52 protein-coding genes are annotated in these 56,983 nt (G+C 62.2%); 21 read left to right on the forward strand and 31 right to left on the reverse strand.

Translation table 11 applies throughout. The features are described 5' to 3' along the window. Positions 1-71 precede the first annotated feature (71 nt). The 6 genes from AC1Q6I_RS08295 to AC1Q6I_RS08320 all read right to left on the reverse strand — a co-directional run bounded on the left by AC1Q6I_RS08295 (position 72) and on the right by AC1Q6I_RS08320 (position 5,957). Entirely contained in the window at positions 72-374 is a 303-nt protein-coding gene (locus AC1Q6I_RS08295; RefSeq protein WP_024073638.1) for a hypothetical protein, read from the reverse strand. Positions 375-387: 13 nt separating this feature from the next. Beyond that, positions 388-1,137 (reverse strand): SDR family NAD(P)-dependent oxidoreductase, encoded by a 750-nt coding sequence (locus AC1Q6I_RS08300; protein WP_024073637.1) that lies wholly within the window; start codon positions 1,135-1,137, stop codon positions 388-390. Between the two features lie 345 nt (positions 1,138-1,482). Further along, the gene (locus AC1Q6I_RS08305) at positions 1,483-2,244 is read right to left on the reverse strand and encodes an SDR family NAD(P)-dependent oxidoreductase (RefSeq protein WP_102625192.1); all 762 of its coding nucleotides are present in this window, start codon (positions 2,242-2,244) and stop codon (positions 1,483-1,485) included. A 10-nt stretch (positions 2,245-2,254) separates the two neighbouring features. Next, entirely contained in the window at positions 2,255-3,595 is a 1,341-nt protein-coding gene (locus tag AC1Q6I_RS08310; RefSeq protein ID WP_024073635.1) for an MFS transporter, read from the reverse strand. 140 nt (positions 3,596-3,735) lie between these two features. After that, positions 3,736-4,614 (reverse strand): polysaccharide deacetylase family protein, encoded by an 879-nt coding sequence (locus tag AC1Q6I_RS08315; RefSeq protein WP_102625193.1) that lies wholly within the window; start codon positions 4,612-4,614, stop codon positions 3,736-3,738. Positions 4,615-4,625: 11 nt separating this feature from the next. Then, complete coding sequence (locus tag AC1Q6I_RS08320; protein ID WP_102625198.1) at positions 4,626-5,957, reverse strand: amidase; 1,332 nt, start codon at positions 5,955-5,957, stop codon at positions 4,626-4,628. Positions 5,958-6,290: 333 nt separating this feature from the next. Here AC1Q6I_RS08320 and AC1Q6I_RS08325 point away from each other — a divergent pair, with 333 nt between their 5' ends. From AC1Q6I_RS08325 to cmoB, 6 genes are all read left to right on the forward strand, one after another. Beyond that, positions 6,291-7,280, forward strand: coding sequence for a GntR family transcriptional regulator (locus tag AC1Q6I_RS08325; RefSeq protein ID WP_024073633.1), 990 nt, complete (start codon positions 6,291-6,293; stop codon positions 7,278-7,280). A 155-nt stretch (positions 7,281-7,435) separates the two neighbouring features. After that, complete coding sequence (gene lon / locus AC1Q6I_RS08330) at positions 7,436-9,856, forward strand: endopeptidase La (RefSeq protein WP_024073632.1); 2,421 nt, start codon at positions 7,436-7,438, stop codon at positions 9,854-9,856. A 279-nt stretch (positions 9,857-10,135) separates the two neighbouring features. Next, positions 10,136-10,525: a protease inhibitor I42 family protein gene (locus tag AC1Q6I_RS08335; RefSeq protein ID WP_024073631.1), complete on the forward strand. Its 390-nt coding sequence runs from the start codon at positions 10,136-10,138 to the stop codon at positions 10,523-10,525. Position 10,526: 1 nt separating this feature from the next. Then, the gene (locus AC1Q6I_RS08340) at positions 10,527-11,168 is read left to right on the forward strand and encodes a lysoplasmalogenase (protein WP_024073630.1); all 642 of its coding nucleotides are present in this window, start codon (positions 10,527-10,529) and stop codon (positions 11,166-11,168) included. Positions 11,169-11,310: 142 nt separating this feature from the next. Then, positions 11,311-12,054 (forward strand): carboxy-S-adenosyl-L-methionine synthase CmoA, encoded by a 744-nt coding sequence (gene cmoA / locus AC1Q6I_RS08345; RefSeq protein ID WP_069075318.1) that lies wholly within the window; start codon positions 11,311-11,313, stop codon positions 12,052-12,054. Next, on the forward strand, positions 12,051-13,007 hold the full coding sequence (gene cmoB, locus AC1Q6I_RS08350; protein ID WP_024073628.1) for a tRNA 5-methoxyuridine(34)/uridine 5-oxyacetic acid(34) synthase CmoB: 957 nt from the start codon (positions 12,051-12,053) through the stop codon (positions 13,005-13,007). The genes cmoA and cmoB overlap by 4 nt, the downstream gene beginning before the upstream one ends. 140 nt (positions 13,008-13,147) lie before the next feature. Here the strand turns inward: cmoB and tadA are convergent, their stop codons facing one another. From tadA to lptF, 10 genes are all read right to left on the reverse strand, one after another. After that, complete coding sequence (tadA, locus tag AC1Q6I_RS08355; RefSeq protein ID WP_024073627.1) at positions 13,148-13,645, reverse strand: tRNA adenosine(34) deaminase TadA; 498 nt, start codon at positions 13,643-13,645, stop codon at positions 13,148-13,150. Then, positions 13,645-15,027, reverse strand: a complete 1,383-nt coding sequence (locus AC1Q6I_RS08360) for a multicopper oxidase family protein (RefSeq protein WP_102625199.1) — start codon at positions 15,025-15,027, stop codon at positions 13,645-13,647. The genes tadA and AC1Q6I_RS08360 overlap by 1 nt, the downstream gene beginning before the upstream one ends. A gap of 192 nt (positions 15,028-15,219) precedes the next feature. Beyond that, positions 15,220-15,963 (reverse strand): pyridoxine 5'-phosphate synthase, encoded by a 744-nt coding sequence (gene pdxJ / locus AC1Q6I_RS08365; RefSeq protein ID WP_024073625.1) that lies wholly within the window; start codon positions 15,961-15,963, stop codon positions 15,220-15,222. A gap of 51 nt (positions 15,964-16,014) precedes the next feature. Continuing rightward, positions 16,015-16,704: a DNA repair protein RecO gene (gene recO, locus AC1Q6I_RS08370; protein ID WP_024073624.1), complete on the reverse strand. Its 690-nt coding sequence runs from the start codon at positions 16,702-16,704 to the stop codon at positions 16,015-16,017. Between the two features lie 163 nt (positions 16,705-16,867). Continuing rightward, positions 16,868-17,770, reverse strand: a complete 903-nt coding sequence (era, locus tag AC1Q6I_RS08375) for a GTPase Era (RefSeq protein WP_024073623.1) — start codon at positions 17,768-17,770, stop codon at positions 16,868-16,870. After that, a complete protein-coding gene (gene rnc / locus AC1Q6I_RS08380; RefSeq protein ID WP_024073622.1) occupies positions 17,763-18,452 on the reverse strand; it encodes a ribonuclease III in 690 nt (229 codons plus the stop codon). The genes era and rnc overlap by 8 nt, the downstream gene beginning before the upstream one ends. Positions 18,453-18,598: 146 nt before the next feature. Further along, positions 18,599-19,453 carry a signal peptidase I gene (gene lepB, locus AC1Q6I_RS08385; protein ID WP_024073621.1) on the reverse strand — a complete coding sequence of 285 codons (855 nt, stop codon included), beginning with the start codon at positions 19,451-19,453 and terminating at the stop codon, positions 18,599-18,601. A 5-nt stretch (positions 19,454-19,458) separates the two neighbouring features. Beyond that, on the reverse strand, positions 19,459-21,258 hold the full coding sequence (lepA, locus tag AC1Q6I_RS08390) for a translation elongation factor 4 (protein WP_017526267.1): 1,800 nt from the start codon (positions 21,256-21,258) through the stop codon (positions 19,459-19,461). A gap of 151 nt (positions 21,259-21,409) precedes the next feature. Then, a complete protein-coding gene (gene lptG, locus AC1Q6I_RS08395) occupies positions 21,410-22,489 on the reverse strand; it encodes an LPS export ABC transporter permease LptG (RefSeq protein ID WP_102625194.1) in 1,080 nt (359 codons plus the stop codon). After that, positions 22,482-23,600, reverse strand: coding sequence for an LPS export ABC transporter permease LptF (gene lptF / locus AC1Q6I_RS08400; RefSeq protein WP_024073619.1), 1,119 nt, complete (start codon positions 23,598-23,600; stop codon positions 22,482-22,484). The genes lptG and lptF overlap by 8 nt, the downstream gene beginning before the upstream one ends. Positions 23,601-23,884: 284 nt before the next feature. Between lptF and AC1Q6I_RS08405 the strand changes: the two genes are divergently transcribed. The 5 genes from AC1Q6I_RS08405 to rlmF all read left to right on the forward strand — a co-directional run bounded on the left by AC1Q6I_RS08405 (position 23,885) and on the right by rlmF (position 30,733). Then, on the forward strand, positions 23,885-25,375 hold the full coding sequence (locus AC1Q6I_RS08405; RefSeq protein ID WP_102625195.1) for a leucyl aminopeptidase: 1,491 nt from the start codon (positions 23,885-23,887) through the stop codon (positions 25,373-25,375). Between the two features lie 52 nt (positions 25,376-25,427). Beyond that, on the forward strand, positions 25,428-25,856 hold the full coding sequence (locus AC1Q6I_RS08410) for a DNA polymerase III subunit chi (protein ID WP_024073617.1): 429 nt from the start codon (positions 25,428-25,430) through the stop codon (positions 25,854-25,856). Between the two features lie 7 nt (positions 25,857-25,863). Then, on the forward strand, positions 25,864-26,259 hold the full coding sequence (locus tag AC1Q6I_RS08415; protein WP_102625196.1) for a DNA polymerase III subunit chi: 396 nt from the start codon (positions 25,864-25,866) through the stop codon (positions 26,257-26,259). A gap of 213 nt (positions 26,260-26,472) precedes the next feature. Next, positions 26,473-29,319 carry a valine--tRNA ligase gene (locus AC1Q6I_RS08420; RefSeq protein WP_102625197.1) on the forward strand — a complete coding sequence of 949 codons (2,847 nt, stop codon included), beginning with the start codon at positions 26,473-26,475 and terminating at the stop codon, positions 29,317-29,319. A 397-nt stretch (positions 29,320-29,716) separates the two neighbouring features. After that, positions 29,717-30,733: a 23S rRNA (adenine(1618)-N(6))-methyltransferase RlmF gene (gene rlmF / locus AC1Q6I_RS08425; RefSeq protein WP_024073614.1), complete on the forward strand. Its 1,017-nt coding sequence runs from the start codon at positions 29,717-29,719 to the stop codon at positions 30,731-30,733. Between the two features lie 178 nt (positions 30,734-30,911). Here the strand turns inward: rlmF and AC1Q6I_RS08430 are convergent, their stop codons facing one another. Further along, positions 30,912-31,193 carry an HU family DNA-binding protein gene (locus tag AC1Q6I_RS08430; RefSeq protein ID WP_024073613.1) on the reverse strand — a complete coding sequence of 94 codons (282 nt, stop codon included), beginning with the start codon at positions 31,191-31,193 and terminating at the stop codon, positions 30,912-30,914. A 398-nt stretch (positions 31,194-31,591) separates the two neighbouring features. Here AC1Q6I_RS08430 and yejK point away from each other — a divergent pair, with 398 nt between their 5' ends. Together yejK and AC1Q6I_RS08440 are read left to right on the forward strand one after the other, a co-directional pair. Beyond that, positions 31,592-32,596, forward strand: a complete 1,005-nt coding sequence (gene yejK / locus AC1Q6I_RS08435) for a nucleoid-associated protein YejK (RefSeq protein ID WP_024073612.1) — start codon at positions 31,592-31,594, stop codon at positions 32,594-32,596. Continuing rightward, entirely contained in the window at positions 32,596-32,946 is a 351-nt protein-coding gene (locus AC1Q6I_RS08440) for a glutaredoxin family protein (protein ID WP_024073611.1), read from the forward strand. The genes yejK and AC1Q6I_RS08440 overlap by 1 nt, the downstream gene beginning before the upstream one ends. Here the strand turns inward: AC1Q6I_RS08440 and AC1Q6I_RS08445 are convergent, their stop codons facing one another. The 5 genes from AC1Q6I_RS08445 to AC1Q6I_RS08465 are packed head-to-tail and all read right to left on the reverse strand — an operon-like array spanning position 32,947 to position 36,707. Next, a complete protein-coding gene (locus tag AC1Q6I_RS08445; RefSeq protein WP_102625283.1) occupies positions 32,947-33,924 on the reverse strand; it encodes a FecR family protein in 978 nt (325 codons plus the stop codon). It lies immediately after the preceding gene. Further along, positions 33,921-34,499 carry an RNA polymerase sigma factor gene (locus AC1Q6I_RS08450; RefSeq protein ID WP_102625282.1) on the reverse strand — a complete coding sequence of 193 codons (579 nt, stop codon included), beginning with the start codon at positions 34,497-34,499 and terminating at the stop codon, positions 33,921-33,923. The genes AC1Q6I_RS08445 and AC1Q6I_RS08450 overlap by 4 nt, the downstream gene beginning before the upstream one ends. A 7-nt stretch (positions 34,500-34,506) precedes the next feature. Then, positions 34,507-34,833 (reverse strand): DUF3325 domain-containing protein, encoded by a 327-nt coding sequence (locus AC1Q6I_RS08455; RefSeq protein WP_024073608.1) that lies wholly within the window; start codon positions 34,831-34,833, stop codon positions 34,507-34,509. Next, positions 34,834-36,408: a PepSY-associated TM helix domain-containing protein gene (locus AC1Q6I_RS08460; RefSeq protein ID WP_102625281.1), complete on the reverse strand. Its 1,575-nt coding sequence runs from the start codon at positions 36,406-36,408 to the stop codon at positions 34,834-34,836. Beyond that, the gene (locus tag AC1Q6I_RS08465) at positions 36,405-36,707 is read right to left on the reverse strand and encodes a DUF3649 domain-containing protein (RefSeq protein ID WP_102625280.1); all 303 of its coding nucleotides are present in this window, start codon (positions 36,705-36,707) and stop codon (positions 36,405-36,407) included. Before AC1Q6I_RS08465 ends, AC1Q6I_RS08460 begins: the two co-directional genes overlap by 4 nt. A gap of 170 nt (positions 36,708-36,877) precedes the next feature. Between AC1Q6I_RS08465 and AC1Q6I_RS08470 the strand changes: the two genes are divergently transcribed. From AC1Q6I_RS08470 to fecA, 3 genes are all read left to right on the forward strand, one after another. Continuing rightward, positions 36,878-37,366, forward strand: a complete 489-nt coding sequence (locus AC1Q6I_RS08470) for a sigma-70 family RNA polymerase sigma factor (protein WP_024073605.1) — start codon at positions 36,878-36,880, stop codon at positions 37,364-37,366. Continuing rightward, entirely contained in the window at positions 37,363-38,304 is a 942-nt protein-coding gene (locus AC1Q6I_RS08475) for a FecR domain-containing protein (protein ID WP_024073604.1), read from the forward strand. The genes AC1Q6I_RS08470 and AC1Q6I_RS08475 overlap by 4 nt, the downstream gene beginning before the upstream one ends. Positions 38,305-38,394: 90 nt before the next feature. Next, the gene (gene fecA / locus AC1Q6I_RS08480) at positions 38,395-40,734 is read left to right on the forward strand and encodes a TonB-dependent Fe(3+) dicitrate receptor FecA (protein ID WP_102625279.1); all 2,340 of its coding nucleotides are present in this window, start codon (positions 38,395-38,397) and stop codon (positions 40,732-40,734) included. Positions 40,735-40,973: 239 nt separating this feature from the next. Here the strand turns inward: fecA and AC1Q6I_RS08485 are convergent, their stop codons facing one another. Then, positions 40,974-41,885 (reverse strand): LysR family transcriptional regulator, encoded by a 912-nt coding sequence (locus AC1Q6I_RS08485; protein ID WP_024073602.1) that lies wholly within the window; start codon positions 41,883-41,885, stop codon positions 40,974-40,976. A gap of 105 nt (positions 41,886-41,990) precedes the next feature. Between AC1Q6I_RS08485 and AC1Q6I_RS08490 the strand changes: the two genes are divergently transcribed. Continuing rightward, complete coding sequence (locus AC1Q6I_RS08490) at positions 41,991-43,502, forward strand: MFS transporter (protein WP_069075326.1); 1,512 nt, start codon at positions 41,991-41,993, stop codon at positions 43,500-43,502. A gap of 52 nt (positions 43,503-43,554) precedes the next feature. On the opposite strand, the gene AC1Q6I_RS08495 is transcribed toward AC1Q6I_RS08490, so the two are convergent. After that, entirely contained in the window at positions 43,555-43,965 is a 411-nt protein-coding gene (locus tag AC1Q6I_RS08495; RefSeq protein WP_102625278.1) for an HPF/RaiA family ribosome-associated protein, read from the reverse strand. Positions 43,966-44,599: 634 nt separating this feature from the next. Between AC1Q6I_RS08495 and AC1Q6I_RS08500 the strand changes: the two genes are divergently transcribed. Then, entirely contained in the window at positions 44,600-44,917 is a 318-nt protein-coding gene (locus tag AC1Q6I_RS08500; protein ID WP_024073599.1) for a DUF3509 domain-containing protein, read from the forward strand. Here AC1Q6I_RS08500 and AC1Q6I_RS08505 read toward each other — a convergent pair. After that, positions 44,914-45,402, reverse strand: coding sequence for a phosphate-starvation-inducible protein PsiE (locus AC1Q6I_RS08505; protein WP_024073598.1), 489 nt, complete (start codon positions 45,400-45,402; stop codon positions 44,914-44,916). The genes AC1Q6I_RS08500 and AC1Q6I_RS08505 overlap by 4 nt on opposite strands. A 343-nt stretch (positions 45,403-45,745) precedes the next feature. Here AC1Q6I_RS08505 and AC1Q6I_RS08510 point away from each other — a divergent pair, with 343 nt between their 5' ends. Next, a complete protein-coding gene (locus AC1Q6I_RS08510; RefSeq protein ID WP_003171979.1) occupies positions 45,746-46,006 on the forward strand; it encodes a YebG family protein in 261 nt (86 codons plus the stop codon). A gap of 54 nt (positions 46,007-46,060) precedes the next feature. On the opposite strand, the gene AC1Q6I_RS08515 is transcribed toward AC1Q6I_RS08510, so the two are convergent. Continuing rightward, positions 46,061-47,080, reverse strand: coding sequence for a Leu/Phe/Val dehydrogenase (locus AC1Q6I_RS08515; RefSeq protein ID WP_024073597.1), 1,020 nt, complete (start codon positions 47,078-47,080; stop codon positions 46,061-46,063). Between the two features lie 185 nt (positions 47,081-47,265). Here AC1Q6I_RS08515 and AC1Q6I_RS08520 point away from each other — a divergent pair, with 185 nt between their 5' ends. After that, positions 47,266-48,069: a SirB1 family protein gene (locus tag AC1Q6I_RS08520; RefSeq protein WP_069075328.1), complete on the forward strand. Its 804-nt coding sequence runs from the start codon at positions 47,266-47,268 to the stop codon at positions 48,067-48,069. A 429-nt stretch (positions 48,070-48,498) separates the two neighbouring features. Here the strand turns inward: AC1Q6I_RS08520 and maiA are convergent, their stop codons facing one another. The 3 genes from maiA to hmgA are packed head-to-tail and all read right to left on the reverse strand — an operon-like array spanning position 48,499 to position 51,720. Beyond that, entirely contained in the window at positions 48,499-49,134 is a 636-nt protein-coding gene (maiA, locus tag AC1Q6I_RS08525) for a maleylacetoacetate isomerase (protein ID WP_102625277.1), read from the reverse strand. Between the two features lie 12 nt (positions 49,135-49,146). Continuing rightward, on the reverse strand, positions 49,147-50,433 hold the full coding sequence (gene fahA / locus AC1Q6I_RS08530) for a fumarylacetoacetase (RefSeq protein WP_102625276.1): 1,287 nt from the start codon (positions 50,431-50,433) through the stop codon (positions 49,147-49,149). A 3-nt stretch (positions 50,434-50,436) separates the two neighbouring features. Further along, on the reverse strand, positions 50,437-51,720 hold the full coding sequence (gene hmgA / locus AC1Q6I_RS08535) for a homogentisate 1,2-dioxygenase (protein WP_024073593.1): 1,284 nt from the start codon (positions 51,718-51,720) through the stop codon (positions 50,437-50,439). Positions 51,721-51,839: 119 nt separating this feature from the next. Here hmgA and AC1Q6I_RS08540 point away from each other — a divergent pair, with 119 nt between their 5' ends. Next, positions 51,840-52,619, forward strand: coding sequence for an IclR family transcriptional regulator (locus tag AC1Q6I_RS08540; RefSeq protein WP_102625275.1), 780 nt, complete (start codon positions 51,840-51,842; stop codon positions 52,617-52,619). Position 52,620: 1 nt separating this feature from the next. Here AC1Q6I_RS08540 and dacB read toward each other — a convergent pair whose 3' ends face one another. Further along, positions 52,621-54,066 carry a D-alanyl-D-alanine carboxypeptidase/D-alanyl-D-alanine endopeptidase gene (gene dacB / locus AC1Q6I_RS08545; protein WP_102625284.1) on the reverse strand — a complete coding sequence of 482 codons (1,446 nt, stop codon included), beginning with the start codon at positions 54,064-54,066 and terminating at the stop codon, positions 52,621-52,623. Positions 54,067-54,542: 476 nt separating this feature from the next. Further along, positions 54,543-56,960, reverse strand: coding sequence for a TonB-dependent siderophore receptor (locus AC1Q6I_RS08550; RefSeq protein ID WP_102625763.1), 2,418 nt, complete (start codon positions 56,958-56,960; stop codon positions 54,543-54,545). Between the last annotated feature and the right edge of the window lie 23 nt (positions 56,961-56,983).

The raw sequence follows: 56,983 nt of genomic DNA on the forward strand, positions 1-56,983 counted from the left end.
AAACTCACAGGCGCCGCGTTCATTCAGAAAACACGCGTTATCGTTGACGTTTTTCGCGAGCAAGCTCGCTCCTACAGGGGGCTGTTTTCCAAGTGATCGAGCAGTTGGGGGTCGAGGGGATCCAGCGGGCGACCGAGCATGGTTTCGGCCGCCTGCCAGAGTTGATCCAGCCCGCTGGCCAGTGCCTGTTTACCGGTAGCGCCCAGCAGCAGGTAGGACGCCCCCTGAAAGTCTTCGACCTTGAGCCGGAACGCCGCCAGTACCTGGTTGATCGCGGCGATCCGGCGCAGGCGTTCTCGGCGCCGGGGCAGTTCGTCGCCCAGGGGGTCGCTCCAGTGCAGGTCTTCGCCGAGCAGTCCGCAGAGTCCGCACATGGTTATCGCCCGCTCATGGCATCACGTCGCCGGAGTTTGGGCCCAGGGTCTGGCCGACGAACAGGTTGCCACCCGGTTCACTGGCCAGCAGCACGGCGGTGGGCGCCACTTCGTCCGCCAGGCCGAAGCGCCCCAAGGGCAGTTCCTTGGCCTTGGCGCGCTTCCAATCGTCGCTGATACCGCCCACTAACGGCGTCTCGATCGGGCCGGGAGCGATGGCGTTGACCAGCACATTGTCCTTGGCCACTTCCAGGGCCAGGGATTTGGTAAAGCCGATCACCCCGGCCTTGGCGGCGGCGTAGTGAGTCAGTTCGGCGCCGCCCTTGATGCCCAGTTGCGAGGCGACGTTGATGATCCGCCCCCAACGCTGCGCCAGCATATGCGGCAAGGCACGCTGGCTGGCGACGAACACGCTGGTGAGGTCAACGCGCAACATGTCGTTCCACATCTCGATCGAGAGATCGACGCAACGCGCCTGGGTGAGCATACCGGCGTTGTTGACCAGGATATCGATGCCGCCGAAGTGTTCGACACAACGGTCGACACTGGCCTGGGCGCCTTCGACAGTGCCGACATCGGCCAGGCATTCGAAGACCTCGGCACCGAGGTTGCGACAGGCGATGGCGGTTTCGGCAAGGCTGGCGGCATTACGGTCGGCCAGCAGCAGGCGTGCGCCTTCAGCCGCGTAGGCGCGGGCGATGGCGGCACCGATGCCGCTGCCGGCGCCGGTGATCACGGCGCGGCGATGGGTGAGTTGGGGCATAGGTAATTCTCCTGAATCAAACACAGTTTCAATGTGGGAGCTCCCACTACCTCTGTGGCGAGCGGGCTTGTCCCGCGTTGGGCCGCGAAGCGGCCCCAAAACCAGGCTCTGAGGCGTACCTGACACAGCGCAGGTGTCTTTGTCAGGGGCCGCTTCGCGGCCCAACGCGGGACAAGCCCGCTCGCCACAACAGCCCGATTGCCACAACAGCCCGCTCACCAGAACAGCCCGATTGCACAACAGCCTGCTCGCCACAAAAATTCGGTCGATTAATGAAAAGATTTAATCCTTATTTATGCTCGATCAGAGGGAGGCTTGCCCCCTCCCACCTTTGGATCGAGTACATCAGTCAGGCCAGCGCACAGTCAGGCCACCGTCGATGACGATGCTCTGTCCGGTCAGATAGCTCGACGCATCACTGGTCAAAAACTGCACCAGCGAGGCCACTTCATCCGCCCTCCCCACCCGACCCAACGGAATCGCGCGCGCCGCCTTGGCCAGGCCCTCCGGCCCCAGGGAGTTCTTCGCATCCAGCGACTGCGGCGTCTCGATCAACCCCGGAATCACCGCATTGCAACGAATGCCCAACGGCGCCAGCTCCACCGCCAGCGACCGGCACAACCCCGGCACACCGGCCTTGGCCGCCGCGTAATGGCTGTGCTCCTGCCAGCCATAGACGCCGCCGGCTATCGACGAAATCGCCACCAGCGCGCCGCCTTCCTTCATATGCCGCGTCGCCGCGCGAAAGGTGCGCATCACCCCCGTCAGGTCGACATTGAGCATCTCGTCCCACAGCGCATCCGTCATCTCCAACAGCGGTGCGCGACGCAGCAAGCCGGCGTTGGCGACCGCGTAGTCGAGGCGACCAAAATGCTGCACCGCCTGGGCGGCCAACGCGTCTACCGAGGCGCTATCGCCCACGTCCAGCGGCAGCATCAAGCATTCACCAGCGGCGTTTTCCACGAGGGACACCGTGGTGTGCGGGTCATGGGGGTCGGCCGGGTAATACCCACCCACCACCGCCACGCCGCAGCGCGCATAGGCCACCGCGAGGGCTTGGCCGATGCCGCTGGCGGCACCGGTAATCAAGGCAACTTTACGGCTCATCAATCACTCCTTACTGAACGGTTTCCGGGCGCACATGGCGCGCGGCAAACATCAGGACGCCAGACAAAAAGCACGGCACCGCACCGAACCACAGCGCGGCGGTCTGCCAATCGCTGCCGGCGGACAACACCTGGGTAGCGCCAAACCCGGCGACCACGGCACCAATCGGGCCCATCGCATGGATGATCGCGCCACCGGTGGCACGGATGCTGGTGGGGAAACTTTCACTGATAAAGAACAACGCCGCCGAGTACGGCCCGATCAGGAAGAACAGGCCCAGGCTGTACAGCCCGACCACCATCGCCATGTTGCTCGGGCCAAACAGCATCCCGGCAAACGACAGGCCGCCGAGCATCCAGCCCAGGCCGATCACGTTACGGCGGCCGATCTTGTCGCCCATCCAGCCGTGGCTGAGGTAGCCGCAGTAACCCACCAGGTTCGACAGCACCAGGATGATCAGCGAGTTCTCGAACGAGATGTGGTGCACGCTGACAATCACCGACGTGCCGAGCACGCTGAACACCTGGATCGCCGCCCAGTTGAGCAACAGCGCGGCGCCGATCACCAAGGTGGCGCGACGGGCCGGGCCACGGAATGCGGCCTTGAGGCCGGCCTTGCTGTGTTCGTCGTAATCCACGCCGTAGGTCACGGCGACATTCTGTGCCTCGCTCACCGCGCCACTTCTGCGCAACTCGCTGATGCGCTGGTGGATCTGGAACTGCGGGCTCTCCTTGAGCTTGCGCGCCATGATCGCAATCACCACCGCCGGGATCGCGGCGAAGATAAAGCAGCCCTGCCAACCGATAACCGGCAGCAACAGCGCGGTCAAACCTGCGGCGATCAGTGCACCGACCGGCCAGCCGCCCTGCACCAGGCTGTAGATGAAGCCGCGGCGCTTGGTCAGTCGCGGGTCTTCTGACGCGCCATACAGCTCGGTCAAATAGGTGGCGTTGACGGTTTCCTCGGCATACCCCAGGCCGCCCAGCGAACGGATCAGGATCAGCGGCGACTTGCCCCATGCCCCACCGATGGCGGTCAGCGCCGAGCAGAGCGCGGAGCCGGCCACGGTGAAGATGATGCCTTTGCGGCGCCCCAGCTTGTCGACGATTGGCCCGATGGCCAGGGCGACCACGGCGGTCCCCACCGCCACCCAGGTCGCGATTTCAGCTTGTTCCACCTCACCCCAGCCAAAATGCCGGCCGATTTCCGGCAGCAAGGTGCCGAACAGGATGAAGTCGTACACCGCAAACACCCAGGCGAAAAACGCGATCCAGGTGGCGAAGCGCACTTCCTGAGACGTCAGTTGCCGGGGTTTCCAGCCAGTCAGGTCAAGCTTGTTGTAGATGGACATAATCGCGCCTCGGGAGATGGAGTGGGCTTTCTGTAGGAGCGTGCTTGCTCGCGAAAATCGTCAACGATGACGCGGGCATCCTGAATGCACGCAGTGCTCTCAGGCTTTTCGCGAGCAAGCTCGCTCCTACAGGGTTGGGGTCAGGTACGCGGTTGGCGGCGGATAAAGTCGTCGGCGATTTCGTCGAAGGTGACGAAGCGCACGCCGGCATGGCTCTGGATGTGTTCGATCAAGCGCTCCAGCATCAACAGCACTTGCGGGCGGCCAGACACATCGGGGTGGATGGTCATGGTGAACACCGCGTATTCGTGTTCGCGGTAGACCCAGTCGAACTGGTCGCGCCACATTTCTTCGAGGTGACGCGGGTTGACGAAGCCGTGGCTGTTGGGGGCTTTCTTGATGAACATCATCGGCGGCAGGTCATCGAGGTACCAGTTGGCCGGGATCTCCACCAGGTCGGTTTCTTCGCCACGCACCAAGGGTTTCATCCAGGTGTCGGGGTGCTGGCTGTAGTCGATCTTGGTCCAGGTATCCCCCTTGCGCACGTAGTAGGGATGGAAGTCGTTGTGCATCAGGCTGTGGTCGTACTTGATGCCTTTTTTCAGCAGCAGCTCGTTGGTGACCTTGCTGAATTCCCACCACGGAGCGACGTAGCCGGTAGGGCGTTTGCCGGTGACCTGGGTGATCAGTTCGATGGACTTGTCCAGCACGATTTCTTCCTGCTCGGCGGTCATCGCGATCGGGTTTTCATGGCTGTAGCCGTGCACGCCGATTTCATGCCCGGCGTCGGCCACGGCTTTCATCTGCTCAGGGAAGGTTTCCATCGAATGGCCCGGGATAAACCAGGTGGTGCGCAGGCCGTAGCGTTCAAACAGTTTGAGCAGGCGTGGCGCGCCGATTTCGCCAGCGAACAGGCCACGGGAGATGTCGTCGGGCGAATCTTCGCCGCCGTAGGAACCGAGCCAGCCGGCGACGGCGTCAACGTCGACGCCAAATGCACAGAGGATGTCTTTAGCCATGGGGTGTCTCCTTAGATAGTCAGTTGGGATTCGACGGACAACGCCGCGCGCAACAGGCGTGCGTCTTCCCCCGCCGGGGCGCTGAGCAGCAACCCGGTGGGCAGGCCCTGGGCATCATGGCCGCTGGGCAAGGTCACGCCGGGCATGTCCAGCAAACTGCCGGGCATGGTCAGGCGCAGGGTGGCGAGGTTGGTGCTGACGAACAGGTCGTCATCGGCTTCCAGCGCTGCCAATGCCGGGGCGACATGGGCAACGGTGGGGGTGATCAGCAGGGCGCCGTCGAGGTCATCGATCAGTTGTTGTTGCAGGCGCTGACGGGCCTCGATCAGGTGGATCAACCGGCTGGCCGGCAGCGAACGCGCGGCTTCGAGGCGGCGGCGTACGCGCGGGTCGAGCTGTTCGGCGTCGGCGCTGTCGAGCAGGGTTTCATGCAGGGCGAAGGCTTCGAAGGCGCCAAGCCAGCCTTGCTGTTGGATCAGTGCCAAGGTGGCCTGGAAGGTGGCGCAGGGGCGCATCTCGACCAACGCGCCCTCGGCCTTCAAGCGTTCCACCCCGCGCAGCAGGTTATTGCGCACGGCAGGTTCAACGTCGGCCAGCAGGCCCTGTTCCAGTACAAAGCGCTGGCCCTTGAGGCTGCGGACGCGGTGGGTGGAAATGCGACCATGGAGCAGGTCGTCGATGACCAACGCATCGCGCACGCTGCGGGTCAACGGGCCCAGGCTGTCGAGGGTGTGCGCCAGGGGGAACACCCCGTCGCGGCTGTAGCGTCGGCTGCTGCTGCGGTACCCCACCAGGCCGTTGAGGGCCGCGGGGATGCGGATGGAACCCGCCGTGTCGGTGCCCATGGCGATCGGCACGATGCCGGCGGCGACAGCCACCGCCGACCCCGAAGACGAGCCACCGGGAATACGCGGCTGATCCCGCCCATGGGGGTTATGCGGGGTGCCGAAATGCGGGTTCAGGCCGAGCCCGGAATAGGCCAGCTCACTGAGGTTGGTCTTGCCCACGCTGACCATGCCGGCGCGGCACAGCAGGCCCACGCTCGGCGCATCGAGCAAAGCGGCCGGCGCATGACGCCGGTACGCAGCACCGGCGGTGGTGATGCTGCCGGCCACGTCGAACAGGTCTTTCCAGGCCAGGGGCACGCCGTCGAATACACTCAAGGGCTGGCCGGCACGCCAGCGCGCGGCGGCGGCTTCGGCTTCGCGACGGGCACGTTCGGCGGTCAGGCAGATAAACACAGCCGCCGACTGGCTCGCTTGATCGAGTGCCTGTTCGAGCGCTTGCACCGGGTCGCTGCGACCGCTGGCGAAATCCTCGGCCAGTGAAGTGGCGTCTGACATCAGCATGAACCTCATAAACGTACATATTAATAAAATGTACATTTTACAAAGGCAGCTTTCGTGCCAGTCTGTGCGTGCGTGAGCGAGAGCGATTCGGTTTTTTCGTCCAGAGCTGCGGTATAGATGCTTTCGACACGGCAAAAAAAAGGGTTCACCTTTTAGGCGCGAACCCTTAACCCAATAACGTATATTTTATTAATAAGTACATTTTGGTGCAAAAAGTAACATTCCTACAGGCAAGGCCCCAAAAAAGTGCCCTTGATGTGGCGCAGAGTGACAGACCCATCTATGAGAGAATCCCCGGCCATCGTCCTACACGCCCTTGAGAAATCGATGAAAGCAGTGTCCGCCTCGGCCTCCCGGTACGCCATGATTCACCAGGTGTTGCGTGATGCAATCGTCAATGGCACCGCCCGTCATGGCCTGGTGCTGCTGGAAGCGCCGCTGGCCGAATTGTTCGGCACCAGCCGCGTGCCCGTGCGCAAGGCGCTGGACCTGCTGCATGCCGAGGGGCTGATCTGCCGCTTCAATGGCCGAGGCTACCTGATCAACCCCGAGGGGCTGGACCTGGAGCCGCTGCGCCTGCCCCTGAGCCATGCGCACCTGGGCCTGAACGGCGACGATGAGTTGGTGGACACACGGCCGCTGGGCGAGCGCATCGTCGAGGAAATCGGCGCGGCACTCTCCACCTGCATCGCCTTCGGCCATTACCGCCTGGACGAACAGGCCGCCGCCGACCACTACGGCGTCAGCCGCGCAGTGGTGCGTGAAGCGCTGATGCGCCTGCGCGACCGTGGCCTGGTGGAAAAAGAGCCCTACTCGCAATGGCTGGCCGGGCCACTGACCGCCCGCGAAGTCACCGAAGACTACGAACTGCGCGCCTGCCTGGAACCCGAAGCCCTGCGCCAGAGCGCGCCCAACCTCGACCGCGAGGTGCTCGAAGCCATGTTGCAACGCGTGCTGGACGCTCAGGACAGCCCGCAATGCAGCCTGGAAGCTATCGAGCAGATCGAAGAGGACCTGCACCAGCGCTGCCTCGCCGGCCTGCAAAACCGCAAGATCGCCGCGCTGATTCGCCAGGGCCAGAGCCCGATGATCATCAGCCGGATTTTCTATCGGTTGCTGGGGATCGGCGCGGATCCGGCAATGCTCGCCGAACATCGCTTGATTTTGGAGCTGCTGCTGCATGGCGCATTCGATGCGGCGGCGTTGAACCTGCGTGAGCATTTGCAACGGGCGCGGCAGCGGATGTTGCAGCGCTTGAAGGTGCTGTCGGTACTTCCCGAACAGCCACTCCCCGTCTACCTGCACAAAATCAGCTGACTCAACACGAACCCAATGTGGGAGGGGGCTTTCCCCCTCCCATTGACCAAGCCGCCGCAGTAATTTCATGCAATATGTTGCTATCTCGCCCCCGCCATTGAAACCACCACTGACCCGCCCCATCTAACCTGCATACTTACTTATGCAGGTGCCCCATGAGCGACCAGCAAGAATTGCCGGATATCGACCTCCAAGATTACGCCGACCCCGAAAACGCTGAATCCCATTCGACCAACACCGGCCTGGCGCTGCCTGGGCAAAACCTGCCGGACAAGGTCTACATCATCCCGATCCACAACCGCCCGTTCTTCCCCGCGCAAGTGCTGCCGGTGATCGTCAATGAAGAGCCGTGGGCCGAAACCCTGGAACTGGTGAGCAAATCCGATCACCACTCCCTGGCCCTGTTCTTCATGGACACCCCGCCGGAAGACCCACGGCACTTCGACACCTCCGCCCTGCCGCTGTACGGCACCCTGGTGAAGGTGCACCACGCCAGCCGTGAGAACGGCAAGTTGCAATTCGTCGCCCAGGGCCTGACCCGCGTGAGGATTCGCACCTGGCTCAAGCACCACCGCCCGCCGTATCTGGTGGAAGTCGAATACCCGCACCAGCCCACCGAGCCGACCGATGAGGTCAAGGCCTATGGCATGGCGCTGATCAATGCGATCAAGGAACTGTTGCCACTCAACCCGCTGTACAGCGAAGAGTTGAAGAACTACCTCAACCGCTTCAGCCCCAACGACCCGTCGCCGCTGACCGACTTCGCCGCCGCGCTGACCTCGGCCACCGGTAACGAGTTGCAGGAAGTGCTGGACTGCGTGCCCATGCTCAAGCGCATGGAAAAAGTGCTGCCGATGCTGCGCAAGGAAGTCGAAGTCGCGCGCCTGCAAAAGGAAATCTCCGCCGAGGTGAACCGCAAGATCGGCGAGCACCAGCGCGAGTTCTTCCTCAAGGAACAACTCAAGGTCATCCAGCAGGAACTGGGGCTGACCAAGGACGACCGCAGCGCGGACGTCGAACAATTCGAGCAACGGCTGGAAGGCAAGGTGCTGCCGGCCCAGGCGCAAAAGCGCATTGATGAAGAACTGAACAAACTGTCGATCCTCGAAACCGGTTCACCGGAGTACGCGGTCACACGCAACTACCTGGATTGGGCCACCTCGGTGCCGTGGGGCGTGTACGGCGAGGACAAGCTGGACCTGAAACACGCGCGCAAGGTGCTCGACAAGCACCACGCGGGGCTGGATGACATCAAGAGCCGTATCCTCGAGTTCCTCGCCGTGGGCGCCTACAAAGGCGAGGTCTCCGGCTCCATCGTGCTGCTGGTGGGCCCGCCGGGCGTGGGCAAGACCAGCGTGGGTAAATCCATCGCCGAGTCCCTGGGCCGGCCGTTCTATCGCTTCAGTGTCGGCGGCATGCGCGACGAGGCCGAGATCAAGGGCCATCGCCGCACCTACATCGGCGCCCTGCCGGGCAAGCTGGTGCAGGCGTTGAAAGACGTGGAAGTGATGAACCCGGTGATCATGCTCGACGAGATCGACAAGATGGGCCAAAGCTTCCAGGGCGACCCGGCCTCGGCGCTGCTGGAAACCCTCGACCCGGAGCAGAACGTCGAATTCCTCGACCATTACCTCGACCTGCGCCTGGACCTGTCCAAAGTGCTGTTCGTGTGTACCGCCAACACCCTGGACTCGATCCCCGGGCCGTTGCTGGACCGCATGGAAGTGATTCGCCTGTCGGGCTATATCACCGAAGAAAAAGTCGCCATCGCCAAGCGCCACCTGTGGCCCAAACAGCTGGAAAAAGCCGGCGTAGCGAAAACCAGCCTGTCCATCAGCGACGGCGCCCTGCGCGCCTTGATCGACGGTTATGCCCGCGAGGCCGGCGTGCGCCAGTTGGAGAAACAGCTGGGCAAACTGGTACGCAAGGCCGTGGTCAAGCTGCTGGATGAGCCAAACTCGGTGATCAAGATCGGCAACAAGGACCTGGAGGCCTCCTTGGGCATGCCGGTGTTCCGCAACGAGCAAGTGCTGTCCGGCACCGGCGTGATCACCGGCCTGGCCTGGACCAGCATGGGCGGCGCGACCCTGCCCATCGAGGCGACGCGCATCCACACGCTGAACCGCGGCTTCAAGCTCACCGGGCAGTTGGGTGATGTGATGAAGGAGTCCGCCGAAATCGCCTACAGCTACATCAGCTCCAACCTGAAGTCGTTTGGTGGCGACCCGAAATTCTTCGACGAAGCCTTCGTGCACCTGCACGTGCCGGAAGGTGCCACACCGAAGGACGGCCCAAGCGCTGGGGTAACCATGGCCAGTGCGCTGCTGTCGCTGGCGCGCAACCAGCCGCCGAAAAAAGGCGTGGCGATGACCGGTGAACTGACGCTGACCGGGCATGTGCTGCCGATTGGCGGGGTGCGCGAGAAGGTGATCGCGGCGCGGCGCCAGAAGATCCACGAGCTGATCCTGCCGGAGCCGAACCGTGGCAGTTTCGAGGAATTGCCGGAGTATCTGAAGGAAGGGATGACCGTGCACTTTGCCAAGCGTTTTGCGGATGTGGCGAAGGTGCTCTTCTGATAAACCTCTAGCCCCTGAGCTGGCCTCTGTGGCGAGCAGGCTTGCCCTGCGTTGGGCTGCGAAGCAGCCCCAAAACCAACGACCCCATTCTTTCAGGAAGAATGGGGTCTTTTTAAGAGGGGCTGCTTCGCAGCCCAACGCAGGGCAAGCCTGCTCGCCACAACAAGCGTGCCCACCACAACAAGCGTGCTCACCACAAAGGGCACTCTGCTGCCTCTTGTCACACCTTGTCTCATCTTCGGTTATGCTCGCCCTTCGTCGTGAATGAACGGAGCCCCCATGACTGCTGCCCGCCTGCTTCTCCCCTTGAGCCTTGCCCTGCTGGCCGCGTGCGCCAGTGCCCCCAAGCAAAACGTCACCGTGGAAGAACAGAGCGCCTGCCCGCTCCAGCTTAAACCTGGGCAAAACCTGATCCTCACCCTGCCGAGCAACCCCACTACTGGCTACCGCTGGGCAATCCAGGATTCGGCGGGTGGCGTGCTGCGTGCCCTGAGCCCCGAGGTCTACAACAGCAAAGAGTCCGGCGTGATCGGCGGTGGCGGCCAGTCCACCTGGCGCTTCCAGGCCTTTGCCACCGGCCAGGGACGTTTGCGCCTGACCTCCCAGCAACCCTGGGAACCGGAAGCCGAACCCGCCGAGACCTTCGACTGCGCCATCACGGTGAACTGATATGCCATGGCTGATTCTTGCGCTGATGGGAGCCGGTACCTTTATCTATGGCCTGAGCACCCACGCCACCCTGCTTTGCTTGCTGGTCAAGCCATTGCCGGTACTGGCGCTGCTGGGCTGGTTACATGATGCACCGCCGACCGACTACCGACGCTGGATCAGCCTTGGGCTGATTTTTTCCCTGGCCGGCGATGTGCTGCTGGCATGGCCGGGCGATCTCTTTATCTTCGGCCTCGGCGCGTTTCTGTTTGCCCACCTGGCATACCTCAAGGCGTATTTCAGCGACTGCCGCCGCCTGGCACTGCTGCCGCTGGTACTGGCACTCGCTGTGGGCGCGATCTTGTTGAGCATTCTGATTGCCCACGGCCTCGGTGATTTGCTGATACCCGTGGTGATTTACGCGCTGGTGATCAGCGCCATGCTCTGGCGTGCGCTGGCCCGGCTGGGCAGTGAGGTGCCGAAGCGCTCAGCCGCATTGGCGGCGGCAGGGGCCGCGTCGTTTGTGTTTTCCGACACCCTGATCGGTATCAATCGATTTGTGGTGTCATTCGAGGCCGCGCCCTATTTATTGATCGTGACTTACTGGCTGGGACAGTGGGGCATCACCGCATCGGCATTCACCCAGAAGCCGCGGTGGCCTTGATAGTCCGGGGCTGCTGCGCAGCCCGATGGGGGCGGTGCGACGATTCGACAAGCCCGCTCATTACCACAAATCAGACAACCCGCGCATCCGATGAGCAACTTGGCTAAAATGCCGGCCTTTCCCCCTCGTCGCCGGAACAACCGTGAGCAAAGAACCCGATCGCCTATTCGCCCAGCCCCTGCCCCAGGTGCCGGACTTCGCCTTTAACGAGGACGTGGTGCGGGTATTCCCCGACATGATCAAGCGTTCGGTGCCCGGTTACCCGACCATCGTCGAAAACCTCGGTGTACTTGCAGCGCAGTTTGCCCAGCCCCACAGCGTGCTCTACGACCTGGGTTCTTCGCTGGGCGCGGTGACCCAGGCCCTGCGTCGCCATGTGCGCACTGACGGCTGCCGGGTGATCGCGGTGGATAATTCGGCGGCGATGGTCGAGCGTTGCCGCGAATACCTCAATGGCCAGGACTCGATGTTCCAGGAGCTGCTGCCGGTGGAGGTGATCGAGGGCGATATCCTCGGGTTGCAATTCCAACCCGCCTCGGTGGTGGCCCTGAACTTCACCCTGCAATTCATCGCCCCCGAGCAGCGCCTGGCGTTGCTTGGGCGCATCCGCCAGGCACTGCTGCCGGGCGGTGCGTTGATCCTCTCGGAAAAGCTGCGTTTCAATGATCCTGAAGAGCACGCACTGCTCACCGACCTGCATATCGCGTTCAAGCGCGCCAACGGCTACAGCGAACTGGAAATCGCCCAGAAGCGCAGCGCCATCGAAAACGTCATGAAGCCCGACAGCCTTGAAGAACACCGCGAACGCCTGTTGGCGGCCGGGTTTTCGAAAGTCGTGCCGTGGTTCCAGTGTCTTAACTTTGCCTCGTTGATTGCCTTGCCATGATTGATTTGTCCCCCCTCGCCCGCCATCTGGTCGGCACTCCCTTGGCTGTCTGGGCCCAGGGCCTGCAAGCGCAGCTCGATAGCAAGATGGAAAAGGGCCATGGCGACCTGGAGCGCTGGCAGAGTGCACTGGATGCACTGCCGAAGATCCAGCCCACCGAGATCGACCTGCTCAATGGCCTGGTGTTGGACACCGCCTGCGACGACGCCACCCGCGCGCAAATGCACACCGCGCTGATGGGCCTGAGCCCGTGGCGCAAAGGCCCGTTTCATCTGTTCGGTGTGCATGTGGACACCGAATGGCGCTCGGACTGGAAATGGTCGCGCGTGGCGCCCCATCTGGACCTGAAAGGCAAGCGCATCCTCGATGTGGGCTGCGGCAACGGTTACTACATGTGGCGCATGCTCGGCGCAGGAGCCGACAGCGTGATCGGCGTCGACCCGAACTGGCTGTTCTTCTGCCAGTTCCAGGCCGTACAGCGTTACCTGTCCGAACCCAGGGCCTGGCACCTGCCATTCCCGTTCGAGGACCTGCCGGCGAACCTGGAAGGCTTCGACACGGTGTTTTCCATGGGGGTTTTCTATCACCGTCGCTCGCCGATCGAACACCTGCTGGCGCTGAAGGACACCTTGATCAAGGGCGGTGAACTGGTCCTGGAAACCTTGGTGGTGGAAGGCGATCAACAACAGGTGCTGGTACCGGAAGACCGTTATGCGCAGATGCGTAACGTGTGGTTCCTGCCGTCGGTGCCGGCGCTGATGCTGTGGTTGCGCCGGGCGGGGTTCAGTGATGTGCGCTGTGTGGATGTGAGCGTGACCACGGTGCAGGAACAGCGCGGGACGGCGTGGATGAAGTATCAGTCGTTGAGTGACTTCCTCGATCCCGAGGACCACAGCAAGACCATTGAAGGGCTGCCGGCACCGATGCGGGCGGTGATCATCGCCAAGAAGTAACCACTGATCTTCCTGGAACAACAGAAATCCAAATGTGGGAGGGGGCTTGCCCTCGATAGCAGTCGGTCAGCCAACACATCTATGGCTGATACACCGCTATCGGGGGCTTGCCCCCTTCCACATTGGATTTTCAGTGTTGGTTAGATTTGGGGCTTGGCCCGGCGGGCCTTGAAGAACTCGCTCAACACCGTGCCGCACTCCTCGGCCAGCACACCGCCTTCAAACAACACCCGATGATTGAGAAACCCTTGGGTAAAAAACTGCCCCTGGCTCTGCACAATTCCCGCCTTGGGCTCCAGCGCGCCGTACACCACCCGCGCAATCCGCGAATGCACGATCAGGCCGGCGCACATGCTGCAAGGTTCGAGGGTCACATACAGCGTGCTGCCGGGCAGGCGATAGTTGCTCACGGCCTGGGCGGCGGCGCGGATGGCGACCATTTCCGCATGGGCGCTGGGATCGTTGCCGCTGATCGGGCAGTTGAAACCGCGGCCGATGATTTCACCGTCTTGCACCAGCACCGCGCCCACCGGCACTTCGCCCAGCGCCGCGCCTTGGGCGGCCAGCGCCAGGGCTTCGCGCATGAAGTCCTGGTCGCGGCTGCGGTCGATGATCGCCGTGGGGCGAAACTGGCGCATCACACCACCTCGATCGCGGCCATCAGGCCGGTTTCCATGTGGTCGATCACGTGGCAATGGAACATCCACACCCCCGGGTTATCCGCCACCAACGCCACGCGGGCGCGTTCGTTCTTGCCCAGCAGGTAGGTGTCGGTGAAATACGGGATCACCTTGTGGCGGTTCGAGGCGATGACCTTGAAACTCATGCCGTGCAGGTGGATCGGGTGCTGGTACTGGGTCATGTTCTTCAATTCGAAAATGTAGCTCTTGCCCTTTTCCAGCTTGGCAATCGGGCGGTCGGCGCAGGTCTTGTCGGTGATGTCCCAGGCCTGGCCGTTGATTTGCCACAGGCTCGGCGGCTTGCCGTTGTCGACGTTGACCGACACCGAACCGACCCACTCGAAATTGAAGTTGAGTTTCTCCGCATTGGCCAGGTCGGGCTCGGCAATCGGGTTGGCCGGCAACGCCGGTGGCCACTCGGTGGGCGCGTCGGTGTTGGCGACTGAGCGGAAAGTGCCCAGGCGTACGGGTCCGTTACGGATCGACAGCTCCTCGCCCGCCGGCGGTGCCTTGATCGCCAGGCAGATGCGCATGCCCGGGCCCAGCCAGTATTCCTTGCCCAATGGGCGCGGCTCGATGGGGTTGCCATCCAGCGCGTAGATCTGCGCTTCGACGTCGGGGATGTTGATGCGGTAGGTCAGGGTGTTGTCGAGATTGAGCAAACGCACGCGGGTGATCTGCCCGGCCGGCAAGTCGATCACCGCCCGGGACACGCCATTGATGGTCGACAGGCGCCCCGCCGTACCGCCCCGCGCCGCCTCGCGTGGAATGCTGAAGGCGACAAACGCGCCCTCTTCGTCCACGTGCCAGCTTTTCAGGCTGAGGGTGCGCTCGTGCTTGAAACCCGTGGGTTCGCGCTCTTCAATGATCAGCGGGCCGACCAGGCCACGGCCGAGCTCTTCGCTGCTGTTCACATGGGGGTGGTACCAGTAGCTGCCGGCGTCCGGCACACGGAACTTGTAGTCGAAGTACTCGCCGGGCAGCACCGGCAATTGCGAGACGTAGGGTACGCCGTCCATTTCCAGCGGCAGGCGAATGCCGTGCCAGTGGATGGTGGTGGCGACCGGCAGGTGGTTGATAAAGCGCACTCGCAGCCACTCGCCCTGACGCACACGCAGTTCAGTACCCGGTGCTGACGGGCCGAAGGCCCAGGCTTGGGTTTTGTGCCCCGGCACCAGTTCCACATCGAGCGGCGCGGCGATCAGTTCGTAATCGTGCCCTGCTTCGGCTTCGGCGACCTTCCCCAGCCAGTAGCGGTAGGCGCCACCGGCACCGACGCCCACTACGGCCAGGCCTGCAAGACCACCCAGGATTTGTCGACGGGAAAAGGATCGGGACACAACAACCTCACGTATCTGCCGCAGGCGCAGGGCCTGCAAAGGGCAGATACGATACACCTGCAAAGGCTAAACAGTAAGACTTCTCATGTGGGAGGGGGCTTGCCCCCGATAGCGGTGGGTCAGGTACAGATTTGCTGACTGATACACCGCCATCGGGGGCAAGCCCCCTCCCACATTGGATCTTCGCTGTTTTTAGTGCTTGGCGGCCGCCAGGATCAGGGCTTTCATCTCGGCGACGGCGCCTTTGAAACCGACGAACAGCGCATGCGCCACCAGCGCATGGCCGATGTTCAGCTCGTTGATGCCCTTGATCGCGGCCACGGCTTCGACGTTGTGGTAGTGCAGGCCATGACCGGCGTTGACGATCAGGCCTTCAGTGAGGCCGCAGTTCACACCGTCAATGATGCGCTGCAGTTCATCCGCCACGTCGGTCGGTGTGGTGGCGTCGGCGTAACGGCCGGTGTGCAGTTCAATAGCCGGCGCGCCGACCCGACGGGAGGCTTCGATCTGGCGCTCATCGGCGTCGATGAACAATGACACTTCGCTGCCGATCTTCGACAGGCGCTCCACGGCGGCCTTGATCCGCGCTTCCTGGCCGGCCACGTCGAGGCCACCTTCGGTGGTCAGTTCCTGGCGGGTTTCCGGTACCAGGCAGATGTGCGCCGGGCGGATGCGTTCGGCGAACGCCATCATTTCCTCGGTGACGCCCATTTCGAAGTTCATGCGGGTTTGCAGCACGTCCTTGAGCAGCAACACGTCGCGCTCCTGGATGTGACGGCGGTCTTCGCGCAGGTGCACGGTGATGCCGTCGGCGCCCGCTTCTTCGGCGTCCAGCGCGGCCTTGACCGGGTCAGGGTAACGGGTGCCCCGGGCCTGGCGCAGGGTAGCGACGTGGTCGATGTTGACGCCAAGAAGAATGCGATTGCTGGTGGTCACGGAAGCGCTCCTGAAAAGGGAAAGAAACGGTGCACAGCATACACGGGGATGTCAGGGCTTTCGAAACAACTCGCGACTGACCAACGGCCGTCCACCCAGGTGGACCGCGAGGGCTTGGCGCATCAGGCGCTTGGCGGCGGACAAGGCGCCGGGGGCGCTCCAGTCGGCTTCGCTCATGGCCAGCAGTTCGGTGCCCTGGAACAGGCCCGGTTGCAACAGATACACGCGCTCCAGGCCGGCATCGACTTGCAGGCGGTACATGCCGTCGGCGGCGATAGGCTCGCCATGCAGGTCGTTGTTCAACTCGAAACCGTAGCCCAGGTCATCGAGCAGGCGCCATTCGAATGCCCGCAGCAATGGCTCCAGGGGGCGCCCCTCAGCCAGGGCCAGCAAGGTGGCAGCATAGTGATCGAAGACCGCCGGGTGCGGGTCTTCGGCGGGCAGCAGGCGGATCAGCAGCTCATTGAGGTAGAGGCCGCTGAACAGTGCATCGCCATTGAGCCAGGCTGAAGTGCCGACGCTTTCCAGGCGGCCGACGTTTTTCAACTCGCCCTTGCCACGAAACTCCACGTCCAACGCCACGAAGGGCCGTGCCAATGTGCCCGCCTTGCCCCGTGCGCTACGCAATACCGCACGCAGGCGACCTTGAGGCGTGAGGAAGTCCACCAGGGCGCTGGTCTCACGGTAGGCGCGGCTGTGCAGGACGTAGGCGAGTTGGCTGGGAGGTGGGGTTGAGGACATGGGGTTCTCACGGCTGACGGCAATCTTGAAAACAACATAAACCCAATGTGGGAGGGGGCCTGCCCCCGATGGCGGTGGTTCAGTCACTTATCTATCAACTGACCCACCGCTATCGGGGGCAAGCCCCCTCCCACACTTTCAGTCCTGCGGTGTACTCAAGACCTTACAGGTCGCCGTAACCCAGGGAGCGCAATGCGCGCTCATCATCGGACCAACCACCCTTCACCTTCACCCACAGGTTGAGCATGATCTTGGAATCGAACAGCAATTCCATGTCCTTGCGCGCTTCGGTACCGATACGCTTGATGCGCTCGCCCTTGTCGCCAATGATGATTTTCTTCTGGCCGTCACGCTCGACGAGGATCAGCGCATGGATATGCAAGGTCTTGCCCTGCTGCTTGAACTCTTCGATTTCAACGGTGATCTGGTAAGGCAGCTCTGCGCCCATTTGGCGCATGATTTTCTCGCGCACCAGTTCAGCGGCGAGGAAACGGCTGCTGCGGTCGGTGATCTGGTCTTCCGGGAAGAAGTGCTCGTTCTCCGGCAGGTAGCCGGCGATCACGCGTTCCAGGGCTTCGAGGTTATGCCCGTGCTGGGCCGAGATCGGCATGATCTGGGCATTGGGCAGTTGTTCCTGCAGCCAGGTCAGGTGCGGCATCAGTTCGGATTTGTCTTCGATACGGTCGGTCTTGTTCAGCGCGACGATCAATGGGCCGGTGACGTACTGCACGCGCTCGAGGACCATCTGGTCTTCGTCGGTCCACTTGGTGCGGTCGACCACGAAGATCACCACGTCGACGTCTTTCAACGCGGCCGAGGCGGTCTTGTTCATGTAGCGGTTCAGGGCCTTCTCGCCGCCTTTGTGCATACCTGGAGTGTCGACGTAGACCGCCTGCACGGCGCCTTCGGTCTTGATGCCCAGCATGTTGTGGCGAGTGGTCTGCGGCTTGCGCGAGGTGATCGCGAGCTTCTGGCCGAGGATGTGGTTCAGCAGCGTGGACTTGCCCACGTTGGGGCGGCCGACGATGGCAACATAGCCACAGCGTGTTGCGGTTGAATCAGTCATGGCCATTCTCCACGCCCAGGGCAATCAGTGCTGCGGCGGCCGCTACCTGTTCGGCAATACGACGGCTCACACCCTGACCTCGGCTTTTTTCATTCAGTAAGGTGATTTCACATTCCACGAAGAACACGCGGCAATGGGGCTCACCTTGGATATCCACCACTTCGTAACGTGGCAGTTCGCACCCGCGGGACTGCAGGAATTCCTGCAGGCGGGTCTTGGGATCTTTGTTGGTGTCGACCAGGGTAAGGCTTTCGATTTCCGACGTCAGCCAGGCCGTCACCCGCTCCTTGGCCGCTTCCATGCCAGCATCCAGGTAGATCGCACCGATCAACGCCTCAAGGGCGTCGGCCAGGATCGACTCACGACGGAAACCGCCGCTCTTCAACTCACCGGACCCCAGGCGCAGGTACTCGCCAAGGCCGAAACCACGGGCCAGCACGGCCAGGGTCTCGCCTTTAACCAGGCGCGCGCGCAGGCGCGACAGCTGGCCTTCACGGGCTTGGGGGAAGCGCTCGAACAGGGCTTCACCGGCGACGAAATTGAGGATGGCATCACCGAGGAATTCCAGGCGTTCGTTATTACGCCCTGCAAAGCTGCGGTGTGTGAGGGCAAGGACCATCAATTCCTGATCCTTGAAGGTGTAGCCGAGCAGACGCTCGAGACGACTTAAAGAAACGCTCACGGTTTACCCATATCTGTTTGGTGGCACCGGCGGCCATCGACGATTGACGCAGTGTTCAAATTCAAATCCTGGTTGATGCTGCATGAGGCCGGAAATGTCCAAGCCCCAGAAAAGCATTCGGCGCTGTGATCACAGCGCCGCCTGTCTTACTTGATCAGCCCGACCCGCGAGAAGTTCGGCAGGTGGCTGAGCTTGGGTTCCGGCCAACTCATCCAGACCGCGAAGGCCTTGCCGACGATATTCTGGTCGGGAACCATGCCCAGCAGATCCTTGGGAATCGTAGGGTCATCCCAGTAGCGGCTGTCATTGGAATTGTCGCGGTTGTCGCCCATCATGAAGTAGTGCCCGGCAGGCACTTTCCACTCGCCATCAGGCATTGCGCGGTAGCGGCTCATTTCCTTGCGGATTTCGTGCTCTACCGTACCGAGCTTTTCCCGGTACAGCTCGGCGCTGCCCAAGGTGTTCGGCTCGGTGCCGATCAATTTCTCCGCCACCGACTCGCCATTGACGAACAGGCGCTTGTCGCTGGTGTAGCGAATCACGTCACCCGGCAGGCCCACGACACGCTTGATGTAGTTGACGTTCGGATCGCTTGGGTAGCGGAACACCATCACGTCGCCGCGCTGCGGGTCACCGATCTCGATGACCTTCTTGTCTATCACCGGCAAGCGAATCCCGTAGGAAAACTTGTTCACCAGGATGAAGTCACCCACGTCCAGGGTCGGTTTCATCGACCCCGAAGGGATCTGAAACGGCTCCACCAGGAACGAGCGCAACACCAGCACGATGAACAGCACCGGGAAGAACGATTTGCCGTATTCAACCAGCAACGGTTCTTTGTTCAGCTTCTCGAGCACCACGACATCGGGCTGGCTGACGCTGCCCTGATAGGACGCGATAGCCGCCCGCCGACGCGGGGCGAAGAACACCAGATCGAGCAACGCCAGGAGACCGCAAACGGCAACGGCGATGACCAGCAACAGCGGGAAATTTAGCGACATAGGACCTAACTATCCAACCTGAGCACCGCAAGGAAGGCTTCTTGTGGAATTTCCACGTTGCCCACTTGCTTCATGCGTTTTTTACCGGCCTTTTGCTTCTCAAGCAGCTTGCGCTTACGGCTGACGTCGCCACCGTAGCATTTGGCCAGTACGTTCTTTCTGAGTGCCTTGACGGAAGTCCGCGCAATGATCTGCCCGCCAATGGCGGCCTGGATCGCGACGTCGAACATCTGGCGCGGAATCAGTTCTTTCATCTTCTCGGTCAACTGCCGACCTTTGTAGTGCGCGTTGTCCTTGTGCACGATCAGTGCCAGGGCATCGACCTTGTCGCCGTTGATCAGCACATCCAGTTTCACCAGATTAGCCGATTGGTAACGATCGAAATGGTAATCCAGCGAAGCATAGCCGCGACTGGTGGATTTGAGACGGTCGAAGAAGTCCAGGACCACTTCGTTCATCGGTAAATCGTAGGTCACTTGTACCTGGGTACCGAGGAACAGCATGTCGTGCTGTACGCCACGCTTTTCAATACACAGGGTAATGACGTTGCCCAGGTGTTCCTGCGGCACAAGAATATTGGCGCGCACGATCGGTTCGCGCATGTCTTCGATCGAAGACAGGTCTGGAAGCTTGGACGGGTTGTCGACGTAAATCGTTTCACCGTTTTTCAGCAGCAACTCAAAAATAACGGTTGGCGCGGTGGTGATCAGGTCCAGGTCGTATTCGCGCTCGAGGCGCTCCTGGATGATCTCCATGTGCAGCATGCCGAGGAAGCCGCAACGGAAGCCGAAACCCAGGGCGTCGGAGCTTTCCGGGGTGTACTGCAACGACGAATCGTTGAGGGTCAGCTTCTGCAGGGCTTCGCGGAAGTCCTCGAAGTCGTCGGAGCTGACCGGGAACAGGCCCGCGTAGACCTGCGGCTGGATGCGCTTGAAGCCTGGCAGCACGTCGACGTCAGGGGTGGAGCTCAAGGTCAGGGTGTCACCCACTGGGGCACCATGAATGTCCTTGATACCGGCGATGATGAAGCCCACTTCGCCGGCTTTCAGATCAACGGTGGCGGTGTGCTTGGGGTTGAATACACCGACGCTGTCCACCAGGTGGATCTTGCCGGTGGACTTGACCAGGATCTTGTCGCCCTTCTTCACACGGCCGTGGCGCACGCGTACCAGGGAGACAACCCCCAGGTAGTTGTCGAACCAGGAGTCGATGATCAACGCTTGCAGCGGATCTTCGATATTGCCGGTCGGCGCGGGAATGGTCTTGACCAGGCGCTCGAGCACTTCGTCGACGCCCAAGCCGGTCTTGGCGCTGCACTCGACGGCGTCAGTGGCGTCAATGCCGATGATTTTTTCGATTTCTTCCTTCACGCGGTCCGGATCGGCCTGGGGCAGGTCGATCTTGTTCAGCACCGGCATGACCTCCAGGCCCTGCTCGATGGCGGTGTAGCAGTTGGCCACGGACTGGGCTTCCACGCCCTGCCCCGCGTCCACCACCAGCAACGCGCCTTCGCAGGCCGCCAGGGACCGGCTGACTTCGTAGGTGAAGTCAACGTGGCCTGGGGTGTCAATGAAGTTCAGCTGGTACTTGATACCGTCTCGGGCGGTGTAGTAAAGGGTAACGCTGTGGGCCTTGATGGTGATCCCGCGCTCGCGTTCGAGGTCCATGGAGTCCAGAACCTGGGCTTCCATTTCACGCTCGGCAAGGCCGCCGCACATCTGGATGAATCGATCGGCCAGCGTCGACTTACCATGGTCAATGTGGGCGATGATGGAGAAATTGCGGATATGACTCAAATCACTCACGGATCAACACTCAAAAAGGCTGCAGGCAGATTGCCCGCTGAAAAATAGCCGGGAATTGTACCTGAAGCTCAGGCCAAACGTCATCTTTGCTGACCAGAACAAAAATGCCCCGGTCTTGCGAACGGGGCATTTTTTGTTCATAAGCGCAGCATCAACCGGCGCGCCGCAACAGCCAGAACCCGGCCAGGGCGCAAATGGCGGTCGGCACCAGCACCGCAAACAGCGGCGAGAAACCGAACACCAGGCTGGAAGGGCCGAGCAAATCCTGGGCGATGCGGAAGGTGAAGCCCACCAGCACACCCGTAAACACCCGCTGGCCCAGGGTTACGGAGCGCAATGGACCGAAGATGAACGAAATCGCCATCAGTACCAGCGCAGCGGTGACCACTGGCTGCAACACCTTGACCCAAAATGCCAGCCAGTAACGGCCATTGTTCAGGCCCTGGTCCTTGAGGTAGTGGATATAGCCCCACAGCCCGGAGATCGGCAGGCTTTCCGGGATCATCACCACGGTATTGAGCAGTTCCGGCTTCAGGGCGATGTCCCACTGTTCGGACGGCACATTGATCATTTCCGTGGTGGCCTTGGTGCCCTGGCCGACATTGCGGAAATAGGTAGTGGTGACGTCGGTCAGTTGCCATTGTTCATTGGCGAACTGGGCGCGCTTGGCAAAGCTGGACGACAGGATGTGGCGTTCCTTGTCGAAGGTGTAGCGCGTCACCCCGATCAGCAGCCCACCTGGCTGCACGGCGTTGATGTGGATGAACTCATCCCCCTGGCGGTGCCACAGGCCGTGTTTGGAGCTTTGCGCATCCCCCGACCCCTGGGCCAGGGCGCGATTGGCCTGGGCGGTGGTTTCGGCCGGTGGCGCCACGTATTCGCCGATCAGCACGCTGCAGAGCATCAGCAGCAGCATGGGCTTCATCACCGCCCAGACGATACGGCCGATGGAAACCCCGGCGGCGCGCATGATGGTCAGCTCGCTGTTGCTGGCCAGGCTGCCCAGGCCGATCAGGCAACCGATCAGCGCGGCCATGGGCATCATGTCGTAGAGGCGACGGGGCGCGGTAAGGGCCACGTAGCTCAGCACGTCCCATACGGTGTAGGTGTCGCTGACGTTGCCCACTTCATCGATGAAGGCGAACAACGACGCCAAGCCCAGAATGATGCCCAATACCGCCAGGATGGCGATCAGTACGCTGCTACCAATGTAGCGATCGAGCTTAGCCACGAGCCAACTCCTTCTGGCCACTACGGCTCTTCATTTTCAGGCGTATGGGTTCCCAATAGAGCAACCCCAGGCCGATCATCAGGAACATGCCGTGTACCCACCACAGGCCCAGGATCGGCGACAGCTTGCCTTTCTCCAGGGAGCCACGGGCGGAAATCAGGATGGTCAGGTAAGCCATGTACAGCAGGATCGCCGGCAACAGCTTGAGGAAGCGGCCCTGGCGCGGATTGACGCGAGACAGCGGCACGGCCATCAGGGTCACGATAAACACCAGCAGCGGCAGGGAAATGCGCCATTGCAGCTCGGCGATGGAGCGCAACTCCTTGCTGCCGAGCAATTCCTGCGTAGGAATGGCATCGCGATCGGTGACCTCGTCGCTGACATCCGGACGGGCGAGCATCACGCCATAGGTGTCGTACTTGATGGCACGGTAATCAGCCTGCCCCGGGCTGCCATCATAGCGATAGCCGTTTTCCAGGATCAGGTAGCGGCTGCCGTCGGGACGCACTTCCTGGCGGCCCGAATCGGCGACCAATACGGAAATGCCACGGTCTTTCTTGTCCTGCCCCAGGCGCTTCTCTGAAATGAACACGCCGCCGAGGTTGGCGCGGTTGTCGCTCAGGGTCTCGGTGTAGGTCACCCTGGAACCGTCATTGAGCGCCTGGAAACGGCCCGGTTCGAGGGTGTCGAACTCGGTCATGGCGTCCTGCTTGTTCAGCACCAGCTGGAATTGCATGGCGCCCTGGGGAGCCAGGCTCAGGCTCAACCAGGCCACGATCAGGGCGACACCGGCAGCGGGGATCATGGTCATGCCCAGCAGGCGTTGCTGGCTCATGCCGGTGGCCGAGAGCACGGTCATTTCGCTTTCGAGGTACAGACGGCCATAGGCCAGCAGGATGCCGAGAAACAGGCCCAGGGGCAGGATCAGTTGCAAAAAGCCCGGCAGGCGAAAGCCCATGATCAGGAACAGCGAGCCTGGGTCGAGGGCGCCGGAGGCAGCCTGGGCCAGGTATTTGACGAAACGACCACTCATGATGATGACCAGCAGCACCGCACTCACGGCACTCAGGGTCAACAGGACTTCGCGGGACAGATAACGGAAGACGATCAAACCAGACACTCCAGGGTTGTCAGGCTAAGGCGGCCAAACAAGCAAGCTTACTGAGTCGGCCCGTTTGATGCAGGCCGGCTAAAAAGATGGCGCATTATCCTGTGATTGACCACGCCTGTCACGGAGCTTGCTCATACGCATGCACAAAGCGCGCTGCAAGGGTTGTCAGGCTCCGCCGGCGAGGTTCAAACTGCGGCCTTTGTCGCTGGCGGTCTACTGGCCGCCAAGCTTTAAAGCCTGGGTACACACGCCAGGCTCACCGACCTTTATAAGGGACCCGAAAAATGGAATTGGTTGTAAAAAGCGTTAGCCCCGAAACGTTGAAAACCGCCACCCTCGTGGTCGCCATCGGCGAAGGCCGCAAGCTCGGCGTCGCCGCCAAACAACTCGACGAACTGAGCGGGGGCGCCATCAGCGCCGTGCTCAAGCGCGGCGACCTGGCCGGCAAAGTCGGCCAGAGCCTGCTGCTGCAAAGCCTGCCCAACCTCAAGGCCGACCGCGTATTACTGGTCGGCGTGGGCAAGGACGCTGAGCTCGGCGACCGCCCGTTCCGCAAGATCATCAGCGGCATCCTCAACACCCTCAAGGGCCTGGGCGGCAGCGATGCGACCCTGGCACTCGATGAAATCATCGTCAAGGGCCGCGACAGCTACGGCAAGACCCGCCTGCTGGCCGAAAGCCTGGTGGACGGCAGCTACAGCTTCGAGCAGTTCAAGAGCCAGAAAGCCGAACCCCGTGCCCTGAAGAAAATCACCCTGCTGACCATCAAGGCCGCCCAGGCTGAAGTCGAACGCGCCGTGAGCCATGCCCAGGCCATCGCCAACGGCATGTCGTTCACCCGCGACCTGGGCAACCTGCCGCCGAACATCTGCCACCCGACTTACCTGGGCGAACAGGCCAAGGCATTGGGCAAAGAGTTCAAGGGCCTGAAAGTCGAAGTCCTGGATGAGAAGAAGATCAAGGAACTGGGCATGGGCTCGTTCTATGCCGTGGGCCAGGGCAGCGACCAGCCACCCCGCCTGATCGTGATGCAATACAACGGCGGCAAGAAGTCCGAGAAGCCTTACGCCCTGGTAGGTAAAGGCATCACCTTCGACACCGGCGGTATCAGCCTCAAGCCGGGCCTGGGCATGGACGAGATGAAGTACGACATGGGCGGCGCCGCCAGCGTGTTCGGCACCCTGCGCGCCGTACTGGAACTCAAGCTGCCGATCAACCTGGTGTGCATCCTGGCCTGCGCCGAGAACATGCCGAGCGGCGGTGCCAGCCGTCCGGGCGATATCGTCACCACCCTCAGCGGCCAGACCGTGGAAATCCTCAACACCGACGCCGAAGGCCGCCTGGTGCTGTGCGATGCCCTGACCTACGCCGAACGCTTCAAGCCACAGGCCGTGATCGACATCGCCACCCTGACCGGCGCCTGCGTCGTTGCCCTGGGTTCCCACACTTCGGGCCTGCTGGGTAACAACGAAGAGTTGATCGAGCAACTGCTCAGTGCTGGCAAGGCTGCCGACGACCGCGCCTGGCAATTGCCGCTGTTCGATGAATACCAGGAACAACTGGACAGCCCGTTCGCCGACATCGCCAACATCGGCGGGCCGAAAGCCGGCACCATCACCGCGGCCTGCTTCCTGTCGCGCTTCGCCAAGAACTTCAACTGGGCGCACCTGGACATCGCCGGCACCGCCTGGACCAGCGGCGGCAAGGACAAGGGCGCCACCGGCCGTCCGGTGCCGCTGCTGACCCAATACCTGCTGGATCGCGCCAAGGCCTGAAAACCGTGACCTCGGGGCGGCGCAATAGCCGCCTCGGGCTCCAGGAACCGCAATGACCCAAGTTGACTTCTATATATTGCCCAGCGCCGATCCGCTCGCGCGCCTGGACTTTGCCTGCAAGCTCACCGAAAAAGCCTGGCGCATGGGCCACCGCATCTACCTGCATTGCAGCGATGCCGGCCAACGCGACGAACTGGACGCCCGCCTGTGGCGCTTCAAGGGCGAGAGCTTCGTGCCCCATGGCCCCGCCGAATCAGAACCCGAAGGCCAGGTCGTCCTGGGTTTGGGGGATAGCTGCGGCGACCACCATGACCTGCTGGTCAACCTCGACCTGAAAGTACCGGTTTTTGCCAAGGCATTCGCCCGCGTGGCGGAAGTGGTGGTGGAAGACCCGGCTATTCGTCAGGCCGCGCGTGAGAGTTTCCGTTTCTATCGCGAACAGGGCTATCCTCTGCAAGATCACCGGCTACAACGACTTTGAGCACATGATGGACACTCCCAACCCTCTAAAAAAAGATGACCACCTGCTGGACGACCTGGAGTCGATCCGTCAGTTGCTGGGTGATGACAACCTCCAACCGCCGCTGTTAACCGAGACCGTCAGCGGCGAGCCCCAGATTCCGCTGCTGTTCGACATGGTCGGGGGCAATCCTGCCGCTGCGGAGCCTGTCGCCGCAGCCCCCGTGGTAGAGACCGCGCCCGCTGCGCCAGCGACCGAAAAGGCGCCTGATGCGCTGCTGTTGCACCTGGACAACGAACTGCGCGCCGCCGCGCAACTGATCATGCAGGACGTGATCGACGACTTCGCCCCGCACATCGAAACAGAGATCAAGCGCCGGCTGGATGCGCGGATGGAGCGGTTGCTCAGCCAATACCAGTCCTGAGCCCTACGCATCCCCCCTGTGGGAGGGGGCTTGCTTCCCGATAGCGCTGGGTCAACCAATACATGCAGCGACTGACACGCCCCCATCGGGAGCAAGCCCCCTCCCACACTTGATCGCATGCGCCTTAAGCCTGTCTTCGCCTCGCCCTGCGCCTTATCCCTCGTTATACTTGCCGGCTTTCCTGAATTAATGCCAACTAGGGTCCCGCCGCGCATGGATAAGACCTACCAGCCGCACGCTATTGAAACTTCCTGGTACCAGACCTGGGAGTCCGAGAATTATTTCGCTCCGCAAGGCGCGGGCGAGTCCTACACCATCATGATTCCGCCACCGAACGTCACTGGCAGCCTGCACATGGGCCATGGCTTCAACAATGCGATCATGGATGCGTTGATCCGTTTCCGCCGCATGCAGGGCCGCAACACCCTGTGGCAACCGGGTACCGACCACGCCGGTATCGCCACCCAGATGTTGGTGGAACGCCAACTCGAAGCCACCGGCCAGAGCCGTCACGACCTGGGCCGCGAGAAATTCCTGGAAAAAATCTGGGAGTGGAAAGACCAGTCCGGTGGCAATATCAGCCGCCAGATCCGTCGCCTGGGTTCGTCCGTCGACTGGAGCCGCGAGCGCTTCACCATGGACGACGGGCTGTCGGAAGCCGTGAAAGAAGCCTTCGTGCGCCTGCATGAAGACGGCCTGATCTACCGTGGCAAGCGCCTGGTCAACTGGGACACCAAGTTGCACACGGCGATCTCCGACCTCGAAGTGGAAAACCACGACGAGAAAGGCTTCCTGTGGAACCTCAAGTACCCGCTGGCCGACGGTGCCAAGACCGCTGAAGGCAACGACTACCTGATCGTCGCCACCACCCGTCCGGAAACCATGCTCGGCGACGCCGCCGTCGCGGTGAACCCGAACGACGAGCGCTACCAGGCGCTGATCGGCAAATTCGTCGAACTGCCATTGGTCGGCCGCCGCATCCCGATTATCGCCGACGATTACTGCGACCCGGAGTTCGGCACCGGCTGCGTGAAAATCACCCCGGCCCACGATTTCAACGACTACGAAGTCGGCAAGCGCCACAACCTGCCGCTGCTGAACATCTTCGACAAGAACGCCGCCGTATTGCCAGCCTGCCAGGTGTTCAACCTGGACGGCACGCTGAACGACAGCATCGACGGCAAGATCCCGGCTGAATACGCCGGCCTCGACCGTTTTGAAGCGCGCAAGCAGATCGTCGCCGCGTTCGACGCCGCCGGCCTGCTGGTCAGCGTTGACGACCACGCCCTGAAAGTGCCGAAGGGCGACCGCTCCGGCACCGTGATCGAGCCGTGGCTGACCGACCAGTGGTACGTGTCCACCAAACCGCTGGCCGAGCCGGCGATTGCCGCCGTGGAAGACGGCCGTATCCAGTTCGTGCCCAAGCAATACGAAAACATGTACTTCTCTTGGATGCGTGACATCCAGGATTGGTGCATCAGCCGCCAACTGTGGTGGGGCCACCGCATTCCGGCCTGGTACGACGAGTCAGGCAAGGTCTATGTCGGCCGCGACGAAGCCGAAGTACGCACCAAGCACAACCTGGGCGCGGACGTTGCGCTGCAACAGGACAACGACGTACTGGACACCTGGTTCAGCTCCGGCCTGTGGACGTTCTCCACCCTGGGCTGGCCGCAACAGACCGAATTCCTGAAGAAATTCCACTCCACCGACGTGCTGGTCACCGGTTTCGACATCATTTTCTTCTGGGTTGCCCGGATGATCATGCTGACCATGCACCTGGTCAAGAACGAAGACGGCACCCCGCAGGTACCGTTCAAGACCGTGTACGTCCACGGCCTGGTGCGCGATGGCCAGGGCCAGAAGATGTCCAAGTCCAAGGGCAACGTCCTCGACCCGCTGGACATCATCGACGGCATCGACCTGGAAACCCTGGTACAGAAACGCACCTCGGGCCTCATGCAGCCAAAACTGGCGAAGAAGATCGAGAAACAGACCCGCGACGAATTCGCCGACGGCATTGCCAGCTACGGCACCGACGCCCTGCGCTTCACTTTCTGCTCACTGGCGTCCACCGGCCGCGACATCAAGTTCGACATGGGCCGCGTCGAAGGCTATCGCAACTTCTGTAACAAGATCTGGAACGCCGCGCGCTACGTGCTGGATAAAGGCGAAGACTGCGGTCAGAACGGCGAAGCCGTCGAACTGAGCCTGGCCGACCGCTGGATCATCTCGCAGTTGCAACGCACCGAAGCCGAAGTGACCCGCCAGCTCGACCAGTTCCGTTTCGACCTGGCTGCCCAGGCCTTGTACGAGTTCATCTGGAACCAGTATTGCGACTGGTACCTGGAACTGTCCAAGCCGGTACTGTGGGACGAGAATGCACCGATCGAACGCCAGCGCGGTACCCGCCGCACCCTGGTACGCGTGCTGGAAGTGGCGCTGCGCCTGGCGCATCCGTTCATGCCGTTCATCACCGAAGAAATCTGGCAGCGACTCGCGCCGCTGGCCGGTATCCAAGGCAAGACCATCATGCTGCAACCTTGGCCAGTGGCCAATGAAGCGCGCATCGATGAGGCTGCCGAAAGCGATATCGAATGGCTCAAGACCTTGATGCTCGGCACGCGCAACATCCGCGCCGAGATGAACATCGGGCCGGGCAAGCCACTGGCGGTGTTCGTGAAGAACGCCAGTGCCGAAGACCAGCGTCGCCTCAGCGAAAACGATGCGCTGCTCAAGAAGCTGGCGAAGCTGGAGTCGATCACCGTATTGGCTGAAGGTGCAGAAGCGCCGTTGTCCGCCACCGCGCTGGTCGGCGACATGGAAGTGCTGGTGCCGATGGCCGGCCTGATCGACAAGGGCGCGGAACTGGCCCGTCTCGACAAGGAAATCGCACGCCTGCAAGGCGAAGTGCAGCGGGTGGGCGGCAAGCTGTCCAACGCGGCGTTCGTCGACAAGGCCCCGGCTGAAGTGATCGAGAAAGAGCGCGCCAAGCTGGCCGAGGCTGAACAGGCCCTGGGCAAATTGGCCGAGCAACATGCGCGGATTTCCAGCCTGTAAGGTGTGAGCCGTGTAAAAAAGAGACCTTCGGGTCTCTTTTTTTTTGCCTGGAACGACCCAATCCCTGGCTGACAATACAGGCAATGCTAGAGGGGGCTTACCCTAATGCCAGTCAGTTAAGAGATAGAGCGAGCAAACAGCAACCTGTGGCGAGCGGGCTTGCCCCGCGTTGGGCTGCGAAGCGGCCCCAATAAGGCCGCCGCGTTTATCCAGGCATATTAAATCGCCAGGTTTTGGGGCTGCTGCGCAGCCCAACGCGGGGCAAGCCCGCTCGCCACAGGGACAGTGTTCCTCCTTAGCTGACAGGTTTTGGGGCAAGCCCCCTCCCACATTTGACCGAGGGCACCGCAAGAATGTGTGACAATGCCCACCACTTTGAGCCAACACCAGAATCATCATGACCGCCCCCAGCACGCCCAAACCTCCGCGCAAGAAGCCTAAAACCGCCGCCACGGCCAAGCCCGTGGTGCCGCGTAAAGAGGCCACCCTGCACCCGCGCAACCGCCACCAGGGTCGTTACGACTTCCCGGCGCTGATCAAGACCACGCCGGAACTGGCGCAATTCGTGATCATCAACCCCTACGGCAAGGAAAGCATCGATTTCGCCAGCCCCGACGCCGTGCGGGTGTTCAACCGGGCGCTGCTCAAAGCCTTCTATGGCATCCAGCACTGGGATATCCCGGCGGATTACTTGTGCCCCCCCGTACCGGGGCGTGCGGACTATGTGCATTTCCTCGCCGACCTGTTGGCCAGCGTCAACGAAGGTGTGATCCCGCGTGGTGCGCCGGTCAAGGTGCTGGACATTGGCATGGGCGCCAACTGCGTCTACCCACTGATTGGCTACAGCGACTACCGCTGGCACTTCCTCGGTTCGGAGATTGATCCGACAGCCGTCGCAGCCGCCAAGGCCATCGTGCAGTCCAACGGGCTGAACAAGGTGATCCAACTGCGTCAGCAGACCAACCCCAAGCACATCCTGCTGGGCCTGCTGGAGCCGGGCGAGCGCTTTGACCTGACCATGTGCAACCCGCCGTTCCACGCGTCCATGGACGAGGCCACCAAGGGCAGTGAACGCAAATGGCGCGCCTTGGGCAAGGCCGATCCAAAACGCAAATTGCCGGTGTTGAACTTCGGCGGCCAATCGGCCGAGCTGTGGTGCGAAGGCGGCGAAGCGCGCTTTGTGACGCAACTGATCGCCGAAAGCGCGAATTTTGCCCACAAGGTGTTGTGGTTCAGCACCCTGGTATCAAAAGCGTCGAACTTGCCCGCGATCGAAACGGCACTGAAAAAAGCCGGCGTGCTGGAAAGCCGCGTAGTGGAAATGTCCCAAGGCCAGAAGACCAGCCGGTTTGTCGCCTGGACCTTCCAGACCAAGAACGAACAGCAGATCTGGCGCCAGCGCTGGGTGCGCTGACGCCAACCTGTAGGAGCGAGCTTGCTCGCGAAAAACGCCAAGACACCGCATTCATCCGGGATGGCCGCGTTATCGTTAACGGCCTTCGCGAGCAAGCTCGCTCCTACAGGTAAAAAATCGCAGGCAACAAAAAACCGTGCCCGGATCGCTCCGGAGCACGGTTTTTTTTTGCTGCGTCTTACTTGTTAACAGCGTCGGTCAGGCTTTTGGCCACAACCAGCTTGATAACTTTCTTGGCAGCGATTTCGATGGCAGCGCCAGTCGAAGGGTTACGGCCAGTACGGGCAGGACGCTCGGTCACTTTCAGCTTGCCGATACCTGGCAGAGTGATTTCGCCGCCGTTTTCCAGCTGATCAGCAACGATCTGGCCCAGTTGGTCCAGAGCTGCGCGCGCGGTGGTTTTTGGCGCGTCGATAGCTTCAGCGATATCAGCGATCAGTTGGTCTTTAGTCAAAGCCATTGTGGTGTTCCTTCCCTATCAAATTCATATGGATATTGCAGAGTGCAGTGTCAGCCGTCGAGCCCGACCGTCATGGCCTGGCACCCCCGGCTATAACCACGGAGATCGGGGTTATAGATGCTTGAAACGGGGATTGGTTCGACCTGACAGATGCTGAATGCACGCTTAACGCCGAGTCATGGCGTAAGACGGGGCAAAACTAGCACAGAGACGGGGAAATATCCGCTTCTACCTAGCCATTTGGTCAGCTTTATCGCTCTAAACCGTGAAAAAAAGGCATATACCCCGTCGGAGAGCATCCAAAACCCCTTCGACGCGTGTCTTGGCCAATGGGTGCGGTACACTGGGCAACTTTTCGGGGAGGCCAACCGCTCCCCGCTCAACCAGCCGAGAAGCCTATGCCGATCCGTCATTGCATCGTCCACTTGATCGACAAAAAACCCGACGGCACACCCGCAGTTCTCCACGCCCGCGACTCCGAGCTTGCCGAGTCGGCCGCTATCGAGAACATGCTTGCCGACCTCAACGAGAGCTACAACGCCAAACAAGGCAAGGCCTGGGGTTACTTCCATGCCGAGTCCGGCGCGCACCCGTTCAGTGGCTGGTTGAAGGACTATTTCGAAGGTGGCCAGGATTTCACTGCGTTCAGCCGCACCGCCGTCGAGCATCTGCAGAAGCTGATGGAAGAATCCAACCTCTCCACCGGTGGTCATGTGCTGTTTGCCCACTACCAGCAAGGCATGACCGACTACCTGGCCATCGCCCTGCTGCACCACAGCGAAGGCGTGGCGGTGACCGATGAGCTGGACGTGACCCCATCGCGCCACCTGGACCTGGGCCAGCTGCACCTGGCGGCGCGCATCAACGTCTCCGAGTGGCAGAACAACAAGCAATCCAAGCAGTACATCTCGTTTATCAAAGGCAAGAACGGCAAGAAGGTCTCGGAGTACTTCCGCGACTTTATCGGCTGCCAGGAAGGCGTCGACGGGCCGGGCGAAACCCGCACCCTGCTCAAGGCCTTCAGCGACTTCGTCGAAAGCGAAGACCTGCCGGACGAATCTGCCCGCGAAAAAACCAAGACCCTGGTGGATTACGCCAGCAGCCAGGCCAAGCTCGGCGAACCCATGGGCCTGGAAGAACTGTCGAGCTTGATCGATGAGGATCGGCCCAAGGCGTTCTACGACCATATCCGCAACAAGGATTACGGCCTGTCGCCGGAAATTCCCGCCGACAAGCGCACGCTCAACCAGTTCCGCCGCTTCACCGGCCGCGCCGAGGGCCTGTCCATCAGTTTTGAAGCGCACTTGCTGGGCGACAAGATCGAGTATGACGAAGCCGCCGGCACCTTGATCATCAAGGGCTTGCCGACCCAACTGACCGACCAGCTCAAGCGCCGTAACTGATGCTCGGCGGGGTCTTTAAAAAAGTCCTGCTGGTGTTGCTGGTGGTGGTCGTGATCCAGAACTGGGGCAAGGTCGAACGGCTGTTCAACCCGTCCCAGGTGGTCTCGGAGCAGACGCGGGCTTCGGCCCACGTTGTGCTGTATGCCACCCAATGGTGTGGCTACTGCAAGCAGATCCGCCGCTTCCTCGACCAGAAAGGCATTCCGTACCAGGCGCTCGATATCGAAAAGGACGCCCAGGCACGCCAGGCCTATGAAGCGTTGGGCGGCGGCGGGATTCCGTTCGTGGCGGTGAACGGCACGCTGATCCGCGAGTACAGCCCCGAGAAGATCATGGCCGCGCTGAAGTAATCAGCGCACCACGATCATTCGCCCCAGCAGGCTGTGCTGTTCGAAGCCCAATACCGCCTGCAACGCGTTCAGTACTGCCTGCGGGTCTTTGCTCGGGAAGCTGCCGCTGACCCGCTTGGCCCCCATCTCGTCGTTGAGCAGCACGATGCGGCCAGGGTAGTAACGGCCCAGGTCCTTGAGCCCATCCGCCAGGGGCGCCTTGTAGTAGTTGAGCCAGCCGTCGCGCCAGGCCAGGCGCGATTCGCTGTCGACCGCGTGCAGGGGTTCTGCGACGCCTTCGGCGTAGGCCACTTGTTGCCCAGCCGTAAGAATTTGCTGCTGAGCCTGCCTGGAAGGTGTCACACCCACCCGTCCCGACAACACCGTGACCTGAGCCCCTGCCGCTTGCAGGCGCACTTCGAATTGCGTGCCCAGCACCCGCGCCTCACCACTGCCCGCCGCCACCACGAATGGCTCACCCGTGTGCGTCACGCTGAAAAAGCCTGCGCCGCGCCGCAGCTGGATATGCCGCTCGCCCTGGCTGAAATCCACGGCGATGGCGCTGTCGGCATCCAGGGTGACTTGGGACTGGTCGGCCAGGGTGACGGTCTTCACTTCCCCCGGCGCGCTCACATAATCGGCGCCAAAGTCATCGATCCAGCGCGACGGCTGCCAACCCGCGGCCATCGACACCATCACCAGCAGGCACGCGGCCGTGGCCAGCGCACCGGACCAGCGCACCACTCGCGAACGCCTGCTGGCGCTCATGGCATTGAGGTAGCCCTGCAAGGCCAGGGCCTCTTCGTCGGCCAACAGGCGCGCCGGCACTTCGCTCAATTCCCACACCACCTGGGCCTGGGCATAGGCCTCCACATGCGCCGGGTCAGCCCGCAGCCAGCGGCTGAAGGTAGCCTGGTCGCCGCTGCTGGGCTGGTCGTGCAGCAGGCTCAGCCAGGCCAGTGCGGCGTGTTCCTGGTCGGGCGTGGGGGTGACGTTCACGGTGCTTTCCCTGGCGTGCGTAGAGGCGATGGCTCACGAAGGCTGGCTTTGCAGGCTTCGAGGGCACGCATCATATGTTTTTCCACCGCGCTTTGGGACAGCCCCATGGCCTTGGCGATGTCCGCGTACTTGCGGCCATGGATGCGGTTAAGCAGGAAAATATGCCGGGTGCGTTCCGGCAAACTGCGCAAGGCGGCCTCGACATGGCGCAGGTCGTTGCCCGCCTCCAATGCCGCCTGGGGTTCTGAACCCTGGTTATCCTGCTGCTCCGGCAGCCAGCCTTCGTTGCTGCGCACGCGGGCGCCTTCGCTGCGCAAGTGGTCGATGGCGATATTGCCGGCGCAGCGCAGCAAGTAGGTACTGAGCTCTTCAACCTGTACCAGGGGCCGGCGCCAGAAGCGCAGGAACAGGTCCTGCACCAGGTCGGCCGCCGTCGCGCGGCAACCCACGCGACGGCTGACCAGGGCTTCCATCTGCGAACGCTGGGACAGGAACACCTGTAGAAAATGTGCGCGCCCACCCGCCGCATCGGTATGCGGGCTGTCCTGGGGTTCGGGTGGCGGGCTGATCATCATGGCGGGCTCAGAGCGTGGCGACGGCTGCAACGGGGCAGGCCAGCAAGCCGATGCCCGCCAGGTTCATGGCCAGCCGTGGCCGATACGGCAACAGCAACACCAGCAGTAATGCGCTGAGCATCAATACCGCGCACCACTGCACCAGGCCCTGGCCCCACCCGGCGATCACCACCGCAGGCCAAATCGACACCGTCAGCAGCAACCAGCCGGCGGCGCGTAACCCCAAGCGCCGACGTGGGGAGGGTTTGCTGTGCAGCAACTCGCCATGGTGACGATCGGTGGACAGGCACAACGCGGTGAACCCGGCGTAACACATCAGCAGAGCAACGAGCATTCAGTGCGCCTCCGGCTTGAGTTTGAGCGAAGGCACACCCTCGGCCTTGGATGGAAGCGCGGCACGGCGTTGCATCTTCCTGGCCGCCCAAGCCAGGAACACACCGCTGCCCAAGCACGTCAGGTCGAAGCCAGCCATGGCCCAATCGCCCCTGGCCAGGGACACCCCCAGGTGTTCGGAGGTGGTGATTGCGTTGAGCAAGGGTACGGCGACAAACAACAGCGCACCGACACTCAATTGCTCGACCCAGCCCTGGCGACCTCGACGCAACATGGCGTGCAACAGGCTCAGGCCCCAGGCAATAAAGAAGACCTGCACTTCCCAGGCGGAACGCTCGGCGACGCTCACCGGCAGCAAACGGTTAGCCCAGAAGAACGCGGCGATAGCGATCATCAGCCCGGACATGCTGGCGATGTTCAGCACCTCCACCAGTTTCAGCTCGAACGGCATCACGCCGCTTTTGACGTGCTTGAGCTGGCGTTTGCCCAGCCACATCACCAGGCCGGTGCCAATCATGGCCGTGCCCGCCAGGCCGCAGATAAAGTACAACCAGCGCAGCACCGGGCCGGCGAAATGGCCCATGTGCAAGCCGTAGAAACTGCCGCCGATAACAGCGGGCAACGACGACTCGCCACTGACACGCACCTGCTCTCCCGTGGTGCCGTTGAACGACACGATGCTGCCGAAGTCATGCACCACGCTGTCGGAACCGGCGCGGAACACATTCACCGACGCGTTCACGTCGCCGGGGTTATTCACCGCCACACGTCCGACATGACCGCCCGCCCATTGCTGCCGCGCCTGGGCGTACATCGGTCCCAGGGGCAGCAACTTACCTGGCTGGCCAAGGGCCGGCGCATTGTCGGTGGCCGGGAACACTTCGCTGAAGAACGCCCGGGTGTCGTCGCCATAAGAGGCCATGATCGGCGCCGGCATCACCATGCTCATGAAAATCACCAGGCTGCTGTAGGTGATCATCAGGTGAAAGGGCAACACCAGCACGCCCACCGCGTTATGCCCATCGAGCCAGGAACGCTGGCCTTTGCGGGGGCGGAAGGTGAAGAAGTCCTTGAAGATTTTCTTGTGGGTGATGATGCCGGTGATCAAGGCGACAAACATCACCATCGCGGCAAAGGTCGACAGCCAGCGGCCCCACGGGTGAGGCATTTGCAACTGGAAGTGGAAGCGATAGAAGAATTCGCCGCCCATGCTTTCACGGACCTGCACCGGTTGACCGCTGACCGGGTCGAGGACTTTCTGGATAAAGTTGCCACGCTTGCCGGGGTCGACCTTGTCCTGCCACATCACCGACAAGCCGGGATCGCGGCTGTCGGGCAGGATAATAAACCAGCGCGCAGCGGTAGGCGCCTGTCGCTCCAGATAGGCTTGCGCCACCGCGAGGCTGCGGGCGTCATCCACCCCATGCACCTGCACTTCAGGCTGCATCCAATGGGTGATCTCGTCTTTGAAATAGGACAAGGTGCCGGTCAGGAAAATCGCGAACAGCAGCCAGCCAAAGATCAACCCGACCCAGGTGTGCAACCAGGCCATGGCCTGGCGAAATCCATCTTTCATGGGCGTGCCACCCACCAACCCACGCCCGCCAGGGTGGCAAACAGGACGCAGGGCGCCATCACGCCCAGCCAGGCACGCCCGGCCGTGCGGCAGGCAAAGCACCACAGCACCGCCAGCAGATAGAACACAAACGAACTCATCATCCCCACGATCACCGCATCGGCACGGGACGTCGGCAGCCACAGCGCCAGGCAGATACTGGCCAGGGAAGCCATCAGGTAACCGCCAACCACGGCGGCCAGCACCCGCGAGGTCACGGCGAGGCGATAGGAGACGGGCAGTGAGGTTTTGCTTTTCATGCGGGAGGCGCCAGGTTCGTCAGCGCGCAATATTAATGATAAATATTCTCATAAGCAAAACACAACGGATGAAACACCCGTGCGAGCGGATTGCCGAACCCCTTCCGGGGCCCTACAATGCGAACAATTCTTGTTCTCTAAAGCATGTCGATGCTTGCGGAGTGTTCACGTTGAGCCCGTCCCACACCGTCGAAGTCCTGTATCACGAGCATCATCACTGGCTCACCGGCTGGTTGCGACGCAAGCTCGGCTGCCCGCAAAGCGCGGCCGACCTGGCACAGGACACCTTTGTGCGCGTGCTGAGCGCGCGGGAAACCCCGACGCTGGTCGAACCGCGCGCCTTCCTCACCACCATCGCCAAGCGCGTGCTGTTCAACTTCTACCGCCGCCAGGACCTGGAGCGCGCCTACCTCGAGACGCTGGCACAGATGCCGGAACTGGTCGCGCCGTCGGAAGAAGAACGCGCCATCATCCTGCAAACCCTGTTGGAACTGGACCAACTGCTCGACGGGCTGCCCAACCGCGTCAAACGCGCATTCCTGCTGGCCCAGCTCGATGGCCTGACCTACGCGCAAATCGGCGCCGAACTGGGCATCTCCATCGCCACCGTCAAACGCCACCTGAATAAAGCCGCCATGCGCTGCTATTTCGCCCTATGAATTTCTCGACCCACATCGCCGAGCAAGCCGTGCACTGGTTGATGGAGATGCAGCAAGGCGCGCTCAGCCCGCGCCAGCAGGCGGCCTGGCAGCAATGGTTGAATGCCCACAGCGAACACCAACGGGCATGGGACCACATCCAGCGCGTCAACCAGCGCCTGCGCGACATGCCCTCGCCCCTGGCCCATGCGGCGTTGAACGCACCGAAATCCAGCAGCCGACGCCAGGCGCTGAAGCTGCTGTTGATCCTGGGTGCCGGCTCGGCTGCGGCCTGGAGCCTGCGCCAGCAACATATCCTGCCCCCCCTGAGCGCCGACTACCGTAGCCCCGTCGGCCAACGCCGCAAGGTGCAATTGGCCGACGGCAGCCAGTTGCAGCTCAATACCGGCAGCGCGGTGGATGTGCATTTCGATGGCCAGCAACGGCTGATCCGTCTGCTCGAAGGCGAGATCCTGCTGAACGGTGTCGCCGGCAACACACCGTTGCAGGTGCTCACCGGCCAGGGCCTGCTCAGCAGCCAGGCTGCTCGCCTGAATGTGCGCCAGTACAACGACCATACCCACGTGGCGGTGTTCGCGGGCCGGGTCGAGGTGATGCCCAACCGCTACAGTGGCCTGCCGCTGACGGTCGAGGCCGCGCGCCAGGTGAATTTCACCCGCAAGGGCTGGGATACGCCACGCCCCACCGACGCCAACAGTGGCGCCTGGGCCGACGGCATGCTGGTGGCCGCGCATATGCGCCTGGAAGATTTCCTCGCCGAAGTGGGCCGTTACCGCCGAGGCCAGGTCAATTGCGATCCGCAAGTCGCCAACCTGCTGCTGTCCGGCAGCTATCCGTTGGACGACAGTGAACGCATTCTCGATCTGCTGGAGGTCAGCCTGCCGGTCAAGGTGCGGCGCTTTACCCGCTACTGGGTGACCGTTCAGGCACGCGCTTGAAGTATTGCGCGCAACCATGAGCCGTTTTCCGCAGCTCGCGTGACAGAGAAGGAAAGCCCCCTTGATCCTTCCTTCTCAGGACCGCTCTTCATGCCCCAGCAACCGCCCCTTCTCACCCGCACCTTACGCCAACTGCTGCTAGGCGCCAGCCTCAGTTTTACCGCCCTGCCATCGGCAATGGCGGACGACACCAAGACCTATCAGATCGCGCCCGCCTCGCTGGAGGCGGCGCTCAATCAATTTGGTCGCGAAGCCGGCGTGTTGATTTCCTTCGGTTCAGACGTCACAGCCGGCCTGCAGAGCCGTGGGCTGTCCGGCAACTACAGTGCCGCCGACGGGCTGCAAACACTGCTGGAAGGCACCGGCCTGCAAGCCCGCGCCGAAGGCGACAATGCCTACAGCCTGCAACCGGCCAATGCACCGACCACGTTGGAGCTCGGCACGTCCACCGTCGTCGGCGACTGGCTCGGCGACGCGGCGCAAGCTAATGTGTTCGAACACCCCGGCGCGCGTGACGTGATCCGCCGTGAGGCATTCGAACGCCAGGGCGCGACCCAGGCCAGGGACGTGCTCAACCGCATCCCCGGCGTCAACGCTCCGGACAATAACGGCACCGGTAGCCACGACATGGCGCTGAACTTCGGCATCCGCGGCCTCAACCCGCGCCTGGCGTCGCGCTCTACGGTATTGATGGACGGCATCCCCGTGCCGTTCGCGCCGTATGGCCAGCCGCAACTGTCGTTCGCGCCGATCAGCCTGGGCAACATGGACGCCGTGGACGTCGTGCGCGGCGGCGGGGCGGTACGCTACGGCCCGCAGAACGTCGGCGGCGTGGTCAACTTCGTGACCCGTGCGATCCCGGATGCGCCCACCGTCAAAGGCGGCTTGCAGACCGAAACCAGCCCCTCCTCCAGCCACGATGGCTTCAAGAGCACCGCCAACCTGCTGGCCGGCGGCACCGCCGACAACGGCCTGGGCGGCGCGCTGCTGTACTCCGGCACCCGTGGCGGCGACTGGCGCGAAAACAGCAACACACGCATCGACGACCTGATCCTCAAGGGCAAATACCAGCTCGACGACGCCAACAGCTTCAATGCCATGGCGCAGTACTACGAAGGCCAGGCCGACATGCCTGGGGGCTTGAACGTGGCGGACTACAAGGCCGACCCGTATCAGTCGACCCGCCCCTACGACAAATTCTGGGGCCGCCGTACGATGCTCAACGTCGGCTATCGCTACGAGCAGGACCGCCGCGAGTTCACCGTCAACAGCTTCTTCACCAAGACCCTGCGCAGCGGCTACCTGGACCAGGGCACGTTCCTTTCGCTGTCGCCGCGCGAATATTGGGTACGCGGCCTGGAAACCCGCCTCGCCCAAGGCTTTGACCTGGGCCCCACCAGCCATGAAGTGGGCGTGGGCTATCGCTACATCAACGAAGCCGGGCATGAGTTGCGCTACCGCACACCGATTTCCGCCAACAACCAGCAAATCCCCACCACTGACAGCCGCAACGACCGCGACACACGCGGCGGTACCGAAGCCAATGCATTCTTCGTCGATGATCGGATTGATATCGGCCGGTGGACCATCACCCCGGGCATTCGCTACGAGATGATCAAGTCCCAGCAAAGCAACAACCTGACCAACGTCAAATACAAAGGCGACTACAACACCGCCCTGCCGGCGCTCAATGTGCTGTATCACCTGACGGACGACTGGAACCTCTACGCCAACACCGAGGGCTCGTTCGGCAGTGTGCAGTACAGCCAGATGCCTAACCGCGTGACCAGCGGCGAAGTGAAACCGGAAAAAGCCCGCACCTGGGAACTCGGCACACGTTATGACAATGGCAGCCTGCGTGCAGAAATCGGCGCGTTCCTGATCAACTTCGACAACCAGTACGAAAGCAACCAGACCAACGATTCCGTGATCGCCCGTGGCCAAACCCGTCACCAGGGTATCGAGACCAGCATCAACTATGCCCTCGACGGCTTGAGCCCGGCGCTGGCCGGCTTCGATGTGTACGCCAGCTACGCCTACGTCGATGCAACCATCCGTGAAGACGGGCCGAACAAAGGCAACCGCGTGCCCTTCTCGTCCAAGCACAAAGGCACCCTGGGCGTGGGTTACACCGAAGGCCCGTGGAAACTCAACGTGGACAGCAGCTACCAGAGCAGCCAATTCGCCGACAACGCCAACACCGAGGCCGAAACCGCCGACGGTGCCAATGGGCGCATCCCCGGCTACATGCTGTTCAGCAGCCGCGCGGCCTATGATTTCGGCCCGCAGCTGTCGGATTTGAATGTGGCGGTGGGCGTGAAGAACATCTTCAACAAGCAGTACTACACGCGCTCGTTCGACGATAACAACAAGGGCAAATACATCGGTGAGCCGCGCACGGTGTACCTACAGACGTCTATCGCGTTCTGACTGCTCGAGCGACAAACAGCCTGTGGCAAGCGGCGTGTGTTGTAGCCAGCAGGCTTGTTGTGGCAAGCGGGCTTGCCCCGCGTTGGGCTGCGCAGCAGCCCCAATAAGAACGCTGCAGTGTGCCAGGTAGCTTCAGGGCTGTGTTTTGGGGCTGCTTCGCAGCCCAACGCGGGGCAAGCCCGCTCGCCACAGTAAGCCCGCTCGCCACCCTGGTAATGCGCGCGCCTGATGGGCCGGCTCTAACTGCCCGCCAGGCAACTGGGCGTGCCTGCGACCAGGGCGTCGATGGCGCAGCGTGTTTTCGCCGGCATATGCGTGGCGGTCGGCCAAATCACATGGATCGGCGCGGGCTGGTCGCGGTAGCTCGGCAGGACCGCCTCCAGTTGCCCGCGCAGGACATAGTGCGCAATCAACCAACTCGGCAACCAGGCCAGGCCAACACCGGCGATAGCGGCATCGGCCACGGCCTGGAGGTCATCCATCATCAAGGGCGAAGCGACGCGCACACGGTGCGAGCGACCCTCGGCGTCATTCAACTCCCACTCCCGGCGCGGGGCACTGCAGCGGTAGGCGATACCGCGATGCCCGGCCAGGTCCTCGATGCGCTCTATTGCCCCCACGCGCTGCAAATACGCCGGCGAGGCGGCAAGGCCGATGGCCTGCTCACCCAGGCGGCGGGCGCTGAGGCGATCGGTGTCGGGCAGCGCGCCGATGCGCACAGCCAGGTCGAAGCCTTCCTGGGCCACGTCGATCAGCCGGTCGGAGAAAGAAATCTCGATGTCCAACTCGGCAAATCGGTCCATCAGGCCCCAGAGTGCCGGCGCGGCGTAGTGGTGCCCGAACGCCAGTGGCAGGCTCGCCCTCAAGCGGCCGCGCGGCTGTTGCCGGCCGCTTTCCAGTACCGATTCGGCGGCCTCCAGTTCGGCCAGCGCGCGCAGGCAATGTTCGTAGTAAGCCTGGCCATCCTCGGTCAGGCGCTGGCGGCGGGTAGAGCGTTGCAACAGACAGGTTCCCAGGCGGGCCTCGAGGCGCGCCAGGCCTTTGCCGACGGCCGAGCGCGTGAGGTTGAGCCGTTCGGCGGCCTCGGTCAGGTTGCCGCTTTCGACAATCTGGAGAAACAGTTCAACGCCATCAAAACGCGGGGTGGCCATGGTGCAATTGTCGCCCTTGAGTCCCTTATAGAAAGAAAACTTATCACGAATAAAGAATCACATTCCCCTGAAAATAACGTGACACGTCATTCACAGGAGAATCCCATGCCACCCACCGCCACGTTAGCGGCCGTCAGCCCACCGCGCACCGCCAGGAATGGCCTGGCACTCACCGCCGTATGCCTGGTCGCGCTGATGTTCGGCCTGGAAATTTCCAGCGTGCCGGTCATCCTGCCCACCCTGGAACAACAACTGGGCACCGGCTTCCAGGATGCCCAATGGATCATGAACGCCTACACCCTGGCCTGCACCAGTGTGCTGATGGCCGCCGGCACCCTGGCTGACCGCTTTGGGCGCCGACGCATGCTGGTGCTGTGCCTGTGGTTGTTTGGCCTGGCGTCGTTGGCCTGTGGGCTGGCCGAGGATGCGTCGCTGCTGATCACCGCGCGGTTTGTCCAGGGCATCGGCGCAGGTGCGATGATGATTTGCCAGTTCGCCATCCTCTCGCACCTGTTCCGCGAACCCGCGGCACGGGCAAGGGCCTTTGCGATATGGGGGGTGATTGCCGGCGTGGGCCTGGGCTTCGGGCCGATGATCGGCGCATTGATCCTGGCTGTGGCGGATTGGCGTTGGGTGTTCCTCGTGCATGTGCCGCTCACCCTGTTCACCTTGGTGCTGCTGCGCATCAGCGTGCAGGAGTCCCGCGACCCGGCCGCCCATCGCCTGGACATCGCCGGCATGCTCACCTTGACCCTGTCGGTGTTTGCCCTGGTGTACTTCATCACCCAAGGCAGCGAGCACGGCTTCGGCACACCCGCCATGCTCGGCTGGGCGGCTTTGTCGGGGCTCGGTTTGCTGCTGTTCATCACGGTCGAGCTTCGCAGTGCGCACCCGATGTTCGACTTCTCGGTGTTCCGCATCCAGCGTTTCAACGGCGCGTTGATGGGCTCGATCGGCATGAACTTCAGCTTCTGGCCGTTCATGATCTACTTGCCGTTGTACTTCCAGGCGGGCCTGGGTTACGACACCTTGACCACCGGCGCCGCGCTGCTCGCCTACACCCTGCCGACCTTGCTGGTACCGCCGTTGGCCGAGCGCCTGGCCCTGCGTTATGGCGCCGAACGCATTATTCCGCTGGGCCTGGGCCTGATGGCCGCAGGCTTCCTGGCCATGGCCGCGGTCAACGCGGCCGAGCACCCACGTATCGGGCTGGTGCTGCTCAGTTGCGTGATCGCCGGCGTGGGCCTGGCGCTGACCAACTCGCCCACCACCAACACCACCACCGGTTCGGTGTCGGCCGACCGGGCGGGCATGGCCTCGGGCATCGACCTCAGTGCACGGCTGATCACCCTGGCCCTCAACATCGCGCTGATGGGGCTGGTGCTGTTGCTGGGGATCAGCCATCGACTGGCCGAGGTATTGCCTGCAACCACGGCAATGGATTGGCCGGCTATCAGCCAACACATCGCCGCAGGAAAGTTGCAGTCGACGGGGCTGGCATTCAACGATGCCCAGGCGGCCCTGCGCCACGGCGCCGGTTGGGCGATGTTGTTTGCCGGGTTGGGGGCTGGTGGGTTGGCGATGCTGAGCCGGTATTTTTTCCGACGCGGCGGCTAAACGAAAACGGGCCTGCAGATGCAGGCCCGTTTGTAGGAGGATGAAAAAACGGTCAGCCGTTGATGACAGCGTTTTCGTTTTCCAGGAATTCCTGTTCCAGCGCGTCTTCATTCACTTTGTTGATTGGCTGGCTTTTAGCGGCAGCGCGGGGCTTGCCTTGCAGTTTGCCGAACAAATGTTCCAACGCATGATCCAGTTTGGTCGCTGCACCGTCGATCGCCTGCTCCAGGGTATCGGCCTTATGCAGTACCGAAAGCGGTTGATGGCCCTTTGGCCGTGCTTCCAGGCGGCAACTTAAATCGTGGGGACCGGGCTTGTCGCCGTTCTCATCCCGCAGGTAGACCTCAACGCGGGTCAGGTCCTCTTCATAACGTTCGAGCGTGCTTTCAATGGTATTACGTACCCACTCCTCCAGTCGGATGCTGCTTTCAATATGGTTATCGCTATTGACTTGGATTTGCATAGTTCTTCCCTTATTTCAGCTAGCTCGCGAGAGATCACAAACTGCAACACCGGGGTGGTGAAACCATGACCTCTTGATTACACAATTGAGCACTCAGAAGAACATTTCAAGCCCTTTGCAAAGATAAATCCTACATTACAAATTAACCCTGACTACGAGCAAAAACGCTGGTAGGGTGGGGAGTTAGTTACATCTTCTTACCTCCCCGCGATCGTTATAATTGCCCCTCTCCCCATGGGTGCAATCCGCGAAAAATCCCCCCCAGTATCGAACGTGTTCGTCGTGGTGATCGGGCTGATTGCGCTGTCTGCGATCATTTTCTCGGTATTGCCCTGAAACGACGCACAGCACGCCAGCACACCACAGCACAACGGCGGGAAGGGCTTGTTTGCGCTGACGGTGGTTCAGCCGAGTATTCATTGGCTGATCCACCGTCATCCGGAGCAAGCCCCCTCCCACATTCTGATTTCAACGCCTGGGAGGCCGCTGTACGGCACGCCCCTTGCTGTATGGCTGATGAGGCAAACGGATGTTGTGAAACCTCAGCGACGGAGTGGCCGGTGGTCAGGCAACGCGAACTAATCCAGACGCCGGTCGTCAATGACTGCATGTTCTTATCAGGCGGTAACGCACCATGGACAACCCTTTTCAGATCATCACCGACACGTTCACCCCTCAATACCGGGTCAACCTGAGCATCCAGCGGCTGGATGGCAGCATCATGCTCACCCTCTCCAACGAGAAGGGGGTGGTGGCCAAGCGCATGATCAGCGCCGAACAACGCAACGACCCGCAACGGCTCAAACGCCTGGTGCAAAGCATCCAGTTCGGCATTGCCATCGAGCAGGGCCACAGCGCCATGGAAATCCTGGCGGTGATGACGGACGGGGACAGTCACAAACTATTGCAGCGACCGCCCACCCGTGCCCTGCCTTTCAGCATCGGGCTTTAAAGCTCGCCCTTCTCGGTTTCCAGGTTCGCCTCGCCCTTGCGACGCGGGCCTTCGACCTTCACCGAAGGGAACGCCGACGAGGCATAGCGCACCACCAGGATCGAGAACGCCAGCAGCAGAATCCCGCCGCACAGGTAGATGATGCCGATGTCCGGCGGGTTGTGGTGGGACACGTTGGAGATCAACAGGCGCGTCAGCGCGGTGATCGCCACGTAGATCAGGAAACGCACCGGCATGTGGTTGGTCTTGAAATAAATCCCGACCATGGCCCCCAATTCCAGGTAGATGAACAGCAGCAAGATGTCATCGATCTTGATGTGCCCGTTCTCCAGCATCCCCAGGAACTCCATCACCGCCGCCCAGGCGGTCACCGCACCAATGGCGAACAACGCCAGGTAGTGGAACGACTCGACAAACAGATTACCCAGGGACTCGGCCAGCCCATGGACGTTCTGGCGCAGCTTTTCGGCCCAGTTGAATTTCACGATGATACTTCCTTAGGTCGGTTCGACCGGATAATGCAGGTTGGACATGACGGTTGTTCTGCATGCAGAAAAAAGGCCAGGGTAGGCATGAGATGATGGCGGGGTGACATGAGGCACGTCATTCGAAAACGGATTTATCAAGGCCACTGAGGACGGTAAACCCTGGGATGTTTCCAGCAAAATCCCGGCAGGTAGTCAGAAATTTCCGTTGTAGCAATCTCCCACTTAGCAGCTACATTAAAAATCCTGCTATCCAAACCCGCGCGTTTGGCATATGCTTTTCGCTGTATATAGATACAGTAGTAGCAAAAGACAACTATCGTGAAGGCATGTGAGGTGGTGAATGGCCGTCGAAGTGGTATACCGCAGCAGCCGAGATCTGGAGCGTTTGTTCATGGATAAAGCCGAAGCTGACCGTCATGACAAGATGCTTGAACTCGCCGAGTTGCTAGCAGAAGTGTTGCAAAAAGCCGTGCCGTCCCTGAGTGAGCAGCAGGTTGAAGAGGCCGGGATCTACATGGCGAAGAACCGCGATGTATTTGCCAAGGCGTTCAAGAGCCAGCCGGACGCGTTGTCCGAGTTGCTCAACGCCGCGGCGGAATAAAGCCCGAATTGAACAGGCCCTGAATCATCGGTTCAGGGCCTTTTTAATGCCTGGTTATTGGTAGAGCAGGCGCTCGGCCAATTCGTCCGCCACCCGTGCCGGGGAGCGTTTTTCGGCCTGGGCGTGGGCAAATATTTCGGTCAAGCGCGTGCCGATGTTCGACAGGTGTGCGGTGATGGTCGGCAGCTCGGCACCGCCGTGCTTGAGGGCAACGTAGATCAGGCCACCGGAGTTGATCACGTAGTCCGGGGCATAGAGGATGCCGCGCCCTTCCAACTGGTCGGCCACTTGCAGGTTGGTCAGTTGTGCGCTGGCGGAGCCGGCCACGGCGGCGCAGCGCAGTTGGCCGACGCTGGTGCGGTTGAACACAGCGCCGAGGCCGCAGGGCGCGAGGATGTCGCAGGGCGTGCTGAGCAAGGCGTCGTTGGCAATGGGGTGCGCGCCGAGCTGCTCCATGGCCAGTTGCACCTTGCCGTGGTCGATGTCGCTGACCAGCAGTTCGGCGCCAGCGGCGTGCAGTTGTTCAGCCAGGGCGAACCCGACATTGCCCAGGCCCTGGATCGCCACGCGCAAGCCCTCAAGGTTGTCGCTGCCCAGGCGCGCCATGGCAGTGGTGCGAATGCCGGCGAACACCCCCATGGCAGCATGGGGCGCAGGGTCGCCGGCCGCCGTGGTGCTGGTGACGAAGCGGGTGTGTTGGGCAATGCAGTCCATGTCGGCCACCGACGTGCCGCTGTCGATGGCGGTGATGTAGCGGCCATTGAGTTGCTCGATGCACCGGCCGAAGGCTTCGAACAGCGCCGCCCGGCTTTCCACATGGGCGGGGCGCTGGATCACGGCCGTGCCGCCGCCCACCGGCAACCCGGCCAGGGCGGCCTTGTAGCTCATGCCTTGGGCCAGGCGCGCGGCATCGGCGACGGCCGTTTCGTCATCGGGGTAGGCAAGGTAGCGACAGCCGCCCAAAGCGGGTCCCAGGCGGCTGTTGTGGATGGCGATGACCGCCTTCAACCCCGTCACCGGGTCAATGCTCAGGTGCAGCGATTCAAGGCGGTAGCTGTGCATGAGAGCAAACATCGTCGAGCTCCCGAATCACGTCTGGTGTCGCCAAGTATAGGCTTGCGGTAGAAAACTGCCGAAGTGCACTGGAATAAGCCGCCCGGTTTTGCAGGCCCTGCGACATAAGCAGATAGGATCCTTCTCAAGCCACTGGACGAAAATTCACAGCAAGGCTAAAACGGAGGCATCCGTCGGAGAACGCAATGAAGCCGCGCCAAGCTTTTTTCGCCTGCCTGGAACGTTCACCCCCCGCGCTGTTTGAAGCAGCGCTGTGGATTGCTGCCGAACATGACCCGGCGGTGCAGCCGTTGGTGATCCTGCAGGACCTGATCTCGCTGGAACAACAGGTGAATGTGGGCATGCCCATGCTACCGGCGGATGAGCTCGGTCAACCGCTGCTGCGGCGCATGAATGACCTGGGGTTCGCCCAGGACGAATTCACCCCGCTGCGCCCCGCCGCTGCCTTGCTGGACAAGGTGCTGCAACGCAAGCGCGGGCAACCGTTGGCCATGGGCCTGATCGCGATGGAGCTGGCGCGGCGCCTGAATATTCCCATGGTCGGCGTCAACTTCCCCGGCCACTTCCTGCTGCGAGTCCCCGGCGCCGACCACCTGCTCGATCCGTGCGGCGGTCGGCGCCTCTACCCCAATGATTGCCGCGAGCTGCTGCAACGCCAATACGGCCCCAACCTCAAGTTGCAATCGGACCACCTGCACACCGCCGAACCCCGTTCGATCCTGCAACGCCTGTCGCGCAACCTGCGCCAACTGCACCTCTCCAATGACGAGCCGCTGGCGGCCCTGGTCGACGCCGAACGCGTGCTGGAACTGGGCAATGCCAGCGCCGCCGACTACCTGGCGCGCGCCAGCCTGTACCAACGCCTGGACTGCCCCAGCGCCGAACGCTTCGACCTGGAACATGCGCTGCTGCTCAGCGAAGACCCGATCCAGCGCCTGCGCCTGACCGAGCGGCTGGGGCACCTGCCCCCCAACTCCGTGGTGCATTGAACACCCTCTTTCCAGGAAAACACCGTCCTGTGGCGAGCGGGCTTGCCCTAATGCCGTTCAGTTAAGCGTACATCGCCTTCTGTAGGAGCGAGCTTGCTCGCGAAAAACGTCAACGATCACGCGTGTTTCCTGAATCAACGCGGCGCCTGTGAGTTCTTCGCGAGCAAGCTTGCTCCTACAAAAAAGCCTTAACTGAACGACATTAGGGCTTGCCCCGCGTTGGGCTGCGCAGCAGCCCCAATAAGAGCGCTGCAGTGTGCCAGGCAGCTCCGAGACTGTGTTTTGGGGCTGCTGCGCAGCCCAACGCGGGACAAGCCCGCTCGCCACAACAAGCCCGCTCGCCACAGTGATATTGCTCGCCGTAAATGCAGTATCGGGCCGGCTATCAGTGATTTAGGGGCCACCAGTGCTCTATACAAGTCTCCAGCGTCATGGGGTATCAGGTTGGTTCGCCGGATGCGCCTGCACAAACGCCGGATGTTGCTCCGCCAACGCCGCCACTCGCCCGATGCGCGGGTATGCCGCCAGCGGGACCTTGAAACGCTGCGCCGCGTACAACTGCGGGATCAAGAACACATCCGCCAGCCCCGGCTGCTCGCCAAAGCAAAAACCCTGATCGCCAATCAACTGCTCGACGGCAGCCAGGCCCTGGCTGATCCAATGACCGATCCATTCCAGCACTTGAGCCTCGTCATGCCCCCACTGGCGCAGCAGGTTCTGGGTGCTGGAGTTGTGCAGCGGGTGGATATCGCAGCCGATGATCGAAGCCACCCCGCGCGCATGGGCACGGGTCGCCAGGTCCTGCGCCAGCAGCGGCACCTGTAGATAACGTTCCTCCAGGTACTCGATGATCGCCAGGGATTGAATCAACAGCTCGCCGTCATCCGTGCGCAAGGCCGGCACACGGCCTTGCGGGTTGATCGCCAGGTACGCGGGCTGGTGATTGGCACCGCCAGGCGGCACCAGCAGGTTGACCGGTACAGCGCTGTAATCCAGGCCCTTGAGGGCCAGGGCAATACGCACCCGGTACGATGCGGTGGAGCGGTAGTAGGTATAAAGTTCCATTGCCCTGCCCCCCTAGCGCGCCGCAACCACGGTGCCACGGCATTCGCCAAACCCGATGGACGCAAAGCCTTCGCGGCTGCAGCGGGCGCGCAGGATGACTTCGTCGCCGTCCTCGAGGAATCGGCGCACCTCGCCGGAAGGCAGTTCGACCCCTTTCTTACCGCCCTCGGTCATCTCCAGCAGGCTGCCGAACTGCCCGGCTTCGGGCCCGGACAACGTGCCCGAACCGAACAGGTCACCGGCCTGCAACTGGCAGCCGTTGACGCTGTGGTGCGCCACCAATTGCGCGACGGTCCAGTACATATGCAGGGTGTTGCTCAGGGCCAGGCGATGGGCTGGCAGGTTCTGTTCGCGCATCGCGGCCGTGGTCAGCAGCACTTCCAGTTCGATATCGAAGGCGCCCGCCGCCTGGTCGCGTTGATCCAATAGGTACGGCAACGGTTGCGGGTCACCCTCAGGCCGCGCCGGTTGTGCCTTGCGAAACGGCTCCAGAGCTTCGGCCGTGATCACCCAGGGCGAGATGCTGGTGATAAAGCTCTTGGACAGGAACGGCCCCAGCGGCTGGTATTCCCAGGCCTGGATATCCCGCGCCGACCAGTCGTTGAGCAGGCAGAAACCGGCGATGTGGTCTGCCGCATCGCCAATGGCAATCGAATCGCCCATCGCATTGCCCTGGCCGATCCAGATACCCAGCTCCAACTCATAATCCAGGCGCGCGCAGGGACCGAATGTCGGCTCGGCCTGGCCGGCTGGCAAGGTCTGGCCTTTGGGACGACGCACGTCGGTGCCGGAGGGGCGAATGGTCGAGGCGCGGCCGTGATAACCAATCGGCACGTACTTGTAGTTGGGCAGCAAGGGGTTGTCGGGGCGGAACAATTTGCCGACATTCTGCGCATGCTCGATGCCGACGTAGAAGTCGGTGTAGTCGTTGATCTTCGCCGGCAAGTGCATCTGGCAATCGGCGGCGTGGTGCAGCACTTGGGCCTCACGCGCTTGCAGCGGGCTGCCCTCCCCCAGTAATTCCAACAGGCGCTCGCGCAGGGCCATGCGCGGGCCACGGCCCAGTTCGAAGAAGGCATTCAACTGTCCGCCGGTGGTGGCATCGACGGCGCGAAGCGCTTCGCCGTCAAACGCATCGCGCACGGCCAGCAGGTCGAGAATACAGTCGCCAATCGCCACGCCACTGCGCGGTGCCGAGCCATGGATACTGAACACGCCCAGCGGCAGGTTTTGCAGGGGGAAGTCGCGGTGACCATTGGCACTGGCGACCCAGCTGCGGGCAAGCGTTGGTTGCGTCATGGGTTATCTCCGGTTCGGGTTGAAGGTGGCGGGCAGCGAGGCCCAGCACGCGTCATAAGCGGGTTGCAGTTGCGGGCATTCCAGGGCGAACTGGGTCGGGCGCAGCACTTGGCTGGTCTCGAACATAAAGGCCATGGTGTTATCGATCTTGTGGGGCGCCAGCTCGACATTGATGGCCTTGGTGCAGGTCTCGCCATCCGGGCCGTGGGCGCTCATGCAGCTGTGCAGCGATGCACCGCCGGGCAGGAAACCGTCGGCCTTGGCATCGTAGACGCCCTGGATCAGGCCCATGTATTCGTTCATCAGGTTGCGGTGGAACCACGGTGGCCGGAAGGTGTTCTCGGCCACCATCCAGCGCGGTGGGAAGATCACAAAGTCGAGGTTGGCCAAGCCATGCACACTGGTGGGCGAGGTCAATACGGTGAAGATCGACGGGTCGGGGTGATCGAAGCTCACGGTGCCGATGGTGTTGAAGCGACGCAGATCGTATTTGTACGGCACATTGTTACCGTGCCAGGCCACCACGTTCAGCGGCGAGTGGTCCAGCTCGCAGGCCCACAGTTCACCGAGGAATTTCTGCACCAGGGTGGTGGGCTGCTTGAGGTCTTCGTAATGGGCGACGGGGCTCAGGAAGTCGCGGGGATTGGCCAGGCCATTGCTGCCAATCGGCCCCAGGTCCGGCAGGCGCAGCGGTGCGCCATGGTTCTCGGCGACGTAGCCACGCGCTTGCGCATCCAGCAATTCGACGCGGAACTTCAGGCCGCGCGGCAGTACGACGATTTCCAGCGGCTCAACCTCCAGCACCCCCAGTTCGGTGGCGATGCGCAAGCGGCCCTGCTCAGGCACGATCAACAGCTCGCCGTCGGCGTTGAAGAACACGCGCTCCATCGATCGGTTGGCGCGGTAGTGGTAGATGCTGATGCCCGCCGGTTTTTCCGACGCGCAATTGGCGACCATGCCGACAAGTCCCTCGATAAAATCCGTCGGCTCGCTCGGCAGCTCCAGCGGGTTCCAGCGCAGGCGATTGGGCGTGACCGCCCCCAGCGGGCCACCGGCCAATTGCCGCTCCAGCTTGACGAACGCCGGGTGGTTGGCCGACGGCTGGATGCGGTACAGCCAGGTACGGCGCGCTTCGCTGCGCACCATGGTGAAGGCCGTGCCGGAAAACAGTTCGGTGTAGAGACCGTAGGGCGCTTTTTGCGGGGAGTTCTGGCCGACGGGCAGCGCGCCGGGTAGGGCTTCGCTGGCGAATTCATTGCCGAAGCCCGACAGGTATTCGAGGTTCATGGATCATCCTCTGGCGGAAGTTGTTTTTATCGTAATCCAGTTACGCATAACGTAATTTGATCACTGCCGACCGTCAAGCTATAAAGACGCCCACTCATCTCTCGGATTCCCGCCCCTCCATGGAAAAGCCCCGCGACACCGGTAAACAGAAAGTCCGCTCGGCCGAAGTGGGCACCGATATCCTCAAGGCCCTGGCCGAACTGTCGCCCGCCACCTCGCTGTCGCGCCTGGCCGAACATGTGCAGATGCCGGCGAGCAAGGTGCACCGTTATCTCCAGGCGTTGATCGCCTCCGGTTTTGCCGAACAGAACACCGCCACCAACCATTACGGCCTGGGCCGCGAAGCCTTGCGCGTGGGCCTGGCCGCCCTGGGCAGTATGGACGTGTTGAAAGTCGGCGCCCTGCCCCTGGCCGAACTGCGCGACGAATTGAATGAAACCTGCTTCCTGGCGGTGTGGGGCAACCAGGGCGCGACCGTGGTGCAGATCGAGCCGGCGGTGCGCGCCGTGACGGTGGTGACGCAACTGGGCTCGGTACTGCCGCTGCTCAGCTCGTCCACCGGGCTGGTGTTCAGTGCCTTCCTGCCGTCGCGGGAAACCGTCGAATTGCGTGAACGCGAGATCGAGGCTGGCATCGCCCATGCCCTGGCCGACGACCAGGCTTATGCCCTCACCTGCGAACAGATCCGCCAGCGCGGCCTGCACTTTGTGCATGGCCTGCTGATGCCGGGGGTGGATGCATTGTCGGCGCCGGTGTTCAACGCGGTTGGCCAGGTGGCTGCAGTGATGACCGTGGTCGGCCCCACCTCACTGTTCCACGCCGACGAAGATGGCCCGGCGGCGCAGCGCTTGCTGGCGGCGACCCGGGCCGTGAGTTGGCGGATGGGCTACCAGCCCTGAGCTAGTCGTGCCACTGGGCCAGGGCAAGTGCCAGGCGGTTCTCGAGGGTGCGGATGGGGGCTGCGTCGCTGATGTAGTTATTGCTGATCATTGAAAACACCAGGCGCCGTCCCTCACTGTCGGTAATGTATCCGCTCAGTGATGACACACCGCCCATGGAGCCGGTCTTGGCGTGCAGGTTGTTTTCGGCGGCGGTGCCCCGCAGGCGATAACGCAGGCTGCCGCCGGTCATGCGCTCGGCATTGCCGGCAATCGGCAAGGCGTTGTACCAGGCGTCGAACCAGGATTGTTTCGAAGCGGCCAGCAACAGGTCGGTGAGATTTTGCGCCGACACCAGGTTGCGCCGCGACAAACCGGAGCCATCCACCTGGCTGAGCGTCGCCGGGTCCATGCCCTGGCGCTGCATAAACGCCGCGACTGCCGCCACGCCCGCCACCGCCGTGCCCGCATTGGAGGTTTTGCGGCCCATGGCCTTGAGCAGAGCTTCGGACATGTTGTTGTTCGAAAGCTTGAGCAGCGGCGTGATCAAATCTTGCAACGGCGCCGATCGATGCTCCGCCAACAGCGTCGCCGTCGCTGGGCTCACGCCCCCGAACACACGAGGGCCTAACACCTGGATACCCTGCTGCGCCAGCGCCTGCTCAAACAGATTGGCCACCAGTTGCGTCGGTTCCCACACACTCACCCACTGCCGGCTTTGCTTTCCCGGCGCCAGTGCACCGCTGAGTTGCAGCAGGTTGGTGCCGTGCTGGCGAGTGATGGCGTAGTTGTTGCCCGCGCCGCTCACCGCACGATTGCTGAGTTGCACATAGTCGGTGGCCGGGCTGATCGACACACTCACCGGCTGGCCGGCACTGAGCGGCGCCTTGGCGGTGACCAGCAAAGTGCCAGCATCAAAATCCGTATCGGGTGACACCGTCAGCGCCGAAATCTGCGCACCGTAGTAGGTGCTTTCGTCGTCCTGGGCCCAGTCGACGCCGAGGCGCTCGGTATCGAACCAGGTGTCATCGAACACCAAGTCACCCGACACCTGACGCACACCTTGGCTGGCCAACTGCGCGGCCAGGACCTGGTAGTCGGCGAACTGCGTTGTCGGGTCACCCAGGCCACGCAGGTACAGGTTGCCGATCAGGCGCTCGCCCTGGTGGCGGCCGTCGCTCAACAGTTGCGTGGAAAACCGGTAGTCCGGCCCGAGCACGTCCATCGCCGCCGCCGTGGTCAGCAGCTTGAGGTTGGACGCGGGAACCAAGCGCGTGCGCGGGTTGTGCTGGTAAAGCGTGGTGCCGCTGCGGGCATCGCGCACCATGACGGAAACCGTGGAGCCGTTCAGGGCAGGATCGGCCAGCAGGTGATCGAGTGTTGATGGTGTGGAAGGCGGCGAAACACTCGCACAGCCCCCCAGTAAAAAACTCACGTACAGCAGGTGTAGCCATCGCCCAAAGTGCATCAGTACTGTGTTCCGCAAAGCCATTAGTGGCCGCAACGCTAACAGCTCCGTACTCCTGTGGCGAGCGGGCCTGTCGTGGCGAGTTGGCTTGTTGTGGCGAGCGGGCTTGCCCCGCGTTGGGTGGCGAAGCCGCCCCAATAAGAGCGCTGCAGTGTGTCAGTCAGCTCCGGGGCTGAGTTTTTGGGCTGCTTCGCAGCCCAACGCGGGGCAAGCCCTAATGCCGTTCAGTTAAGGCTTTTTTGTAGGAGCGAGCTTGCTCGCGAAGAACTCACAGGCGCCGCGTTCATTCAGGAAACACGCGTTATCGTTGACGTTTTTCGCGAGCAAGAACTAGGCGTCCCCCTCGCTCCTACAGAAGGCGATGTACGCTTAACTGAATGGCATTAGGGCAAGCCCGCTCGCCACAACAAGCCCGCTTGCCACAACAAGCCTGCTAGCCATAACAAGCCTGCTAACCCCAACAAACCCGCCAGGCTTTAGAACTCCAGGGTGCTGGACACCGACACCTGCCGCGCATCACCTATCGACACGAAGTAGCGGCTGGCCGCCGAGGTGTAGTAGGTGCGGTCGAACAGGTTCTTCACGTTGAACTGGAACTTGACCTTCTGCCCGTCGATCTTGGTGTCATAGGTGGCAAACGCGTCGGCCACGGTGTAGCCCGGCAAATCGAAGTCGTTGGCGGCATCGCCTGCGCGCTCGCCGACGTAGCGCGCTCCGGTCCCCACCCGCAACTGGTCGCCACCGAAAATAGTGCCGAAGTCATAGGCCACCGACAACGAACCGGTGTGCCTGGCCACGTTTTGCAGGCGGTTGCCTTGCAGCGTCGGGTCGTTGTCCTTGACGTCTTCGGCGTCGGTGAAGGCATAGCTGCCGATCAGGCTCCACTTGTCGGTCAACTGGCCGCTGGCGTCCAGTTCCAGGCCACGGGAACGCACTTGCCCGGCAATGCTGTAGATCGTGTTGGCACCGGAGCCCACCGACACCAGCACATTGCGCTTGTCGATGTTGAACAACGCCACGCTGGCGGTCACGCGCCCAGGTATGTCGAGCTTGGCCCCCAGTTCCCAGGACTTGGATTCCTCCGGCGTGAGGTCGCCGGTCAACGTGCTGCCATCGGCCAAGGCGGCGATGGTGGAGTTGGGTTTGAACGACTCGGTGTAGCTGCCGTAGAACGACAGCTCATCAGTGTAGCGATACACCAGGCCGGCCCGCGGCACCCAGGCCTGGCCATTGCCATCGGTGTTGGCCTTGAACGGCACGCCCTTGCCGGCGTATTGGTCATACATCTGGTAGCGCACACCGCCCACCAGAATCCACTGGTCGGTCAGGTGAATGGCGTCCTGGAAGAACAGCGAGTCGCTGCGCAACAGGTCGGTCTGGGCACTGTCGGCGGCGCTGACGGTGGTGCCCGCAACTTCGTTGCCATACACCGGGTTGTTGTAGTTGAACGTGCCGCGCGAGTTCTGGCGGATCAGGTCGGCGCGGTAGATCTTGCGGTATTCGTCATCCAGGCCGAACACCAGGTCATGCTGCATGCCCAGCACGTTCACCTTGCCTTCCAGGCTGGCCGTGGTGAAACGGTCGGTGGTGATCGCGCCCCGGGTGCCGTCCATTCTGCGGGTCAGGGTGCCATTGTCATTCACCGCGCTGACGCGCACTTGGCTGGCGTCGTAGGTTTCACGGTTCCAGCTGTAGCCGAAATGCGCCTTCCAGTCGTCGTTGAGGTCGTGGTCGGCCTCGAAACGGTACAGGTCGGAACGGCCCTCCATGTTGTTGAACGGTTCGTCCAGGCGCCGCGTGGAGGGGATGTCCAGTGGGTGGTTGGACTTGTCGATCGCGGTGCCACGGTCGAACGGCGAGAGGAATTCACGGTGCTCATAGGCGAACAGCAGCTTGGTGGTGTCGCCGTACCAGGCCAGGGACGGCGCCACCAGCGATTCGCGGTGGGTGCCGAAGTTGCGCCAGTAGTCTTCGTCTTCATGGTCGACGATCAAGCGATAAGCGAGGCCCGAATCACCGATGGGGCCGGTGGTATCGAGGTTGCCACCGCTGCCGTTCTTGCCATCGCCAAAGGTGGAACCGCGCACGGTCAGAGCGGTGGATTGGCTCAGCTCGGGCTTTTTGCTGACGATATTGACCACGCCGCCCGGGTCTTGGATGCCGTACAGCAGCGACGATGGCCCCTTGAGCACTTCAACGCGTTCTGCCGTGGCGTTCAGCGCGCGGCCCTGCACCACCGGCATGCCGTCTTGCATGATCGAGCCGTTACGGTTGTCGCCAAAGCCACGCAGCATTACCGCGTCCTGGGTGCTGGCCAGGGTGTTGGCCTGGGTGATGCCGCTGATATTGGCCAGGGCGTCATCCAGGTTGCGCGGGGTCTGGTCGCGCAATACTTGGGCGGGTACGACGTTGACGGTCTGCGGGGTTTCCAGCAGCAAAGCATGGGAGCGCATCACCGAACTGGTGGGCGGAGGCTGGTAGCTGGTGCTGTCCTGGGCCTGGCCGACACCGCTGATGGTGGTCGCGCCGAGGTTCACCGCACCGTCGGTGGGCAGCGGTTCCAGGGCCAGGGTGCGCGCGTCGATCTGGCGGAAGGTCAAGCCGGAGCCGCCCAGCAAGCGTTGCAGGGCCTGGGTGGCGCTCATCGGCCCACTGACCGCCGGGGCGTTGAGACCATAGGGGGCTTCATCGGTGTAGATCACGCTGATGCCGGTCACCCGGCTGAAATCGCTCAGCGCCTGGGGCAGCGGCTTGGCGGCCTGGGCAAAGTTGAACTGAGCGCTTTGCTGCTCCTGCGCCTGCGCCACGCTCAAGGGCAGCAATGCCAGCCCAGACACCGTCAATACCGAGGCTCCCAGCCACTGTTTTACCCAACCGCCCGCCGTCGACTTCATGCTGTGAGAACCCGTGTAGAAAA

This window comes from Pseudomonas sp. MPR-R2A5 (assembly GCF_058793055.1).

Excerpts from the sequence above, each read along its gene's own strand:
- fahA (WP_102625276.1), bottom strand. The coding sequence starts at position 50,433 with ATGACGCAACCAACGCTTGCCCGCAGCTGGGTCGCCAGTGCCAATGGT.
- AC1Q6I_RS08510 (WP_003171979.1), top strand. The coding sequence starts at position 45,746 with ATGGCCGTCGAAGTGGTATACCGCAGCAGCCGAGATCTGGAGCGTTTG.
- AC1Q6I_RS08325 (WP_024073633.1), top strand. The coding sequence starts at position 6,291 with ATGAAAGCAGTGTCCGCCTCGGCCTCCCGGTACGCCATGATTCACCAG.
- AC1Q6I_RS08405 (WP_102625195.1), top strand. The coding sequence starts at position 23,885 with ATGGAATTGGTTGTAAAAAGCGTTAGCCCCGAAACGTTGAAAACCGCC.
- AC1Q6I_RS08495 (WP_102625278.1), bottom strand. The coding sequence starts at position 43,965 with ATGCAAATCCAAGTCAATAGCGATAACCATATTGAAAGCAGCATCCGA.
- AC1Q6I_RS08320 (WP_102625198.1), bottom strand. The coding sequence starts at position 5,957 with ATGTCAGACGCCACTTCACTGGCCGAGGATTTCGCCAGCGGTCGCAGC.
- fecA (WP_102625279.1), top strand. The coding sequence starts at position 38,395 with ATGCCCCAGCAACCGCCCCTTCTCACCCGCACCTTACGCCAACTGCTG.
- AC1Q6I_RS08515 (WP_024073597.1), bottom strand. The coding sequence starts at position 47,080 with ATGTTTGCTCTCATGCACAGCTACCGCCTTGAATCGCTGCACCTGAGC.
- AC1Q6I_RS08415 (WP_102625196.1), top strand. The coding sequence starts at position 25,864 with ATGGACACTCCCAACCCTCTAAAAAAAGATGACCACCTGCTGGACGAC.
- lepB (WP_024073621.1), bottom strand. The coding sequence starts at position 19,453 with ATGTCGCTAAATTTCCCGCTGTTGCTGGTCATCGCCGTTGCCGTTTGC.
- AC1Q6I_RS08310 (WP_024073635.1), bottom strand. The coding sequence starts at position 3,595 with ATGTCCATCTACAACAAGCTTGACCTGACTGGCTGGAAACCCCGGCAA.
- AC1Q6I_RS08475 (WP_024073604.1), top strand. The coding sequence starts at position 37,363 with ATGAATTTCTCGACCCACATCGCCGAGCAAGCCGTGCACTGGTTGATG.
- AC1Q6I_RS08455 (WP_024073608.1), bottom strand. The coding sequence starts at position 34,833 with ATGCTCGTTGCTCTGCTGATGTGTTACGCCGGGTTCACCGCGTTGTGC.
- AC1Q6I_RS08315 (WP_102625193.1), bottom strand. The coding sequence starts at position 4,614 with ATGGCTAAAGACATCCTCTGTGCATTTGGCGTCGACGTTGACGCCGTC.
- AC1Q6I_RS08335 (WP_024073631.1), top strand. The coding sequence starts at position 10,136 with ATGACTGCTGCCCGCCTGCTTCTCCCCTTGAGCCTTGCCCTGCTGGCC.
- AC1Q6I_RS08520 (WP_069075328.1), top strand. The coding sequence starts at position 47,266 with ATGAAGCCGCGCCAAGCTTTTTTCGCCTGCCTGGAACGTTCACCCCCC.
- maiA (WP_102625277.1), bottom strand. The coding sequence starts at position 49,134 with ATGGAACTTTATACCTACTACCGCTCCACCGCATCGTACCGGGTGCGT.
- AC1Q6I_RS08460 (WP_102625281.1), bottom strand. The coding sequence starts at position 36,408 with ATGAAAGATGGATTTCGCCAGGCCATGGCCTGGTTGCACACCTGGGTC.
- AC1Q6I_RS08500 (WP_024073599.1), top strand. The coding sequence starts at position 44,600 with ATGGACAACCCTTTTCAGATCATCACCGACACGTTCACCCCTCAATAC.
- AC1Q6I_RS08340 (WP_024073630.1), top strand. The coding sequence starts at position 10,527 with ATGCCATGGCTGATTCTTGCGCTGATGGGAGCCGGTACCTTTATCTAT.
- AC1Q6I_RS08410 (WP_024073617.1), top strand. The coding sequence starts at position 25,428 with ATGACCCAAGTTGACTTCTATATATTGCCCAGCGCCGATCCGCTCGCG.
- lon (WP_024073632.1), top strand. The coding sequence starts at position 7,436 with ATGAGCGACCAGCAAGAATTGCCGGATATCGACCTCCAAGATTACGCC.
- AC1Q6I_RS08420 (WP_102625197.1), top strand. The coding sequence starts at position 26,473 with ATGGATAAGACCTACCAGCCGCACGCTATTGAAACTTCCTGGTACCAG.
- recO (WP_024073624.1), bottom strand. The coding sequence starts at position 16,704 with ATGTCCTCAACCCCACCTCCCAGCCAACTCGCCTACGTCCTGCACAGC.
- dacB (WP_102625284.1), bottom strand. The coding sequence starts at position 54,066 with ATGCACTTTGGGCGATGGCTACACCTGCTGTACGTGAGTTTTTTACTG.
- tadA (WP_024073627.1), bottom strand. The coding sequence starts at position 13,645 with ATGCGCCAGTTTCGCCCCACGGCGATCATCGACCGCAGCCGCGACCAG.
- AC1Q6I_RS08465 (WP_102625280.1), bottom strand. The coding sequence starts at position 36,707 with ATGAAAAGCAAAACCTCACTGCCCGTCTCCTATCGCCTCGCCGTGACC.
- AC1Q6I_RS08440 (WP_024073611.1), top strand. The coding sequence starts at position 32,596 with ATGCTCGGCGGGGTCTTTAAAAAAGTCCTGCTGGTGTTGCTGGTGGTG.
- rlmF (WP_024073614.1), top strand. The coding sequence starts at position 29,717 with ATGACCGCCCCCAGCACGCCCAAACCTCCGCGCAAGAAGCCTAAAACC.
- AC1Q6I_RS08450 (WP_102625282.1), bottom strand. The coding sequence starts at position 34,499 with ATGATGATCAGCCCGCCACCCGAACCCCAGGACAGCCCGCATACCGAT.
- AC1Q6I_RS08300 (WP_024073637.1), bottom strand. The coding sequence starts at position 1,137 with ATGCCCCAACTCACCCATCGCCGCGCCGTGATCACCGGCGCCGGCAGC.
- hmgA (WP_024073593.1), bottom strand. The coding sequence starts at position 51,720 with ATGAACCTCGAATACCTGTCGGGCTTCGGCAATGAATTCGCCAGCGAA.
- AC1Q6I_RS08490 (WP_069075326.1), top strand. The coding sequence starts at position 41,991 with ATGCCACCCACCGCCACGTTAGCGGCCGTCAGCCCACCGCGCACCGCC.
- era (WP_024073623.1), bottom strand. The coding sequence starts at position 17,770 with ATGACTGATTCAACCGCAACACGCTGTGGCTATGTTGCCATCGTCGGC.
- yejK (WP_024073612.1), top strand. The coding sequence starts at position 31,592 with ATGCCGATCCGTCATTGCATCGTCCACTTGATCGACAAAAAACCCGAC.
- AC1Q6I_RS08550 (WP_102625763.1), bottom strand. The coding sequence starts at position 56,960 with ATGAAGTCGACGGCGGGCGGTTGGGTAAAACAGTGGCTGGGAGCCTCG.
- AC1Q6I_RS08540 (WP_102625275.1), top strand. The coding sequence starts at position 51,840 with ATGGAAAAGCCCCGCGACACCGGTAAACAGAAAGTCCGCTCGGCCGAA.
- AC1Q6I_RS08430 (WP_024073613.1), bottom strand. The coding sequence starts at position 31,193 with ATGGCTTTGACTAAAGACCAACTGATCGCTGATATCGCTGAAGCTATC.
- AC1Q6I_RS08485 (WP_024073602.1), bottom strand. The coding sequence starts at position 41,885 with ATGGCCACCCCGCGTTTTGATGGCGTTGAACTGTTTCTCCAGATTGTC.
- cmoB (WP_024073628.1), top strand. The coding sequence starts at position 12,051 with ATGATTGATTTGTCCCCCCTCGCCCGCCATCTGGTCGGCACTCCCTTG.
- AC1Q6I_RS08305 (WP_102625192.1), bottom strand. The coding sequence starts at position 2,244 with ATGAGCCGTAAAGTTGCCTTGATTACCGGTGCCGCCAGCGGCATCGGC.
- AC1Q6I_RS08295 (WP_024073638.1), bottom strand. The coding sequence starts at position 374 with ATGTGCGGACTCTGCGGACTGCTCGGCGAAGACCTGCACTGGAGCGAC.